General features: G+C 45.1%; 47 protein-coding genes. 19 read left to right on the top strand and 28 right to left on the bottom strand.

The window, feature by feature from the left end; translation table 11 throughout:
* Both OI18_RS21935 and OI18_RS21930 read right to left on the bottom strand, forming a co-directional pair.
* The coding region (locus OI18_RS21935; RefSeq protein ID WP_039144052.1) for a hypothetical protein at positions 1-2603 on the bottom strand (2603 nt) is incomplete at its 3' end.
* 2 nt (positions 2604-2605) lie between these two features.
* Positions 2606-3958 (bottom strand): hypothetical protein, encoded by a 1353-nt coding sequence (locus OI18_RS21930; protein ID WP_152616929.1) that lies wholly within the window; start codon positions 3956-3958, stop codon positions 2606-2608.
* A 408-nt stretch (positions 3959-4366) separates the two neighbouring features.
* Between OI18_RS21930 and OI18_RS24065 the strand changes: the two genes are divergently transcribed.
* Complete coding sequence (locus tag OI18_RS24065) at positions 4367-4966, top strand: hypothetical protein (protein ID WP_152616928.1); 600 nt, start codon at positions 4367-4369, stop codon at positions 4964-4966.
* Between the two features lie 20 nt (positions 4967-4986).
* Here OI18_RS24065 and OI18_RS21920 read toward each other — a convergent pair whose 3' ends face one another.
* Positions 4987-7236 carry a hypothetical protein gene (locus OI18_RS21920; protein ID WP_152616927.1) on the bottom strand — a complete coding sequence of 750 codons (2250 nt, stop codon included), beginning with the start codon at positions 7234-7236 and terminating at the stop codon, positions 4987-4989.
* Between the two features lie 120 nt (positions 7237-7356).
* Here OI18_RS21920 and OI18_RS24060 point away from each other — a divergent pair, with 120 nt between their 5' ends.
* Complete coding sequence (locus OI18_RS24060; RefSeq protein ID WP_052273482.1) at positions 7357-8499, top strand: hypothetical protein; 1143 nt, start codon at positions 7357-7359, stop codon at positions 8497-8499.
* Positions 8500-8552: 53 nt separating this feature from the next.
* On the top strand, positions 8553-14489 hold the full coding sequence (locus OI18_RS21910; RefSeq protein ID WP_039144046.1) for an alpha-2-macroglobulin family protein: 5937 nt from the start codon (positions 8553-8555) through the stop codon (positions 14487-14489).
* A 157-nt stretch (positions 14490-14646) separates the two neighbouring features.
* On the opposite strand, the gene OI18_RS21905 is transcribed toward OI18_RS21910, so the two are convergent.
* From OI18_RS21905 to OI18_RS21890, 6 genes are all read right to left on the bottom strand, one after another.
* Positions 14647-15432, bottom strand: coding sequence for a hypothetical protein (locus tag OI18_RS21905; protein ID WP_039144044.1), 786 nt, complete (start codon positions 15430-15432; stop codon positions 14647-14649).
* Positions 15433-15454: 22 nt separating this feature from the next.
* Positions 15455-16030, bottom strand: coding sequence for a cupin domain-containing protein (locus tag OI18_RS21900; protein WP_039144042.1), 576 nt, complete (start codon positions 16028-16030; stop codon positions 15455-15457).
* Positions 16031-16264: 234 nt separating this feature from the next.
* Positions 16265-16750 carry a helix-turn-helix domain-containing protein gene (locus tag OI18_RS25070; protein ID WP_240312821.1) on the bottom strand — a complete coding sequence of 162 codons (486 nt, stop codon included), beginning with the start codon at positions 16748-16750 and terminating at the stop codon, positions 16265-16267.
* 15 nt (positions 16751-16765) lie between these two features.
* Positions 16766-17047, bottom strand: coding sequence for a hypothetical protein (locus tag OI18_RS25065; RefSeq protein WP_240312820.1), 282 nt, complete (start codon positions 17045-17047; stop codon positions 16766-16768).
* Between the two features lie 109 nt (positions 17048-17156).
* Entirely contained in the window at positions 17157-17321 is a 165-nt protein-coding gene (locus OI18_RS24745) for a hypothetical protein (protein WP_160290277.1), read from the bottom strand.
* 34 nt (positions 17322-17355) lie between these two features.
* A complete protein-coding gene (locus OI18_RS21890) occupies positions 17356-17802 on the bottom strand; it encodes a DUF6934 family protein (RefSeq protein WP_039144040.1) in 447 nt (148 codons plus the stop codon).
* Positions 17803-18416: 614 nt separating this feature from the next.
* Between OI18_RS21890 and OI18_RS21880 the strand changes: the two genes are divergently transcribed.
* Positions 18417-20798 carry an ABC transporter permease gene (locus OI18_RS21880; RefSeq protein WP_039144037.1) on the top strand — a complete coding sequence of 794 codons (2382 nt, stop codon included), beginning with the start codon at positions 18417-18419 and terminating at the stop codon, positions 20796-20798.
* 21 nt (positions 20799-20819) lie between these two features.
* Here OI18_RS21880 and OI18_RS24055 read toward each other — a convergent pair whose 3' ends face one another.
* The 3 genes from OI18_RS24055 to OI18_RS21865 form a co-directional block, all read right to left on the bottom strand.
* Positions 20820-22280 carry a ligand-binding sensor domain-containing protein gene (locus tag OI18_RS24055; RefSeq protein ID WP_052273481.1) on the bottom strand — a complete coding sequence of 487 codons (1461 nt, stop codon included), beginning with the start codon at positions 22278-22280 and terminating at the stop codon, positions 20820-20822.
* Positions 22281-22953: 673 nt separating this feature from the next.
* On the bottom strand, positions 22954-25503 hold the full coding sequence (gene galB, locus OI18_RS21870; protein ID WP_039144035.1) for a beta-galactosidase GalB: 2550 nt from the start codon (positions 25501-25503) through the stop codon (positions 22954-22956).
* A 76-nt stretch (positions 25504-25579) separates the two neighbouring features.
* Positions 25580-26185, bottom strand: coding sequence for a hypothetical protein (locus tag OI18_RS21865; RefSeq protein WP_039144033.1), 606 nt, complete (start codon positions 26183-26185; stop codon positions 25580-25582).
* Between the two features lie 110 nt (positions 26186-26295).
* On the opposite strand from OI18_RS21865, the gene OI18_RS21860 reads away from it, so the two are divergent.
* Entirely contained in the window at positions 26296-27147 is an 852-nt protein-coding gene (locus OI18_RS21860; RefSeq protein WP_039144032.1) for a helix-turn-helix domain-containing protein, read from the top strand.
* Here OI18_RS21860 and OI18_RS21855 read toward each other — a convergent pair.
* Positions 27119-29503 carry a tetratricopeptide repeat-containing sensor histidine kinase gene (locus tag OI18_RS21855; RefSeq protein ID WP_082038088.1) on the bottom strand — a complete coding sequence of 795 codons (2385 nt, stop codon included), beginning with the start codon at positions 29501-29503 and terminating at the stop codon, positions 27119-27121. The genes OI18_RS21860 and OI18_RS21855 overlap by 29 nt on opposite strands.
* A gap of 123 nt (positions 29504-29626) precedes the next feature.
* Between OI18_RS21855 and OI18_RS21850 the strand changes: the two genes are divergently transcribed.
* The 7 genes from OI18_RS21850 to OI18_RS21820 all read left to right on the top strand — a co-directional run bounded on the left by OI18_RS21850 (position 29627) and on the right by OI18_RS21820 (position 35062).
* On the top strand, positions 29627-30163 hold the full coding sequence (locus tag OI18_RS21850; RefSeq protein ID WP_039144030.1) for a DsbA family protein: 537 nt from the start codon (positions 29627-29629) through the stop codon (positions 30161-30163).
* 117 nt (positions 30164-30280) lie between these two features.
* Positions 30281-30676, top strand: a complete 396-nt coding sequence (locus tag OI18_RS21845) for a GlcG/HbpS family heme-binding protein (protein ID WP_039144029.1) — start codon at positions 30281-30283, stop codon at positions 30674-30676.
* Between the two features lie 36 nt (positions 30677-30712).
* Entirely contained in the window at positions 30713-31522 is an 810-nt protein-coding gene (locus OI18_RS21840) for an SDR family oxidoreductase (RefSeq protein ID WP_039144028.1), read from the top strand.
* Positions 31523-31553: 31 nt separating this feature from the next.
* Entirely contained in the window at positions 31554-31997 is a 444-nt protein-coding gene (locus tag OI18_RS21835; RefSeq protein WP_039144027.1) for a nuclear transport factor 2 family protein, read from the top strand.
* A gap of 49 nt (positions 31998-32046) precedes the next feature.
* Complete coding sequence (locus OI18_RS21830; protein WP_039144026.1) at positions 32047-32457, top strand: nuclear transport factor 2 family protein; 411 nt, start codon at positions 32047-32049, stop codon at positions 32455-32457.
* Between the two features lie 179 nt (positions 32458-32636).
* Positions 32637-33464: a PKD domain-containing protein gene (locus OI18_RS21825; RefSeq protein ID WP_152616926.1), complete on the top strand. Its 828-nt coding sequence runs from the start codon at positions 32637-32639 to the stop codon at positions 33462-33464.
* 299 nt (positions 33465-33763) lie between these two features.
* A complete protein-coding gene (locus OI18_RS21820; RefSeq protein WP_039144024.1) occupies positions 33764-35062 on the top strand; it encodes a vanadium-dependent haloperoxidase in 1299 nt (432 codons plus the stop codon).
* Positions 35063-35141: 79 nt separating this feature from the next.
* On the opposite strand, the gene OI18_RS21815 is transcribed toward OI18_RS21820, so the two are convergent.
* The 6 genes from OI18_RS21815 to OI18_RS21790 form a co-directional block, all read right to left on the bottom strand.
* The gene (locus tag OI18_RS21815) at positions 35142-36002 is read right to left on the bottom strand and encodes an alpha/beta fold hydrolase (RefSeq protein WP_052273479.1); all 861 of its coding nucleotides are present in this window, start codon (positions 36000-36002) and stop codon (positions 35142-35144) included.
* Between the two features lie 29 nt (positions 36003-36031).
* Entirely contained in the window at positions 36032-37072 is a 1041-nt protein-coding gene (locus OI18_RS21810) for an alpha/beta hydrolase (protein WP_082038087.1), read from the bottom strand.
* A 14-nt stretch (positions 37073-37086) separates the two neighbouring features.
* Entirely contained in the window at positions 37087-37500 is a 414-nt protein-coding gene (locus tag OI18_RS21805; protein WP_039144022.1) for a nuclear transport factor 2 family protein, read from the bottom strand.
* A 37-nt stretch (positions 37501-37537) separates the two neighbouring features.
* Positions 37538-37834 carry a hypothetical protein gene (locus OI18_RS21800; RefSeq protein ID WP_039144020.1) on the bottom strand — a complete coding sequence of 99 codons (297 nt, stop codon included), beginning with the start codon at positions 37832-37834 and terminating at the stop codon, positions 37538-37540.
* Between the two features lie 180 nt (positions 37835-38014).
* Entirely contained in the window at positions 38015-39913 is a 1899-nt protein-coding gene (locus tag OI18_RS25150; protein WP_039144018.1) for a sigma 54-interacting response regulator, read from the bottom strand.
* Complete coding sequence (locus OI18_RS21790) at positions 39888-42128, bottom strand: tetratricopeptide repeat-containing sensor histidine kinase (protein ID WP_039144016.1); 2241 nt, start codon at positions 42126-42128, stop codon at positions 39888-39890. The genes OI18_RS25150 and OI18_RS21790 overlap by 26 nt, the downstream gene beginning before the upstream one ends.
* Positions 42129-43533: 1405 nt before the next feature.
* Here OI18_RS21790 and OI18_RS24050 point away from each other — a divergent pair.
* Positions 43534-43878 (top strand): hypothetical protein, encoded by a 345-nt coding sequence (locus OI18_RS24050; RefSeq protein WP_052273478.1) that lies wholly within the window; start codon positions 43534-43536, stop codon positions 43876-43878.
* A gap of 53 nt (positions 43879-43931) precedes the next feature.
* On the top strand, positions 43932-44168 hold the full coding sequence (locus tag OI18_RS21780) for a hypothetical protein (protein ID WP_039144014.1): 237 nt from the start codon (positions 43932-43934) through the stop codon (positions 44166-44168).
* Positions 44169-44689: 521 nt separating this feature from the next.
* Here the strand turns inward: OI18_RS21780 and OI18_RS21775 are convergent.
* Together OI18_RS21775 and OI18_RS21770 are read right to left on the bottom strand one after the other, a co-directional pair.
* Positions 44690-45109: a contact-dependent growth inhibition system immunity protein gene (locus OI18_RS21775; protein WP_052273477.1), complete on the bottom strand. Its 420-nt coding sequence runs from the start codon at positions 45107-45109 to the stop codon at positions 44690-44692.
* Positions 45106-45489 carry a DUF2750 domain-containing protein gene (locus OI18_RS21770; RefSeq protein WP_039144060.1) on the bottom strand — a complete coding sequence of 128 codons (384 nt, stop codon included), beginning with the start codon at positions 45487-45489 and terminating at the stop codon, positions 45106-45108. Before OI18_RS21770 ends, OI18_RS21775 begins: the two co-directional genes overlap by 4 nt.
* 192 nt (positions 45490-45681) lie before the next feature.
* Here OI18_RS21770 and OI18_RS21765 point away from each other — a divergent pair, with 192 nt between their 5' ends.
* Genes OI18_RS21765 through OI18_RS21745 form a run of 5 tightly spaced genes read left to right on the top strand, consistent with a single transcriptional unit; the run spans position 45682 to position 52188 of the window.
* Positions 45682-46305, top strand: coding sequence for a hypothetical protein (locus OI18_RS21765; protein WP_152616924.1), 624 nt, complete (start codon positions 45682-45684; stop codon positions 46303-46305).
* Positions 46306-46315: 10 nt separating this feature from the next.
* Positions 46316-47458 (top strand): AAA family ATPase, encoded by a 1143-nt coding sequence (locus OI18_RS21760; protein ID WP_039144010.1) that lies wholly within the window; start codon positions 46316-46318, stop codon positions 47456-47458.
* Positions 47422-48159 (top strand): hypothetical protein, encoded by a 738-nt coding sequence (locus OI18_RS21755; RefSeq protein WP_039144008.1) that lies wholly within the window; start codon positions 47422-47424, stop codon positions 48157-48159. The genes OI18_RS21760 and OI18_RS21755 overlap by 37 nt, the downstream gene beginning before the upstream one ends.
* Positions 48156-50507, top strand: a complete 2352-nt coding sequence (locus OI18_RS21750; protein ID WP_039144006.1) for a hypothetical protein — start codon at positions 48156-48158, stop codon at positions 50505-50507. The genes OI18_RS21755 and OI18_RS21750 overlap by 4 nt, the downstream gene beginning before the upstream one ends.
* Complete coding sequence (locus OI18_RS21745; RefSeq protein ID WP_039144004.1) at positions 50476-52188, top strand: hypothetical protein; 1713 nt, start codon at positions 50476-50478, stop codon at positions 52186-52188. The genes OI18_RS21750 and OI18_RS21745 overlap by 32 nt, the downstream gene beginning before the upstream one ends.
* A gap of 19 nt (positions 52189-52207) precedes the next feature.
* On the opposite strand, the gene OI18_RS21740 is transcribed toward OI18_RS21745, so the two are convergent.
* The 7 genes from OI18_RS21740 to OI18_RS21715 form a co-directional block, all read right to left on the bottom strand.
* On the bottom strand, positions 52208-52612 hold the full coding sequence (locus OI18_RS21740) for a LytR/AlgR family response regulator transcription factor (protein WP_052273475.1): 405 nt from the start codon (positions 52610-52612) through the stop codon (positions 52208-52210).
* 22 nt (positions 52613-52634) lie between these two features.
* Positions 52635-53168 carry a YceI family protein gene (locus OI18_RS21735; RefSeq protein ID WP_039144002.1) on the bottom strand — a complete coding sequence of 178 codons (534 nt, stop codon included), beginning with the start codon at positions 53166-53168 and terminating at the stop codon, positions 52635-52637.
* 92 nt (positions 53169-53260) lie between these two features.
* A complete protein-coding gene (locus tag OI18_RS21730; protein WP_160290276.1) occupies positions 53261-53656 on the bottom strand; it encodes a LytR/AlgR family response regulator transcription factor in 396 nt (131 codons plus the stop codon).
* 177 nt (positions 53657-53833) lie between these two features.
* Complete coding sequence (locus tag OI18_RS21725) at positions 53834-54055, bottom strand: tautomerase family protein (protein ID WP_039144000.1); 222 nt, start codon at positions 54053-54055, stop codon at positions 53834-53836.
* 40 nt (positions 54056-54095) lie between these two features.
* Positions 54096-55373, bottom strand: coding sequence for an epoxide hydrolase family protein (locus OI18_RS21720; RefSeq protein ID WP_240312819.1), 1278 nt, complete (start codon positions 55371-55373; stop codon positions 54096-54098).
* A gap of 355 nt (positions 55374-55728) precedes the next feature.
* Complete coding sequence (locus OI18_RS24595; protein ID WP_152616923.1) at positions 55729-55941, bottom strand: hypothetical protein; 213 nt, start codon at positions 55939-55941, stop codon at positions 55729-55731.
* A gap of 44 nt (positions 55942-55985) precedes the next feature.
* Positions 55986-56321: a hypothetical protein gene (locus tag OI18_RS21715; protein ID WP_039143998.1), complete on the bottom strand. Its 336-nt coding sequence runs from the start codon at positions 56319-56321 to the stop codon at positions 55986-55988.
* Positions 56322-56500: the final 179 nt, after the last annotated feature.

Here is a 56500-nt window from a genome sequence, read left to right as displayed (position 1 = left end):
ACTTTCATCAAATGAAAGCTGTTATCATTAAGGCTATCACCATAATTGTACTCATTGATGATCTGACTAACAGGTAAAAACTGAGTGGGTCCACTTTTTTTATAGGTCGTTTCTTTTAAGAGTAAGCCTCGCTTGAACTCGTTACTAGTTGAGGGAAGGAATAGGGGTCTTCCGAAATTTCCAAACAGAGAAAAATCAAAAGACGGATCATTGAACTCATCATCAAAGGCAGTAAACTCATACTCCTTGTAGCCATTTTCCTTCCCTGAAAACAGCTCCCGAACTTTACTATAACCGATATGCGGCCCCTGGGATAACCCATTTATTGATAGGTCGTGCGTAGTTATCGATAAAGACATGACATGAAGACACTCTGTACAGCCATTACTGGTCCCATTCGAATAAGGTTGATAAGACACACTGGCAAACTTCGGTTTCGACAATAGCTTCCCAGTCGAAATTATTACAGGTTGTTCCCCGGATGTCACATCGGTATATTCAAAACTCTTTTCATTTGCCATAGCACCGTTTGAAGAAAAACTAGAGATCTTCTTTATCCGAAGCCCACCGCATAGCCGTGAATTTTCTACGGTAGAAGAAGGGGGCGTATAATACTGACAATTGAAAACGGCTTTTGCGCTTGACGCAGGTATCGCTTGTCCACAATCACCACCTGGTTTTCCACAGGTCAGGTCCGTGACAAAGCGATAAAGTCCGGGTTCTAATAGCTGGTTATAAATGTCAATGTGAAGGTGGACAACGCCCAGGGAGGACGCCTGACTAAAATCCTTGGCGGCCTCGTCCCAGTTGTTAAATGCATCCTTGACAATTATATCCTGTACTGAGCCGTCGTTCAATACACGTTGAATTTTGAATTTCGGTAACCATGAATCCCGCTCCCAAGCGCCCTTCCTGTAGTTTCGAAAGTCTATAGAAAAACTCATGACCTCGGGATTGAATAAATAAACTTCCTTAACACGCGGGTTATAGGGTGAAGGAAATTGTGTTTGATCCAATGCTTCAAGCGTCACCGTAGGATATGTCAAAGTTCCTGGTTCGTTTAGAGACATTAAATATTGAGCATAGCCAGTTTTATAGTATTTGTTGGCTTCAAAGTCAAACAACGTATAACCCCCGGTAGGATAGGTTATCTTCTCCAGGCTGCCGGCTTTCATATAGTCCTCTACGGGAGCCCTGTTTGCATTTGGCAAAGCTCCCAGCGCCGATCTGAGGTAGAACTTGTCAAGCTCACTCTCGTAAGGCAACATGTGAGTGTTGGACGCATTATTAAAATATCCCCAGTAATCCTGGCTATCCGAATAACGATCCGGAAGTCCTGGGGTGTATGAAAACTGGTGAGGTGGCAAAACTGACCCGTCTTTTCCTGTTTCCGTCACCTTGTCGAGAAACAGTCGCTTTGGATCATTAATATAGGAAAGTTGAAAGGATTTGATCTTTTGCGCAGCTGCATTATATATTTCGATCCGATCAAGCACAACTCCCGAAATATCAGTACGGTTTGCACCTGGAATGAACTTAACTTCTCCATTTCGCCAATAAATCCGACTGATTTGTGCCTTGCCAGTATACGACATATTGTAATCACCCATCTTAATACCCGACACTACATTTGAATTATATCCAAATCCGGCTTCCGTTAATGAACCCGGAGAGTATTGACTTAATGGTACTCTATACGACTGCTCAGCCTTTTTAACATAAAACTCAAATTTGTTGACATATTCAAAATGGATAGTGTCGGCTTTATCAGCAGAGATCATTTTATTGAGGTACCATGCGGTTACTGGTCCGGCATGATATGGAGTCGGAGCATACAGAGGCGGGGGGTAAATAGTCGTGATAGCCGTTTCCAGCGTCTCATTCTGGCCGAGTATATAGGTAACGCCCGACTCATCTACGACCTCCCAGTATTGCTGGCTCCTGGGCTGTGTGGTAATAGCATGTACGTTAATCTTCAGATTCTTCCGCGGAATAAAATGAAAGCTCCCATTCTCATCCATATATGCTTTCCCGGACTGGCCGGCAAAATTAAAAAAGTAAATATCAGGCTCAGCATCGTACTGCCCAATACCAAGTTCACCAACGACTTTAGTAAAATAATCATAGTGACTTTGGTTATTAACAACATCAAACGAAGCCGGCATATTTGCCCCCTTTAAATTCGGATACCACAATGTATTTTCATCCATTGATCCGAAAACGGTTCTGCTGATTGCGCCACCTGCGTTCAACGACCAGCCAGCACCGGTCCATGAGGGTATGTCTTCAACCTTTATACCGGACGCGTGATAACTGAGGTTCACAGGCAGTGATAACTTACCCACCTTAATATCGTAAATCGGAATAGATATAGAAGGCGTTCCGGTCGCATAACTTACCGGCCAATCTCCATACCTGCCCAGTGCAGAAGCTGTAGGCGAAGCAGGGATAATTCTTGAAAACTCCTGTGAATTTAGATTGTCAACCTTTGTGAGTTGAGCGGACAATCCAATAGCTAGAAACAGACTGAAACAAGTCAACAAAAGCCTCATAGGAACAAATGTTTTTGACATATTAACAACCAAATGTTTTAATAACTGCATTTTCAAAAATTATATCCGACCCTGAAAAGAACTGGCTGTGCCTTAGGAACCTGGTTTTGCCACAACGCATCATACAGCAAAGAAGCAGTGGCCTTGTACTTTCCAACCGACTGCTTCATCTGCATTCCCAAAAGCGCGCTTTGCTGCCATTGACTGATACTCTTTACCACTGACAGGTTATCAAACCGGCTACGATAATTCCACTCGCCGCCGCCGGTAGCCCATATCTTGCCTTTTATTTTCCAGTCAAAAAATGTTCTCAATCCCATGCCCTCATGAGTAACGCGGATTTTTCGGATACTCTCACCCCACCCTACTTTATAGGAAGCGCCGATTCCAATGATCGATTTGGGATTCAGTTTATACCCCACGCTCAGACCCAGATCTGAAGTCGTTGGAAAATAATTATTGGCCCGGGTGCTTTGCATATTTGTACCAAGCTCGAGCCGTTTTAAAAAAGACTTGCTTTTTTCAGTATTAGGCTTGAAACCGGGCATATCTACCGGTTCACCTCTGTTTAAAGAGGAGGTCAACTTGCTTTTAAGAGAAGAAAGCTCAGATTGACCTTCTTTAAATCCATTGGCCATTGCCTGCTGGGTGTTTGCACTTCCACCGAGACGGTTATTGAGTTCAGCCAAAACATTCTGCCGGGTTTGCAAACCTGCGAGCATTGCTGACGGATCCATATCTTCTGTCTGTCCCGGTAAGCGGAACATGCTTCCCAATTGAGAGAACTTGTCAAAGTATTTCCTGAAAGCCGGCACTTTGCTCAATACCTCAAGCGCCTTCTTTTCCAACATCTGGGGATTTTCCAGTGCCGCACGATATTCCTGTAGCTGTTGTTGGTAATAAAAAACCTGCTTCTGGTATTGCTTCAACTGCTTAGAGACACCGGAATTTGCCAGTTTGTCCATCAATAGCTGCTTACGCTCCTGTACGAGTTTCTTCAGCTGTTCCGTCTGGTTCAATTGGCCCTGGAGTCCGCCGTACTGCTGCATTAACTTGTCATATTGCGCAGTTGAAATACCGTTAAGCCCTGGTTGCTCCTTGAGGAACTTAAGAGCGGTATTCATGGAATCCAGTTTGCCGCTGTATTGAGCAGGAAGAGATGAAATATTAATGGAATCTGCGCTTAACACATTCTTCCAGGAATTGACTAAAGAATCGCTACCCAAGCCAAGTTGGTTGGCCATGAGGCTGTCTTTGCTGTCAAGTTTACGACGTAATTTCTTCTCCTGGCGGAGTAAGCGTTGAAGGTATTTTTCGGTTTGCCGGTCAAGTTTACCTGCAAGTTTGGATTGCTGTGTAGCCAGTGACCGGGAGAGCTTATCTGGGAACGAAAGAACCTGATCCATACGGCTCGGCGGTGTATCCTGGGCGCTTACCGGCGAGGTTGAGCAGATTAAGGTGAGAACCAGTAAAATTAATAGCAGTCGGCTAGGCATCTAGGTTAGGAAAGGTTGGAATAAAGGTGTAACACCTGAAGGCATCCCGCAACTTTTTCTTGTCGAACCGTAGAAATTCGCCCATGAACCGTAGGAAAATGACCATGAACCGTTTTTTTGAGGCTGTTTACTGCAAACGGTGAGGGGTACGTTAACTTTAAAAAACCAACTAGACGGAAACAACAGTTTACTGCAAGGAGAACATTTCGCATATGCCAGATCACAATTCCACAGAGACTACTTGCAAATTCCATTAGGGTTTAATATATTAACCCGTTTGATCCCGCACCCTTCAAGCCTTAAACCAACTATAAGCAGATGAAACTATTAATCTTATCATCATTATGCATGCTATTCTCAGTATCAGTTTGTTTTTCGCAGGACACTATAACTAAAAGGTCGGGAGAGGATATGAGAGTTAAGGTTCTGGAAGTAAACCAGAGTGATATCAAATATAAAAAATACGACAACCTTGAGGGCCCGACATTTTCCTTACTTAAATCCGAAATTGTGATGATCCGATATTCAAATGGGACAAGGGATATGTTTATAGACGAACCCAAAAACGTTGAATTAAAACCATATGACAAATACTCCAGGGAAGATTTGTATCACCTGGGGCAATCCGATGCTTCAAAACATTATAAGGGTTACAAAGGCGCAGGTGGCGGAACGCTTATAACTGGTTTAGTTTCGCCCTTGTTAGGATTGATACCTGCCATCACCTGCTCAACAACAACACCTAAGGACAGCAACCTTAATTACCCTTCAGCTGAGTTAATGAATAAACCCGATTACTTTAATGGCTACACAAAAAAGGCCAAAAGCATCAAAAGCGGCAAAGTGTGGAAGAACTGGGGAATAGCCTTTGGCGTTAACCTGGTTGCGGTTTTAGTTTTGACAGCTTCAGGCCAATAGCGAAGGTTGGCCTGCACCACTTAACAGTCGCTTTTCCGGTATGGCCTCTTTCCCGATGCAGTTGCAAGGAAATTGACACTCGTGGAAATCTCACGGTCACCATCACCGGCAACCAGTTTCAGGCAGTGCTCGCTTTCCCATGGTGGCAAGGCTGCCCAGAGCTCAGTGCCTTCACCAATGGCTTGTCCATTGAGCTCCCACCGCAGGGATCTTCCAGGAATGGCTTGGCCATTTGGATCTGATGCCATTCCCCAGCAATGCAGCGCAGTATCAGATTTAACCACGCAACCCTGTGTGGGCCACATGATGGCAACGGATCCGCTGGCACGAGGAATGTCCACGGTCGTTTGAGCGGTGACGGTATGGAAGCCATCTGATACAGACACCTGTAATACCAGGTTACCAGGTGGCAGGTTACTGACTGGAGCCTGCAAACGGTCTTCCGAAAGGTTCAACGCCAGCATGTGCCATTCGGCGCCATTGTCTGTTGAATAGCGAACGAATCGTTCGATAGTATTTTGATTGGTAATGGTTACCCAGGACAGGAACAACTCCTCACCGTGTACCTCGACGTTGAAATCCCTGATCTCCGGCCTTCCGGCAGGAGCCCGGCGCGACCATATTTCTTCCTGGCTCCGGGTGATCCGGATAGCAGCAATATCATCCCTGTCGGGGAGTATGGCTTGTATGATGCCGATCGTATCGGCAGCTGCCTTGCCATGCCCCCCGCAACCACAGCCGCAGGGCTGCGTCTCGAGATTATACAGTTGCTGCCTGTCTACCACCTCATTATTTGCATTGAGCAGTTCCACCAGGGTGTCTTTTACGGCCCTGCCCTGTGACCATAACCGTGTTTTCAGCCGCATCACACTTTGCACGTCGATCCGGTCGAACTGGGTGAATCCACTAATAACGATAACGGATACCTGCGGAAGGTCCATCTTTTCAAACAATCTTCTCCCCAGCCAGGGCGGTGTTGGGTCAGGCACACGAAGGGGATCGATATATTGTTCCTCTACCCAGGGAGGCAGCTCATCAGTGCTGCTGCTTACGATCTGCGGATCCAGGATGGGATTTTCGATCAATGCCTTATAATGGTACAGGGAAATCCAGCGTGTGGGACAGTAAGACATGAAATCTCTTGCTGAAGCCGGATCATAGACCCAGTTATCAGAAGTGTCGATACCATACTCTCCGATGCTGGCCATTTTGCTGCTCTCACTATCATAGGGTTCATAGGCGGGGTAGTTTGTATCGAATTTTTTATCATCAGCAGGGAGGCAGCCAGGCGCATGAGAAAAGTTGAACACATGACCAATTTCATGTGCCATACTCATGCCGCGATTGATAAACCCGGCGCCAACAGCCCCTCCGCCCCCGCAGCCTCCTGTATTGCCGACCGGGATATTGTTTGGTAGTAACGCATAATAGGTTCGGTCGGTTTTGTTGCCGTCGATGGCTTTGGCAATGGAAAGCCAGAAAAGCAGGTCGTCCCAACTTTTGGGACAGTTACCGTCTTTCATATTACCTGTTAGCGGGTTACTCCATGTGAAGGTGCCTGCCAGAGTAATATCAGGCTGGGTGCATACCGGGAACATCTGCGCCGCTGTTGCACTGGTGGTTTGAAAATCTGCAAGAGTTGGGGCGCTGAGCTTTACCTGGTTGCCGGCATTATCGGGTCCCCAATATTGAACGGGGATCCCGCGAACACGCAGTGTTTGTTTGAGAAAAGCACTAATCTCAATAGTCTTTTCAGCGATGAGTGGATCTGAACCGCCGGAGGTAATTTTTACTTTCAGTCGCATACGGCCGCGCATGTTAGCAGCAGGAATAATAAAATTGAGCGTATTCCATAGCGATCGCCTTCGCGTTGCATAATCCGGGGAGGTATCCGCATTTATCGATCCGGGAAATTGCTGTGTCAGCTTTTCCGCGTCAACCCACACCCCATAACGGCGCCGTTGAACAGTAACCTCGGCGGTAACGTTATTCACAGGTGTTATACGACTGCTTACGTATACCCTAACCATAGCAGGTTTGTCGACAACCAGGGTAATAGAATTGTCTGGCCCTCTATCTGCAGCGGAGGTAAGGTGTTCGTCGGCGTGGAAGTATTGTATGGATTGCGTCACCTCCACTCCATCAATTTGTATTCCCAGCAATCTAACTGGGTCCTTAAACCTATCAATAAATTCGCGGAACATGGCGCTGCTGTCGGGATCTTCGAGTATGTCTTTCACAAGCCCGTCAAAAAGATTTTTGAACTTCATAAACAGTTGTTTTAAATATTTACCCGTATCACAAAATAACATTCGTTTGAATTTATGTCAACCGGGAAAATTCCCGGTCTTCAAGAGAATTTTTATATTTAGCAAACCCTACTCTTTCCAATGAAAAAGCTTCCCCGAATCATCTTGCCATTCATGCTGCTCTTTGTAGCAGTATCCTCCAATTCGCAAACCCGGATGACAGGCTGCATGGAGAATTCGGGGCAGGGCAACATGCTTGTCTTTATCGGTCAGAAAATAGACCTGCAGGTGGTGAAGACTGAAAAAGCTACATTCGACGCAATATTTACTGCCAGGTACAGGATCCTCGAAATAGTTTGCGGCAACTACAATAGCGACACTATAGAATTCACTGTCTTAGATCATTATGGCCGGCCACCGTTTGAAAAGTATCCGACAGTACTGTTGTATCTCGTGGAAGACAGCGGGAAATACTACCATGAAAAATACCAGTACCAGGACCTGTATAAGACCAACGATGGCAGATGGGCCGGGCCGTATGACTTTTATGATCATGACCGGACTGATGATACAATCAATCCTGTAAAGCCTGTCGTGTTAGAATTTGCAGACGAAGTTTCATTTGATATAACCAGGTTGAAAAAACAAGAAATCAGGCGCTACTATCCGGAACCGTACTACAGGGTAGCTGGCGGCAAAGCCATTGCGGTTTACGGAAACTATGTGAACGAACTCTTTGAACTTAAGAAAAGGGGCGTACTTCGGGCAAGAGGCTATTTTGGCGTTCCAGACACAACAACACACGATATCCCTCTCCAAAGCGTTGTTTTTTCCGGTGAGTACAAAATTTCAAAAAAAGATAAAAAGCTACTTCTCAAAGCCTGGGAAAACCTACTGGAAGCAATAAACAGGAATGATACACAAAAAATAAAGCAACTATCGCTCGACAGTGTAGTATGTTCCGTATGTGAAGGATTTGCTTCACCCGATTTTTATAATGATGTGGAACCAATTGATACTTTCATAACTTCTACAAGGACCATCCTTCCTGGCAGTGAACTTTGGAACAATATGAAGAACGGTGAGTTTAAGATCAGCGCAACAGATTACCAGGACATGGAGCCCTCCCACTTTCGTCCCTCCAAACCAGGGAAGCTGATCATTTACGAAGTGTCAATTAGAACCCAGATAAACTTCGGCGTTTGGTATAACAACCAGGTACACAATTTTCAATTTGTGAAAGTGAATAATGGGTTTAAATTTTACGGAGTGGAATCCCGATAAAATGCTGATATCGAATTAAATTAGCCGCAAGACTAACCTTTACCCCTACCGGAATGAAGCACCTTATCCGAACCGCTGTTTTTATCCTACTTTCTTCGGTTCATACCTATGCACAACAATCCTCCATTAACTGGACTGATATTGAAACGAGTATCAGGCGGCGCTGGCTTTTAGAAGATGTAAAAGGGAAATTATTGCAGTACAAGGAAAAGGCAATCCGGGAAAATGATGACGTAACAGTTGCAAGGTGCTTCCATAACCTGCTGAAAATAGCCGACATCAGGAGCGAAGACAGCATGTTCCTGCGGAACAGTGCATACATGGACAGCATACTTAAGCACAGTACATCGCCATCGTTGTTTACTGCAATCACCCACCTCACGAAAGCAGAAAGGCTGAAAGAGTTCCGGCACAGATTTTTTAATACCAGGAATAAGCAGGCATTTTCAGGCGCCAATGATGAAGTCAATTACGGCACGATCGGGATTGGTGAACTTGACTCTATTATTCTCCAACATCTTTCACAAGCCTTGCGGGAAGCAAAAAACTTCAACTATACAGACGGCAGGCAATTGCTTTGGCTTTCTTCGAGTCCCGAAACTTTCCTGTTTGAACCCAGGTTCACTGATATAGCCTATGCCGAACAGGTAGAATTTCTTGATCGGCTATCCTATAAATTCATTGAACGGCTTGATTGGCTAAACTTAAGCCAGGATGAGTTTTTCAGCATGACTGACCCTGCAATTTATTTCGACAAAAGGAACCTGGAAGTTTACAACTGCTTCAAAGACTGGGCAAATACGCACCTTAAATCACCGGGAATATTCTACTACATTGAATCACTGGCCCGTAAGCGTTTCTACCAACAGGGAGTTGATGACAGTACCAAACATGCACTTTACGAAGCATATCTTCAGCGATTGCTAAATTCCCAATACCCGATAGCCAGGGCAAACGGCGTATTCCAGCTGTGTCTTGCCTGGAATGAAAAAGCCTCAAAATACAGAGAGGGGGACACCCTGGTCAATGGCATTTACAGGAGGACACTGGACCTGTATCACCGGCATAAAACAACACTCGACAGCTTCCCGGTCCTGGACCAGCTACTGGCGACCATGGAAAAAAAGATCGTAAAGCCGGAGTTCCACTTTTCATTTAACGTCTACCAGCTTCCGGGTGAGCCGATCCCGATAGAACTAAAATTCAGGAATATCGGAAAATTGTATTACCGCACCGTAAGGGTAAAGGAAACAAGAGATCACTTAGACGACAAAGGAATTTCTTTTTTGTTGGCGCAGCCTAAAGCCGACAGCGGTATACATACAACACTGGCGCGATTAGATTTCCATTGGCATGATACAATCGTTCACACCAGTCCACTTGCATACGGCAAGTATATGTTCCTTTACTCAGACCAGCCCCTTGTTGAAGGCAATACACGGATTGAATTCCTGCCCATCCACGTGACCAATATCGTGATGATCAAAAATGACAGCCGGCTCTTTACCCTAGACAGGAAAACCGGCCAGCCACTTAAAGGCGCCAATGTGTTAATTGGAGGCATCAACAAGCCACTGCAGGTCAATGAAGCCGGCTACCTGATCAATCCGAAAAAGAAATCAGCCTCGGTCACCATTTACCAAGGACTGGACACACTGGCTACCTGGGCCAATGAAAGCAAAAATTATAACAACCAGGATACCTACAACAAAGAGGATTATGACAACCTGATGGAATTCTATGAAGACAATGTTAAGGTGAATATTTTCACGGATCGCTCTGTTTACCGTCCCGGGCAAACTGTGCATTACAAAGGAATCCTGCTGGCCCCGGATCCTAAGACAGGCAAGATGGAAATTCTGAACTGGAAGAACCTGGGATACTCTGCGATTAAAAAGCTGTATTACCGGCTACTGGTGAATTTGGGCAAAAAAAGGATCAACATCTACATAAATGACAGCTTCGGCCGGGAAGTTGATTCCATTAAAGTGTTGCCTAACGCATACGGCTCTTTCGCAGGATCCTTCGTGATCCCTAAAAACGCAGCGACCGGCGAGTGGGATTTCTATTGTGAGGAATTTGAAAATTCATATGACAACGAAGGCATATTCAAAGTGGAAGAATACAAAAGACCCACTTTCGAACTGGTGCTGAAAAAACCTGAGGGCGAAATATACTTAGGCGATCCGTTCGACGTGAAAATGATTGCCAGGTCATTTACCGGCGCTTCAATGAATAATGTCACTTTGCGATACCAGGTGAAATCTAGTGGTTATAGCGAAAAATTGTTCCTGCAGGGTGAAGTGCAAACAAATGCTAAAGGTGAATATGATTTGCGGATCAATGATACGCTGGTAAGGCGTTTGATGCTGGAAGGCAAAGAGAAGAGAAACTGGTATGGCATCACAGTCACAGCAATTGATGGAACCGGGGAAAATCACGAGGAGTCTTTGGAGGTTAACCTGGAATCCACGCCGGTGATGATCGATATTCGTATTCCTACAGCCTTCGAAAAGAATAAGCTGTCCCCCGTTTTCATTAGCGCCAAAACAGCGTTAAGTCAACCTCTCGCCAAATCACTGGAACTTAAGCTCTATGAGATAAGCGATGGCGAAAAATTGCTTTACACGACAACCTATACAACGGGTGAAAACAATAAATTTTCCTTACCTGCAGAGATCATTGGCAGCGGTTATTTTGAACTTGAAGCGAATTGTTATAAAGATGGCCTACTCGTGGGAACTAACAGTAAAACGTTCAAGGTCTTTGACCCTGCCAATGGCAGCTTTCCAATGCTCAAGGATCCGTTTCATCACCTCGTAACCCGTTCAACTGGCGAGGCCATTGAGATCAATTGGTATAGTGGAAACAGCGCGGGAGAAATCTACTCCATTTACCAGGTAACTTACCTGGTAAAGAGTAAGTCAGGTCTGAAAGAAAAATATGAATATTTCACCCGGACCGAGAAAAAGGGACTACAGGAGTGGAAATATCGTTTGCCATCCGGCGCGGTGGAAAGAGTATTACTGACTCATATCTATGTATTCAATAATCGACTGTACAGGAAAGAAGAGCAGGTATTCATACCCGGGAAGGTATCTGAAAATCCCGAGCTGATCATTGAGCAATACCGCAAAAAAATTGTTCCGGGTGAAAAGGAAACCTTCAACGTCTCCATAAAAACCAGGGATGGGAACAAAGCGATGGAACTGATGACTGGAATGTATGATGCCTCACTGGAAAAAATTGAGCCACATGAATGGCACCTTCCATACAGGGAAAATCATGTTGGGATAAGCAGTGACTGGGATCGCAGTATCAACAGGAAAAACTCGAAGCGGGTTTCTGAAGAAGTTTTAAAACATGACCTTGCGGGGGCATTGCAGGGTAGCGTTGCCGGTTTAAGCGTCATGAATACGGCTGGTTTACAAGAAGTGGTGGTGATGGCTTATTCTGGCGAGCGTAAACTGCAATCGACTGCCTCGGCTGTTGTGATACGTGGTGTGGCTTCCCTGTCAACCTACAAGGGAATGCTTGTTATTCTTGACGGCCAGGTATATGAGAAAGATCTTTCCACTTTGAACCTGGATGCCATCACTGGTTCGATAGTACTGAAAGGCGCAGAGGCGACGGCACTATATGGTGCTCGCGCAGCAGGGGGCGTATTGATCATGAGTACAAAAGGACCTGTACAGTTGCCGGAGAATAAGGAAGAGCTTCCAGTTAAGATTCGGAAGAATTTTTCAGAAACTGCTTTCTTTTACCCACAGCTACATGCGGGCAGGGATGGCATGTACCATATATCTTTCACGATGCCGGAAAGTGTTACGGAATGGAACTGGAAAATGCTTGCGCACGACAAACGCTCTACTTTCATTTACGAGGAAAGAAAGATCGTGAGCCAGCTTCCGTTAATGGTTCAGACCGATATGCCCAGGTTTCTTTACCAGGGCGACCAGCTGGTACTCAAAACAAGGATCATCAATCTTGATACCATTGGTGTTTCAGGTTCTTTGAAATGCATTATAGAGGACGCAGTGACAGGTGAGGATCTCACCCACAAATTGCTCACATCATTTGAACAGCGGATCAGCGTTAACTCTTCTTCTAATGGTTTTGTATCCTTCAGGCTGGCAGTCCCGGTTGATTTTTTGCATCCCCTGGTGATAAGGGTCGCGGCAAGGGCCGGGAATTTTTCTGACGGGGAGGAATACACGATTCCGGTTCTGTCCCGGAAAGTGTTGGTAAGCAGGCAGGTGCCTGTAACTGTCGATAAAGGAACATCGGTGCAGGTGCCATTGTCGCCATTGCCAGCAAACGCCGAACCATATGCGTTAAGTCTTGGGATCTCACCCCAGGCACAGTCAACCCTGGTCAACGCACTGCCCTACCTGGCCTTATATCCCTATGGTTGTACGGAGCAAACCTTCAATAAGCTGCTGGCATACACAACCGCCAGGAATATGTTGCGCACTGATACCGGGCTTGCCAGGGCATGGAACCGGTTGAGGTCCGATACTGCCGGCTCTGGATTAGCTCCCCTCCCCTATGAACCTGGAGAGCAAACGATGCCCTGGTTGCAACTGTCCCACGCACATGCGTTAAACCAACAAAAATTAAAGTTGATTTTCGACACCCTGCCGGCCGGCGAGCAGGTGAAAAAACTGTTGGCTAAAATCATTGAAGCCGGGAATGAAGATGGCGGTGTCAGTTGGTTCAACGGGGGAAAAAGCAGCAGTTATATTTCTACATACGTGCTTGCCGGTTTTGGAAAATTGAAGCAGGATAAACTGCTATGGCCAGAGAGCCTGTATGATGAAAAATTCAACACCTTTATCCGGAACCTTGTAAAATATTGTGACAGCCAATTTGGAAATATCCTTAACCAGGACGATCCGCTGAAATACCTATATGCCCGGACCTACTGGAAATCGGATTACCCGATGAAGGACTCTTTAAAACTCAAAGCGGACCGTGCGCTGGAGGATTCCTGGCAGTTAGCAGGAAGGATGCCGATTAAACTGGAAGCCCTGTTGATCACTGTAACCCTCCGTTATGCACAACCCGGGTCGCCACTATACCGAAAGGCGCAGTTACAGCTTGAGACTATCCGCCAGCAGGCAATAAACGACGAGACCGGTACAAGATGGAAAGCGCTGTCGGATACAGACGACCTCAACGTATCCAAAGATGAGTGTATCGCCATGATCGCGGAAGCATTTGAGACAGCGGGTTCGTCGCCCGAAATAGTTGATGGCATCATCAGGTGGCTGCTCCGGGCAAAGAGTGACCATGCCTGGGGAACGACAAAGGCGACAGCTGCAGTGGCAAACCTCTTGGTAAAGCATCCGGGACATGCCCGCAGCACTCCTTCCGGACTCAACACAGAATGGAACAAAAATTCATTGCGGGTAACCGACAATTTATTAACCGGGAAACTGGCAGACATTGTGTTGTTGCAAGGCGGACCAATACCAGGTGAGTTAACAGTTAGTCGAACAAATAATGATACTACCACCGGCGAAATAATGCTGTATTACTTTTCCGACATGCAGGATGTGGCAGAGTCCAGTCCCGTTAGGATCAGCAAGATCTACCGCCTATACAATTCAGCTGCTAATACATGGGAAACGATCGATCCAGCCGCTTTCCGGCTGAAGCCTGGCGACAAGGTTGAGGTTCGGCTATCCATTGAAACGCGGCGCATGCTGAAATATGTATTTCTTGATGACAGACGGGCTGCATGTTTCGAGCCACTCAACGACCGGAGTGGACATGAATATGAAAACGGGATTTCCTACTACAAGTCGATCAGGGATGCCGGCTACCAATTCTTCGCTGAAAGTATCCCGGCAGGCACGTCAACCCTGACTTACCAGGTAACTGTTTCCAAGCAGGGAGTTTTCAGCACCGGGTTGCCGTCGCTGCAGTGCATGTATCAGCCCGGCGTAAGGGCGTACGGAAAGAACGTGGTGGTGGCGGTGGAGTGAAGGTGTGAGAGTAGAATTTCTATATTTAGCAAACCCTTGTTTTTGCTCGCTGCAGTAATTTCCTGAAATCCTAAACCAAAGGTCGCTACCAGTTGCATGGAGAATCCCGGGCAGGGTCGGCTCTTGCGCTTGCCTGTTACGCGCTTTATTTTGTACATCAGAATATTTTTACAATCGCATTTGCTATTGAGTGCCAAAAAGGAGTGTCCCTGATATACCAGATGACTCTGTTCAACACCATGAAGCCCAGCACCAGGGCAAAGGGGCTGATACGTTTGGTCCGCCAGGAATCTATAACTGTAATTATTCCTGCAAGAATCATAATAATGTTTTTGGACATATCGATACTACCATCACGGCTGAGATCGAGGTAGGCTCTAAACGTCCTGGCCAAAGGCGGGCTGATAAATATAAAAGCTGTACTGCACATAAAGCGGCTGTGCAGGGCCGGTTTGTGTGTAGAAAAAATGGCGAGCAGATAAAGTATAGCAAAAAATATGATCAAGGGCACATCGAGCGCCACTCTTCTTGCTACTGCTATTTCTCCCTCATGTACTGACTCACGATGAAGGCTGCTATAGGTAACTAAATACATGGAGAGCAGCACCAATGGTGCAAGTACATAACTCAGGCGACCTGCAAGGCGATGAAGTTTCATATTTCCTTTCCGGATAAGAATGGGCTGAACCAGCAGCATTAAAAGCCAGCCCATCATCATCATCCCATGAAAATGTATTATCGCAGTAAAATGAATAAGACCACGACGCGGATTAATGTAGTCTTCAAACTTTGGGAAATGGCTGATATAAGTATTATAAAACCCAACATGAGCCAATATGATCAACAGTACAATGCCGATGATCATTCCGCCTGTAAAAGATTGAGAAATGAGCGGACTGGCATGATGAGTTGTCCTTTGCAGCTGCTCCTTTTCCTTTTTCATAGCTGATAGCTTTAAAAGCATTTCACTGCTTTAAGAACGTTAACGGTGGTCCAACCTTTTCAAAACCGTACTCTTTTCTAAAATTGTCTCTTTCTTCTTCAGACATATTCTTAGCGACCCCTTCACTGAGCTTTCTGAAATATTCTTCCATTTTACCGGCAGGTTGATGGCATATCATCACTTTTGCTTCTCCTTGTCCAACCTTTGCAAAGGTATGAGGTACCTTTCGCGGGCCGAATACAAGATCTCCAGCCCTGGCATTATAAAGTTTATCGCCTACTTTGATAAGAAACTCTCCCTGTAAAACATACCACCATTCATCAGTTTCATAATGCGTGTGCAATATGGGACCGCCTTCTTTTATTCGTGTGGATTCAAAAACATACATATCCCCGTCAGTGTCTTTGGTTGATACTTTAGTGTAAAAAGCATCTCCTTCAAAAGGAGAAATGCTTTTGTCAAAACGGTCCTTTCCGGCATCTACTTTGAAGCCTTTGTCATCCCGGTTCCCGTTTCTAATTCTTGCATAAATAGTAAAAGGGGTTGCCATAAGAGTGCCAAGGGTAAGGCCAAGTTTTAAAAATGAATTTCGTTTCATAAGTTTAGTTTTTTAACTGTCAATGTTCGGCAGGTGATTTAAATCACAAATTATAGCCAACGAAACACTGTGGAAAGGAGCAATGCGAAAGCGGGAGCTGGGCGATGTGGCTATGGGGAAAAATAAAGGTGCGGTTAGGGTGTACGTGAAGATTGGTAAGGACTGGAATAAATTTATTCAAATTCTGTGATGCCAAAGAGGGTATTTTTCCCGGGACAATGGATCGAAACCATTTCAATTCATATTTCTATATTCAACTGGGGTCATTCCAGTTTTAGATTTGAATAGCCGGGAGAAATATTGCGGGTATCCGAAGCCCAGCGAATATGCCAGGTCACTGACAGATTTATTTGAATTCAATAACATATTTTTCGCTTCTTCAATCAGGTAATAATGGATGCGGTCCTGCGCATTCATTCCTGTTTCCCTTTTTAGTAAGTCGCTAAGATAGTTAGAGGATAAATACATTTTATCTGCCAGGAACTTCACGGTTGGTAACCCCTTTTCGCCAGGTAAGGATGAATGCAGGTACTCCTGCAATTCTTTTTCAACTCTTGCAAGTATATCTTTATTCACAAGCTTACGGGTTATAAACTGCCGGTCGTAATACCTTGTGCAGTAGTTGAGCAACAATTCAATATTTGAAACGATTAATGCCTGGCTGTGCTTGTCAATATTTTCAAGTAATTCAGCATCTATCTTCTGTACAATATCCTGCAATACGCTCTTTTCTTTTTAAGAAAGATGAAGGGCCTCATTCGTTTCGTAGGAGAAAAATGAATAGTTCTTTATTGTTTTGCCTAGTGACGTACCCCTTACCAGGTCAGGATGAAAGAATAAACCCCAGCCTGAGGGGTCAACCGGCTTTTGCAATTGTTCGTCCATTGTTATAACCTGCCGGGGTGCAATGCAAATCAAACTGCCTTCCTGGAAATCGTAAGACTTCTGGCCGTATTTCATTTTGTTGACGCAAAAATTCTTGAACATGACAGAATAAAACCCTAAGGTTACTTTCATGCCGGAATTGAATTGTTCTTCATACATGGAAAAATCTACCACCGCAACTAAAGGTCTTTAGATGAAGCCAGGAGGCAAATGGAAATAAAACTAGTGGCTTATAAGCTAATTATTTTTTTGTTTTAAACGATTCCGGCAAACCGGCCCTTTTAAGAAACTTTTCAGCCTCTTCTCTCTTTTTAATAAAGAAAGGATCATTTGAATAATCCCTGAGGTCTTTATCTACCGTCATCTTCGTTTTGCTGGTTGCTCTCTTTTTAGTAGGCGATGCCATAGTCCAAACAATTTACTTATTCAAATTTATGATTTTACCGCGCTTTAAGCAAGAATGCTGTATAATTAACACCTTTTTGAAAGGGCTGCCAGACATCGCCAATATAGCCTTGTATGTCAAACAGGGAAGTTACATCATGCCATATCCTTGCAATTCCCATTTGATATAACCGAGTGCGGGAACTACTGCTGCCTGTAGCAAAAACTAAAGCTCCGGGACGTTCACGCATAAATTCTATAACAGTAGCGGCAACTGTTGCCAACACTTTATCCCGGTCACCATTATTGGAAATTGCAAGATCATTAATACAGTGAGTATTTTCATCCCAGTCGCCAAATGCCAGGTTGTACACTTCCTGCTCCCGCTGCTGAAGCCGGTAAAACTCAACCACTTTCTTTATTCGGCCATTCGGCCCATCGCTTTCAAATTCATAATAAAAGCTTTCGGGACGTTTTGTATAAGGATATGCCTCAACTTGCATGGAAGTACTAAGGGGTTAACACAACAAAGCAAAGCCGTCCTGAAATAAAAGTCAACCGTTTAAACACCTGATATTCCCTCCCTCTTTCCGCCGCCAATACCCCCGACTATAGAGCTCTTGCAATATTGACAAAGCCATATTTTTCTTTATAATTACAGGATGATTGACCCAAATAAAATAGAAAACATCGGGTACACGGCAGTGCGTCGTTTACGTCACCAAAAGTTTCAGCGGGGGCTTCCTTTTTTGATCGCTTCCAAAGACTTACCCAAGACAGAGGCATACCTGGAATATCCATCTGGGCAAATCGATATTGTGTCCGTAAAAGGTCGTGATTTTTTAATCGTCCGCCATTTGACAAATACCGAAGCGGACACTATCCGCGCGCGACATCATTTGTGCAAGTACGCCAGTTTCGGCTACTAATAATTGAAGTTTCATAGTCGGAGGTAACCAGTGACCGGGCGTCCCAAAACCGGTCAATGACTGTATCGAAAACGAACAACAAATGCAGGCTGAGGACCTATAACTGTCAGATTATAAACGCTTTACATAATGGCTGAATATTTGAACCCCTGGCGTAATGGCCTTGCTCCCCGCTTAAAACCTAATCTATGCTGAAACACATCCTCACCATTGCAGTCCGGAGTATACAGAAACACAAGTCTTCTTTTATAATCAATCTTACCGGGCTTTCTACAGGATTGGCATTTGCTTTTCTTCTTTACCTGTGGGTGCAGGATGAGAAGAGTATTGACAAGTTTCATGCAAATGACAGCAGGCTATACCAGGCAATGATGCAAAGCACCGAAAACGACCTGGTAAGGATACAGGATCACACCCAGGGTCCTTTGTCAGAAGCGTTGGAAAAAGATCTGCCGGAAGTGGAAAAAGCTGTGACCGTTATGAATCTTTCCAAAGAAGGCATGGATATTACGATGAAAAATGGCGAGAACTCTTTCAAGACGAGTGGCATTTTTTCCGGTGACGCCTTTTTCCAGGTCTTTTCATTTCCACTTCTCTCCGGCAATGCCGGCACCGTATTGACTGAGAAAAATAATGTAGTGATCTCGGAAAGCCTTGCCCGGAAGTTATATGGCTCCGTTGACGCAGCCTTGGGAAAGTCTTTGCAATGGAATGCATTCGGAAGCGATCATTTATCGTCTGTAACCGGCGTTTTTAATGATGTAACCAGCGCATCAACGATGAAGTTTGATTTTGTCCTGACCAAACAAAAGTTGCTGGAAGATCTATGGCAGAATGGTACCAAATGGTCCAACACAGGTCCCGAAACCTTTCTTCTTCTGAAGGAAGGAGTGAATATAACCGCTTTCAATAAGAAGATTGAAAAGTTTATTGACAAATATGATAAGGGCAATCATTTCTCTCTTTTCGTAAGAAAGTATTCGGATGCTTACCTGTACGGAAATTATGAGAACGGAAAACAGGTCGGTGGCAGGATCACAAATGTGAGGTTGTTTACTGTCATTGCCATTCTCCTGTTAATAATTGCCTCTATCAATTTCATGAATCTTTCAACGGCAAAAGTATCGGGCAGGCTCAAAGAGATCGGCATTAAAAAAACGATAGGCAGCAGCAGGCGAAACCTGGTTTACCAGTTTCTTGGTGAATCCATTTTTGTCACAGCGATTTCTGCCGGTGTTGCATTGATGCTTGTCGCCTTACTAATTGACCAATTTAATTTTATAACCGGGAAGCAATTGTCCTTTCATTTTTCCGTTGCCCAGCTATCGGGGCTCTTTATCATTGCCCTGGTAACCGGAATCCTGTCCGGAAGTTACCCGGCTTTTTATCTTTCAGGCTTCAGGCCGCTGGCTACTTTAAAGGGAAAATTGGAAGGCGGAGTACGGGAACTATTTGTAAGAAAGGGTCTTGTCATCTTTCAATTTATCATCTCGCTTGTATTGATCGTATCTGTATTTATCGTTTACCGGCAAATTGAGTATGCGCAAACCAAATCAATCGGGTATGCCAAAGAAAACGTGGTCTACTTTGATCTGGAAGGAAAGATCTTCGAAAACAAAAAGAATTTCTTTGAACAACTGAGAAGAGTGGATGGTGTTGTCCAGGCGGGCGGCATAAATCAAACCCTGATCCGGGAAGACGGGGGTTCATCGACTTATGGTATAGAGTGGCCGGGAAAGATTCAGAGTAAGAATATTGATTTCGTCATCAGGAACGTTGACGAAAACCTGGTACAGACGCTTGGGATGCAGGTAAAGGAAGGAAAATCATTTTCGGATAGTTTGGGCAGCAATTCTTCTTACCTGTTATTGAATGAAACTGCCGTAAAGATCATGGGATTAAAAGAACCCGTTGGAACAAAAGTAAAATTATGGGGAGAGGACAAAACCATACTTGGTGTGGTAAAGGATTTTCATACCGCTTCGGTTCATCAGCCCATATCGCCTTTTATTTTCAAATGCGATCCGGATGGGGTAAGTATGGCAATGGTCCGGATCCAGGCGGGTGCTGAGAGAAAAGTGATTGACAACCTTACTTCCTTCTATTCAAAAGTAAATCCCGGCTATGGCTTAAACCTCGGGTTTCTTGACGAAACTTTCAAAGCTCAATATTTATCCGAAGAGCGAACGCTTACGCTGGCAAAATACTTTGCTTACCTGACCATCTTGATATCCTGCCTGGGCTTATCCGGTCTGGCCGCTTATGACACCGAGCGTCGTACAAAGGAAATTGGCATCCGCAAAGTACTCGGTGCAGACATCAAAAGTCTTGTTACTCTTTTGTCGAAAGATTTCATAAAATTAGTAGGCATAGCCATCGTACTTGCAGCACCGGTCGCCTATTATTTAATGGACCGGTGGCTGCAGGATTTTGAATACAGGATAGACATCAGCTGGTGGGTATTTATAGCGGCGGGAGCCATAGCATTAACGATTGCATTGGCAACTGTCAGTTTCCAGGCCATTAAGGCGGCAATTGCCAATCCTGCAAAAAGTTTGAAAACGGAATAGACATGTGCGACGTACCGCCATCTACAGACGCTCAACTTTTACCAGCCCCTGCCTTGTAGCCAGGTACAGCACTCCGTTATTATCAAATGCCATTTGTGAAATATAGGAAGTAGGAATTCCAGAATTTCCCGGATGATAATTCTCCCACCCACCCTTCAGATCATATCTCACGAGGCCTGCTCTATCTGTAGAAATCCACAGTACTTTTTCTCGTTTGTCATACCGAACGTCAGTGGTATTGTTGAATGGCATTCCCGAATTTGATGTTGTGAACTGCTTCCATGTGCCGTCTATTGACCTGATTGCTATTCCCTCATTCCTGTTAATCTGCCCGGGAGGCTTACTATCATATTCATATAAGCCGAAGTACAAATTGCCATATTCATCCTCATCCATCGCAGAAATACACTGACCCTTCAAAACTGAACTCGTTTCATTAAAGCTCGTACAATTACCAATAGAGTCTATAAGATATGAACCATTAAAGGTTCCAATCCAAATCCGGTTCCTGCTGTCCCGTTTTGCAAAATATACACTGGCAAACGGATACTTTTTAACTCTATTAAAATCAGTCCAGGTATTATTTTTAACGATTGTCAGTCCCCGCCCCGAACAAATAAATAGTTCGTCAGATTTTTCATTGAAAATCATTTTGGAAGCCTCGTTAATAACAATTTTACTTTGGTCATACAGCGTCCACTTCTTACCGTCAAAACTCAAAAACTTCCTGTCCCCATACACCCAAATCTTATTCCTGCTGTCCGTCGCAAACCTGTAAACTTCAACAGGTTTTTTAAGTTCATCATTTTTCGGTTCCACAACATCGAATTGTTTACCATCAAACCTAACGAACTGATCATCAGCATTGAGCCAAATAATTCCTTTTTTGTCTATCGCAATAAGGTCATTCATATTACTCGGAAGGCTCGAGTTATTTGTGTTCCATACCGTTATCCTGTAGTTCTTTAAATTGTCGTTATTATAAACATAATCCTTGTTGTATATCTCCGGACTATTTGGCTTATCAAACGATTTTTTAAACGCGTTCAAATCTACCCTGTCCACCTTACCTGAAATTGCGCCATCCTGTATATCGAAAGACAGGTTGAAAGAGGTCCTCTCTTCATTCTTTCCATTTGTTTTTGCAGGAATAAATCCATCAAAACCATTAAGCGCATTTACAATATTCCTTGAAATAACATGTTCTGACACATCAGTATAACTCAAAACACAACCCTTACCAATCGCATCAACAAGTACCTGGAATACTACCCTTCCTTTTATACCTTTTAAGTTGTTGGTCCTGTTCAACCCGGAGATTAATGAATTGAACTTAACGATGTCGACATTTGCTTTAACGTCGCCACAATCAAGACAAAACTTATCAGTAGTACATCCATCTAACTTTTTGGGAAATAGATTTTGAGCACTGGCATAGAAAGATGTAATAAGAATAAAAAAGGTTACGGTATTTTTTTTCATCGGGCAATAAATAGAAATAATATCCAATATATCAATTTCAGGGCAGGGTTAAATGTTCCGCAAGATAAGAGTTCAGAGCTCTGCATAAGTTATCCACCTGATTATTTCATGAGAGCATTGCAAATCAGGGATTTTAGCATAAAGATATTTTATATTAGCTGCGCACAACTAACCTTTACCCCTACCGGAATGAAATACCTTATCCGAATCGTTGCTATTATCCTACTTGTTTCGACTAACACCTATGCACAGCAATCCCCCATCAACTGGACCAATATTGAAACGAATATCAGCCGCCGCTGGCTATAAGGAAAAGGCAATCCGGGAAAATGACGACATAACGGTTGCAAGGTGCTTCCTGTTACTGTCGATAAAGGAACATCGGTGCAGGTAGCCGAGCAGCGAACTATGGGACAATATCCGGAAAGGGAGATACGAACTGGGAGCAAGCAACTATGAGGGAGACATCCAGCCCACTCACTTCCGCCTGACAAAACCAGGAAACCTGGTTATTTATGAAGTATCATTTAAAACCAATATAGATTTCGGTGCCTGGTATAGCGAACAGACGCATACTTTTGAATTTGTAAAAGTAAAGGACGGGCTGAAATTCTATGGAGTGGAATCGGAATAAAACGCTTTTGTCATTTTTCTTTAGAATTCCGTCTTCCGGTTATTGTACTGTAACAACGGTCTGCCCCGTCATTAACGCATCCGAAGAAGCTTTAACAACGACCTTTCCTTTCACTCCTTTCTTAGCTTTTATGATCAGTAATGCCATCCCGTTGTAAGCCGGGCGATCATGGCTTTGAAAGGGCACAAAACTGGTTGCATCACCATTGTCTGTGGCAACTATCTCCCCTGCCCCTTCAACTGAGAAATGAATAACTGGATGGGAACGAGGCACCATCAGGCCATCTTTGTCAGTCACTTTCACCGTGATAAAACACAGCTCATCTTCACCTGCTTTGATAACAGTACGGTCAGGCGACATTTCAAGTTTCTTCATTTCACCGGTTGTCCGCACCTCATCGGTTGCCCATTGTTTTCCGTCTTTATAACAAATCACTTTCAGTTGCCCTGGTTGATATCTTACACTATCCCAAACCAGGCGATAATCTTTCCCTGCCGATTTGGCTTTCCGCCCCATACTTACACCATTTAAAAACAATTCAGCTTCATCTCCTGAAGTGTATACATGCACCGGTGTGATGGAGTCGATCCTTTCGGGCCAGTTCCAGTGCGGAAATATATGTGCGACAGGCAACTCAGGGCGCCAGTGCGACTGGTAACTGTAAAAGCGGTCTTTCGGGAACCCGGCCAGGTCAATAATGCCAAAGTAACTGCTTCTCGACGGCGGGTTATTTTTCCGGATGAGTTCCAGTTGTCTTTCCAGTTCCGCTTTTTTATTGGGATCAGTCCTGAAGTTTAGCAGGTTGGTTTCATCCGAATTGTAAGGAGTGGGTTCTCCTAGATAGTCGAAGCCCGTCCACACATATTCACCTAACAGGTGCGGATACCTGGCATTGGTCCTGAATTGCTCATCAGGCGAACAGCCCCAGCCTGGCTTTGCATAATCATAAGAAGAGATCTGCCAGTTTTTGTATTCGTCAGTCCCGAAGAAATATTCACCGCGCGAAGAAACACAGGAAGATGTTTCACTACCGAGAGTGGGCTTGTTGGCATAACGGGGATCGGCATCCCATTTGCGTTGCTGGCCGAAAAAATAATTCACGCCCATTATATCAAGCGCCACTGCAGCCCCTGAGTTACGCCCACCATCAGGATCATTATACCCGTTAGAAACAGGACGTGTCGGGTCTGCCTTGTACACAAGATCCACCAGGTGTTTGGTGAGGGCCACATCCTGCTGTTCCATCACTTCATTTCCGATTGACCAGATGAATACCGAAGGATGGTTGCGATCGCGGTACACGAGCGCAGTTAAATCTTTTTCATGCCATTGATCAAACAATTGATTGTAGTCATTTTTCCGCTTCCCTTTTTTCCAGGCATCGAAAGCTTCATCCCACACCAGGAATCCCATTTTATCAGCCAGTTCCAATAATTCGGGGGCAGGCGGATTGTGGGAAGTCCGCAAGGAGTTACAACCCATTTCTTTCAGCATCTTCAATTGCCGGGTCAAAGCGCTCAGGTTAAAAGCTGCACCCAAGGCGCCAAGATCATGGTGATTACAGGTGCCTTTTATCTGAACCCGTTTCCCGTTTAATAAAAACCCGTTACGGGCCGTAAACTCAAGTGTGCGGATGCCAAAAGGAGTATGGTAGGTATCAATAACGCGGCCGCCTATGCTGATGGTCGTTTTTGCAACATACCTGTTGGGAGTTTCAATGTCCCAACGTTTAGGATGATTGACAGTGGACTGTGATTCGATAACTTTCTGTTCACCTGCCCGGAGATCTGTTACGGTCGCTTTCATTTCGGCAACCTTAACTGTTGGTTTATTGGCGGCATCCAACTCATACAATTCAGTACGAACGGTTGCGCGTGCGTCTTTTTTTGAATGGTTGCGGACAGTTACAGCGATGTTTACATCGGCGCTGGCTTCCGTAATACGAGGTGTTGTGATATAAGTGCCCCAATGATCCACATGAACGGGATCAGTTTTAACCAGCCAGACATGACGGTAAATGCCGGCGCCGGGATACCAGCGTGAATCCCACTGCTCAGTGTCAAGTCGTACTGCCAGTACATTTTCCTTTCCTGGTTGAATATAAGGCGACAGGTCCATCCGAAAAGAAGTATACCCGTAAGGCCATGTACCTACATATCTCCCATTAAGCCAGATCTTAGCATTGGCCATCGCCCCGTCAAAATCAATAAAGATCTTTTTATTGGCGTCAGCTGCAGGGATGGTAAAATGTTTCCTGTACCAGCCAATTCCCTTCCAGGGCAACTTACCGGTACCCCCATCCAGTTCTATCCTGAACGGACCGGTGATCGCCCAGTCGTGCGGAAGACTGAGCTTCTGCCATGCTGCATCATTGAAACTACCGGACTCCAGTCCTGCAGGTTCCTCTTTTCTCGTACCATCGGCTTGCAATCCAAATCGCGCAAACAGCCAGGCGTCATCAAACGAAACTGTATTCAGCGATCCCATTCTTTTGATGGGGTGGCTTTGCGAAAACACATTGCTAGAAACTGTAGTTATAAATGCCAGGATCAGCAACGAACAGGCAGAATGAAACTTATTGAAATGCATAGCCAAATTTATCGCCCGGTAGCACTTCGGTACCATTTCATTTTTGACAAAAGCCGATGTTATTTTACCCGCAACCTCATTTCTTCCTTTTGAACTTCAGGCGTTTGGTGAAAGTCTCATCATACGATCCTTTCCTGTCATCGTCAGCATAATACCTGATCTCCTTCTCCTGGAAGGTGAGGATCAGCGTATCTCCTGAGAAGCGGTAGTGATTAGATTCCATGCCAGGACTGACAGACCCATCTTCGACTTCCTGGATATTCGTTAATGAAATTGAATCCCGGCCTAACCTGGTATAATCGCACGGGTAACTGATAGGATCTCCCAGGCCAAATGGTTCAATAATTTCTTCGATCTGTGGCAGCTGACCTTGTACTTCGTAAATGTATTTGGTGTACGTGAAGCCAGTATAATTAAAATTCGCCAGGATGAACTTATCAGCCGTAACCTGGAGTGTGCCGGTGTTATTCTCAGTCAACAGCGTATCTATGTTGGTTGCTTTACTGATGATTCCACTAATCGTATCTGTCTGGATAATGGTTTCATTCATATTCATTTCCACAAAATCATATGTCCCTAACAGGTCCTGGGAAGAGGGCTGTTCAAAGTTTTCATTAATGGTTTTCTGGCAGGATAAAAAGGCACATGCGGAGGCAACGGCTACTAACAGACGAAATTTCATAGTCGGGGGTTTAGGAAGTAATGCACAAAATAGACAAAGAAACAGAATCCAAATATCAAACACGTCGTTTATGCAGCGCTGATTTTTGCAATAAACAAAGATCACCTGCAATGGAAATAATTCGTAGCATTAAAAATGTGCGGAGTACTAATGGTGCAGCTCAATTTGAGATCCACCGGCTCCAAAGCGAGGCTGGCCAGCTTACGCTGTTCCAAAATAAGTATGTGATTTTATGGATCCAGGATGGAAAAGGAGAAATAAAGATTGACCTGGACCGGTTCTTTATAGAGAATAATTCACTTTATTTTATTAAACCGGGACAGGCGTTGCACATTACGCTCGACGAGCCTGTCAGTGGCTACCTGGTTGACTTTGAGCGTGAATTCCTTATGCTTTTTGAGAAAGGTTCGAATGGACTCAGTCATACTTTATTATCCAACCTTTACCAGGCACTTCCTTTGATCCGCATAGATCCTGGTATGGATATGTTCCTCGACAGTATTGCAGAAAAGATGTTGTACGAGCATGCAAACTACCACGAGTCACGCGCCGAGGCTATCTCCAGTTTTTTACGAATATTCCTGATCTACCTTGGCCGGCAGTGCCAGTTGAAAAAAGATGAGGCCGGAAATGATGACCGGATCGCTAATGGCTTTTTTGGGTTGCTGGAAAAACATTACATAGACAAAAGAATGGTAAAAGATTATGCCGATATAATGAATATTACACCCGGCTACCTGAATAAGGTCATCAAGTGTATATCCGGGTTCCCGGCCAGCTACCATATTCAACAGCGTATCATCCTCGAAGCCAAACGGAGAGCAATATTTAATGACAGTAGCCTGAAAGAAATCTCTTATACATTAGGATTTCCCGACCCGTCGCATTTCAGTAAATTTTTCAAAGTAAGTTCCGGCATCAATTTTACTGAATTCAAGAAAACTGCGTTGCGGTATGGTTGAAGTTTGAACGTTTTAATTGATTGTTTATAGCCGACAGTGGCGACATTGCCTTAAACCGGATAGAAATCTTTGTTCCATTCACTGACTCGATACTGGGTTCGCCATCTATATCACCTGCAAGCCCCTTTACCAATGTCAAACCCAGGCCGGTGGTCCTGCTTTCATTACAATCGGGTAGCCCAATCCCATTGTCGACAATATCCAGCACGGCTGTTTCATTTTCATAAATTTTTAATGAAACACTGATACGGGCATGCTCGTAACTGCCCCTGAACGCATACTTGATCGAATTGGTGATCGTTTCATTCACGATCAGTCCAATGGGAACGGCCTGGGATACATCCAGGTCGACATTGTCGATATCGGTAACAAATTCAATTTCGTTTCGCAGGTTAAAGGCTTGTTTCAGGTAACCTACCAGTTCGGGAAGATAGCTCCTCATATTGACCGAGGAAATGGTATCATCCTGGTAAAGCTTCTGATGAAGCAGGGAAGTGGCATAGATGCGATTCTGGCTGGCCTGGATAGCGACCAGCGCATCACTGCTCAGGTCGTCGGCCTGCAATTCCAACAGGCTAACGACCATCTGCAGGTTATTTTTCACCCGGTGGTGCACTTCCCGGAGCAGCAGTTCTTTCTCGTTGACCAGGCTCTCGAGTTTGCTGTTCTTCTTGTTCAACTCCAGGCTGGCTGCTTTTTTCAGGCGATAGCTATTGACTACGAGCAGCAGGATAATGAGCAACAACACTGCCCCGGCAATGGTGAGGTTGCGTGTTGTCTTCGCTTGCTGGAGACTGTTGCGATGCAGCAGGATGCTCCTGTCTTTTGCCTTTGCCTCCATGCTGGCGAGCTGGAGCTGCTGTTGTTTGGCCTGGGTTTCGTAGGCCAGTTCGAGACGCGCCTGGTCCAGGTCCTTTTGACGCAGTTCACTTTGCCGGGCGAGAAGCGTGAAAGACTGTTCTTTAAGCCGGAGATCCCGGTCCTTTTTTTCCGATTCGTATTGTACCAGCAAATCCTGTATTTGTTTTTCTTTGTCAAGACTCTTCATCGAGTCGTCAAGTTGCTGCCCTTTGCGCAAGTGTTGAATTGCGGACAGATAATTGCCGGTAGTGGAATCCAGCGTGTATAGAGTGCGATGAATGGAGGCTCTGAATTGGGGCGGGGTCTGAGGCAGCTCCATCGCTTTCACGAGGTAATGGCGAGCCTTAATGAATTCCTTGCTTTGTATATAAAAGTTGCCGATCAGATTATAAATGTGCTGGTCCACAATCCCGTTTTTTTCTACGAGGTCAACTAATCTGTCATTGGTTTGCCCGGTAAGAGTGACCTGCCCGGTTCTCTGATAATAATTGCCCAGGATTCGCAGGTAGTCAACTTCATCTCTTACATTGGCAAAGCCAATTTCTTTCTCCGTTCGCTCAATAATTTGCAACGCCTTGGCTGGTTCAACCATGCGAACATAGTCAATCACCAGCGACTCGCACACTAACCACGTTCTTTGTGTATCACCACCCGCTTTAAAGATTTCCCAGGCTCTTTTATGTACCTCGACGGCTTTATCATATTGTTTTTCACGGTAATAAATGATCCCAAGCAAATTATAGAGCGAGCCGGCACCGAAGTCGGCCTTCAAGTGGGTGTTTTCCTCCGACAGTCTCAACCCACTTAAAGCATAATCAAGTGCATCTTTATACATTCCCACCTGGTAAAAACTCTGGGCTGTCCGCACGTAGTGATCAAGGAGCGCTTTCTGAGAAACGCTTTTTTGGAGTTGGAAGGAACGCGAATTATGTTCTGTAAATTCTGAGAGGTTCCTTGCCATGATGTAACGGGCCGCAAGAAAACTTCTCACATTAAATTCAAGCGGGGCATATCCTTGCGATTTCGCGATCATGGATGCTTTTTCCAGACATATGATGGAACTATCAAGACTCTTGGTCAACTGCCCGCCGAAAAAATAATATCCCTGCATCGCCAGCAGCATTTCCACCTTTGTGGAATCCTGTGCCTGTTCTATCAACTGCCAGGCAGCCCTGCTATTACCTCTTTCCACCTGCGTCATGCACATGGCCTGCAGCGTCTCCTGGTAGCCAGCTTCATAGTGCAGGTAATGGCTCAATCGTTTGGCCTGGCTGGCCAGTTCCCAGGCTTTGTCCAGGTCGGCTTTGTTCTCGCCAGGCTTATTAATGTGCTGTTTGCTTAAATCGATGAGCCTATGCACTTCGGCACGGCTTCTTTTGGAAGCGGGGATCTCATTCAGCCAGGTCAAATCATCCAATGGCGACGCCCCTCGTTGAGCAAACAACGCAAGACTTAACAATACAAGGACACCCCCAATCAAACTTTTCTTTCCCATGGTCAAAAAATCGAGATGATCAAACGAAGTGACGATTCCAAAGATATATATCTGTTGTCATGGTTTATCCATTTTTAGCAGATGCCTACTGGTTGAAATTTGAAGCAACTAAAACCATACTACATGTTACAACCAGAACTTGATTCTTCCAGGGACCATATTAGCGGCAACGGGTTTGCCACAATTACGCTTATTGAATATGGTGATTTTCAATGTCCACATTGTGCTGAAGTATATCCCGAGATAAAAATGTTGCAGGAGGTGATGGGCGACCAGTTGAAATTCGCCTTTCGTCATTACCCGCTTCAGAACCTGCACCCATTAGCCCTGGAAGCGGCAGTGGTCACTGAGGCGGCCGCACAACTGGACAGGTTCTGGTATATGCACGATCTTATTTTCGAAAACCAATTGTACTTGTCGCGCGCGTCACTGCTGAGGTTTGCTGAGGAATTAGATATAGATACCAGTTTATTTACCGACCCGGTTGAATATAAAAAAAGGTTGATGAAAGTTGTCAGCGACTTCGAAAGCGGGGTGCGAAGCGGCGTATCCGGCACACCGACATTTTTTGTAAACGGATTAAAATATAACGGGATGCCTGATTTCAATGGGTTGCTGGCGGCTTGTAATATTTCAATGCTTTCATTAGAAGCAGGCTGAAGAAATTGAACTAAACAGTCAAACAGGTTGAACAGAACAATAAAATGCAACTGGTGCTGATGACTGAATTTTACATCACTGCAAACATCAAATTTATCCAACACTAAAACAATTGATATGAGCATTACGCTTCATCTGGCCAGTATGGTCATACAACAGGCCAGGGAAAAAGCCGAAGAAATAAAAATACCGGTAAACATCGTCGTGCTGGACACAGCCGGCTACCTCAAGTCTTTTATCAGGATGGATGATGCTTTCCTTGGATCGATTGATATCGCTATCCAAAAAGCAAAGACATCCATGTTATTCCGTGCCAATTCAGAGACAGTAGGCGAGTTCCTGAAACCTGAAGCTGCAGCTTACGGGTTAGAGAATACCAATGGAGGACTCGTTGCCTTTCCGGGAGGCAGGCCAATCATGAATGGCAATGCAATTATCGGCTATATCGGGGTGTCTGGTGGCGCCGTTCCGCAGGATTCAATGATCGCATATGCAGGGAGTTTTATCAAGTAAAACATTTTATTACCATAATTCAATAATTAAAAAACAATGGAAACGAAAACAATTCTAATTACAGGTGCAGGTTCAGGATTCGGAAAAGGTGCTGCGATAGGAATGGCTAAAAACGGGCACAATATCATCGCAACTGCGCACGTGTCATCACAGGTAACACCGCTGCGCGAAGAAGTTGCGGCTTTAGGCCTGTCAAACAAAATACGGGTTGAACGTTTGGACCTCACTGATCAATACGATATAAAACAAGCCTTAAAATGGAACTTTGATATTCTTTGGAACAATGCAGGAATGGGAGAGGCAGGCCCGGTTTGGGAAATCCCTGTTGACATTGTGAGAAAAAATTATGAAGTGAACGTCTTTTTACCACTGGTACTTACACAGGGAGTTGTTCAGAAATGGGTAAGGGAAGGCAAAAAAGGAAAAATAGTCTTTACCTCTTCGATGGGAGGCTTGTTTACCCCTGCGAACTGGGGAACCTATGTATCAACAAAACACGCATTGGAATCTCTGGCAGAAGCTTTACAGCAGGAGCTTGCAGCATACGGGATCAAAATTCAGACGATCAACCCGGGTGCCTACTATACAGGCTACAACGAAACCATGGCTGACAACCCGTTCCGTTGGCTGGATGATGAAGTAAACTTCACAAAGAGAGCTGACCTCCGCAAAGGTTTTGATGACTTCTTCGCTACTCCGGAAGGAAAAATGGATCCGAAAGAAATGATTGACCGGATGATCGAAATTGTGCCTGCTGACAAAGGAAAATTCAGAAATGTTGTTCCTAAAGCAATTGAGGATATGCTGAAAGATCACCAGTTAAAGGCCTGGGAAAATGCAATTTGATTTCCCAAAAAATATAAAAACAATATTTGCCATGATTATCTTTTCAACGCCGGCAGTCGCGCAGGAATACAGCAAAGAAGAAGCTTCCAACAAAGAAATTATTTCAAGAGCATTCCAGGCATGGTACGACGGAAATGGCAATTTTTTTGACCTGCTTGCTGAAGACATGCATTGGGAAATCACCGGCTCCTCCCCTTACTCAAAAGTTTACAGATCAAAGCAGGAATTCCTGGATAAAGTTATTATTCCACTGAATAATAAACTGAAGGTAAAAATCAAGCCAACCGTCCGGAATATATTTGTTGATAAAGATATGGTGATTGCCTTGTGGGACGGAGAAGCCATCGCTCTAGACAACAGGCCTTACCGGTCGTCATATTCCTGGTACATGAAAATGAGGAACGGAAAAATAATGGATGTAGTAGCTTTCCTCGATGGGATAGAATTTACGGATATAATGAAAAGAATTAAATGATCCTAAAACACGAATACAATCAAACACGTCAACCATTCAAACATTAATCATGGAAAAAAGACATCCCCTCCCACCATTTACTCTGGAAACCGCAAAAGAGAAAATCCAGTTAGCTGAAGATGCATGGAACAGTTGTGACCCCAAAAGGGTTTCGTTGGCTTATACTATCGACAGTGAATGGCGCAACAGGTCAGCCTTTATAAACGGCAGGGAAGAAATTGTAAAATTCCTGACGGAGAAATGGCAAAAAGAGCTGGATTACAAACTAAAAAAAGAGCTGTGGGCTTTTACGGACAATCGCATTGCTGTACGCTTCGAATATGAATACCGGAATAGTGACGGCGAATGGTTCAGGGCTTACGGTAATGAAAACTGGGAGTTTGATGAAAATGGCTTAATGCAAAGGCGGTACGCCTCTATCAACGACCTGCCTATTTCTGAAACAGAACGGAAATTATAAATATTTTCCGAAATTTATATTGCATATCTGAAAGCTTCTACCGTCAAACAATCTTGTCCCTCACCTAAGCTATCAACCAGCCAGTTTTAGAAGCCAAGCTGAATATGGCGCCTGGAAATGATCGAAAAAAAGTGATGTAAAAGGATACCCCAATTCTTTAACCATTTAACCTTTCGATTATGAAAGCAATTCTACATTCGTGTGTAATAGTCATACTAATGTGCACTACAGCAATTGCAGGCTGTGATAAAGACGACGACGATGCTGCAAATCCATCAAATTCAGCACCGAACAATCCACCTGTTGCCAAGGCCGGAGAGGACAAATCTGCCTGCGAAACAAACTTTACTTTTATAGAACTGGATGGAACAGGATCCACTGATCCTGATAGAAATATTACAAGCTACAGGTGGTCTTTCATTTCCGGGCCTCCCACGTACACATTAACCAATGCAAATGTGGCAACGGCAAAAGTTGAGAACCTCACCACGGGTACCTATGTCTTTGAATTGGTTGTCACGGATGCAGGCGGTTTATCGTCTTCAGACCGGGTAGAAGTAAAAGTAAATAGTGTCAATCCCCAGGAATACGACCTTGACATTAGCTTTACCAGCCTATACAATTATACCAACGACTATGATGATGGCTGGGGTGGTAATTGGGATCTAACGTATGCTGTTGCTACCGGGAGTTTCTCCCTTGGGAACTACACTGTTTCTATTACTGAATCTGCCAATGAAATTGATACGGAATATGATTCCTTTACCTACATAGAAATACTTTTTCCTAATGGCTATTTCAGGGGTGAGTCTACCATAAAATTTAAAAAAATGATCCAGGAAAATGGCGGACCGGTCAAGGGCACATTCAACCTTTACCAATTGTCATGTGACCGTATTGAGTTTATAGGGATCCCTGCTGATCTGCCTCCATTAAAAGTAACCGGCACCCTTAATAAAGCGACCAAGAAAATCAACCTGCGTATAGTTGGAAAAGCAATTTACTGAGCAACTACACGCAACTTCACCTTATGCATTGAATTGCATTGGGTTAAACGTGGAGGTACTACTACGTAAAATCGAGTAATTAAAAAACATCCAATATCCAGCGGATTGATCTACTTTTGGGCCACTAAATTTTCGATCAAAACTTTCACAGATCGTATCTCCGCGAAATATTAACAGGGTTTAATTTCTAAGCCTGACTGTTTTACCCAGATCCTTCTGATAACGCGCCCGCAACGGAGTTCCTGCTCCTTCACTTTCGCAAAAGACAATTCTATTATTCATCATTTAAACCTTCATCAATGAGACAGAAGAGAAATCTATTGCTATTGTTCATTGCAGCGATAGTAATCACGATGGCTGGTTGCGAAAAAGTAAACCTGTATAAGCATCATGGTAAGGGCGGACACTTTGCGGACGTCCTTCCAAATGACGAAATCATTAAATGGAGTAACGTGGCTTTTGACGCTGCGGGTGGTCCTGCGGAAGGACATCCGGCATTGGCTGCACGTATCGCGGCTATGATGCATATAGCCATGCATGATGCGCTGAACGCAATTGTTCCGGTTTACGAACAATATAGTTATCACCAGGAATACGCTTTGGCTAACCCTTTTGCAGCCACCGCCAGTGCTGCCCACACTGTATTAAAGGCATCGTGGCCTGATTATGGTGCAACGCTCGATGCTAAGCTTACCGAATCACTGTCAGGCATTCCTGACGGAACCGCTAAGACGCAGGGCATCGCCCTGGGCATTGCATCCGGGAATGCCATCCTGGAGATGCGTGACGGAGATGGCGCATTTCAGAATCCGTTAGCAGACTGGCCTGCATCCACTGTACCTGGAGTCTACATTGAAGTGCCTCCGTTCGATGTTGTATATGCACCTTTCTGGGGCAGTATACCAGCATTTTCGCTCCAGGCGAATGACCAGTTCCGCTCATCACCTCCTCCTGACCTGGGCAGCCCTCTCTATACGGAGGATTTTGAAGAAGTAAAGGAAGTGGGTATAATCAACAGTACAACCCGTACAGCTGACCAGACTGCTTATGCGCATTGGTGGTTTGAGCTCTCTGATATAGGCTGGAACAGGATTACCAGGATACAGGCAACGGAACATAGTACAGGGTTATACCAGACTGCCCGTTTGTTTGCACTCGTCAATATTGCTATGGCTGATGCCTATATTGCCTGTTGGGAGGCCAAGTATTATTATAATTTCTGGAGACCATATACAGCTATTCGCGCCGCCGCTACCGATGGTAATGATAACACGACACCTGATCCGAACTGGGAACCTTTAATAGCAACACCCCCGGTACCGGATTATCCTTCAGGACATGCCACCGTGGCAAACGCCGCTGCAACGGTATTGACTCATTTTTTTGGAAACCAAAGTCCTTTTTCCATGACAAGTACCACTGCTGTTCCTGAAGGCGCGATAAGAAGTTTTGAAACTTTCAAACAGGCAGCGGATGAAAACGCCGATTCCAGAGTCGTGGTTGGCATCCACTTCCGCTTTGCCTGTGAAGCGGGGCAGGAAATGGGAAATAATGTGGGAAAATGGACAATAAAGAATCATCTGCAACCTGTGCACTAAAATATACACTGAAGCCGAAATGAAGGGGGGGCAAGGGAGGAAAGGCCAGGTACGTATTACCGGGAAAGTTTATTACTGATCAAGTTATAGTTTCCATGAACAACAAAATTTCCTTGCCAATTTCATCTGCATGAGTCTCCAATGCGAAATGACCGGTGTCGAAGAATTTGATGGTTGCGTTGGGAAGGTCCTTTTTATAAGCCTTGGCACCCGCGGGTAAAAAATAGGGATCCTTGTCACCCCAGACCGCCAGGAATGGCGGCTGGTACTGGTTCAGGTAGCGATGAAAAGAAGGATATAACCTGACATTGCTTACATAGTCTTTCAGCAGGTCCAGCTGGATTTCCATATTACCTGGCCGATCAAGGAAATACTGATCCAGCTCGATGCCGTCCGGCGAAATCAATGTCTGGTCGCTTACCCCTTCCCGGTATTGATACGCCGTGAATTCGGCTGTCATGAATTTCCGGAGTTCATCCCGGTTCGCCTCGCTGGGATCATACCAGTATTTCTGAATGGGATTCCAGCCTTCACTTAATCCCTCCTCGTATGCATTTCCATTCTGTGAGATTATCCCAGTAATTCTTCCAGGATTCGCCATCGCCAGCCTTAGGCCGATTGGTGCACCGTAATCGAAGATGTATACCGCAAAACGCTCTATCTGCAGCAAATCAATAAAATGCTGTATAACGGCAGTAATGTTTTCAAAAGTGTAAGCAAAGCTTGCCGGGTCAGGCACACCTGAAAAGCCGAACGCGGGAAGATCAGGGGCTATTACATGATAGTCCTTACCCAGGATGGGCAAAAGGTTCCTGAACATGAAAGATGAACTTGGATACCCGTGCAGTAAAAGAATGTGTGGATTATGCCTCTCTCCTGCCTCCCGGTAGAAAATTTCGGTGCCCAAGGCGGCAACCTTGCGATAATGTATAGCATTCATAAATAATTAATAATTGGTGATAAATCTGGTTAACGCAGATACTTTTTCAACTCAGCGGCTGCATGTAAGATCAGCGAATGGGTCGGAGGAAGATCAGCCATTCCATTCAACATCCCGAAATCATGGATAACGCCATTATAACGTACTGTTGTAACGGGAACGCCAGCCTCATCAAGCTTACGCCCATAAGCTTCACCTTCATCGCGCAGGATATCGTTTTCCGCAACCTGGATAAGTGCCGGGGGAAGTCCTTTCAGTTGTTCAACACTCGCCTGTAACGGTGATGCATAGATTTCCTTCCTCTCCTTTGGATCGGTTGTATACAGGTCATACATCCACTTCATGAGCGGCGTTGTCAGGAAACGTTGCTCGCCATACAGTTTGTACGATTCTGTATTGAACTGTGCATCAACAATGGGCCACATCATGACCTGTAATTTAATCTCCGGACCACCATTGGCTTTTGCCATCAGGGTAGTCACTGCCGTCATATTACCCCCGACACTATTTCCTACTACTGCCAGCCTTTTCCCGTCCACTCCAATTTCATTACCATGTTCCGCCACCCATTTGGTCGCTGCATAGATCTCGTGTACTGCACGGGGATACCGTGCATCAGGCGTTCTTGTATAGTTTACAAACACTGCTGTTAATCCTGATTCAACCACGAGATCACGTACCAGTCGCTTGTGCGTGGGAAAATCTCCCAGCACCCAACCGCCGCCGTGAATGAATACAAAAACAGGCAGGACCTCTTTTGTTCCGGTTGGCTTTACAATGTCCAGCACAATGCTGTAACCATCAGTGTTGATGGTTCTGGTTGAAAAATCAACACCGGACAGGTCGACCTTCACAGCTGACTGGGCATTTTCGAGAACTTTCCTGGCTTCGAGTGGCGGCAGGCTTTCTACCGGCGGACCGCCGGCATTTAGAACCTTTAAAAATTGTTTCGTGCCCACGCTTAAATGGGGATCCGTTGCGTAATTCATTTTCTGAGCTTTTAGTTGAAGTGTTGTACTCGTTAATAAAACCAGGAAGAGTTTCCCGGGAACAAAACTGGATGTGGTCATGGCTGGAGTTTTTACTATTTGAATTTTCTGTCTTTCTCCTGGATAGGAACGTCATTGATGGACGCGTATCTTTTCTTCATTAATCCATTGGGTTCGAACTCCCAGTTCTCATTACCATATGATCGAAACCAGTTGCCCTTTTCATCGTGCCATTCATATTCAAACCGCACTGCTATACGGTTGTCGGTAAATGCCCACAATTCTTTTTTCAGTTTGTAGTCGAGCTCCTTCTTCCATTTAGCTTCCAGGAATTTTGCTGCCGCCTCGCGGCCATTCATAAACTGGTCGCGGTTACGCCATTCGGTGTCTTCGGTGTAAGCAAGGGACACCTTATGCGGGTCTTTGGTGTTCCAGGCATCTTCTGCGAGCTGAACTTTCTGTAGTGCTGTTTCCCTCGTGAACGGGGGGAAAGGTGGTCTTTGTTCCATGTTGTTGTTTTTTATGTTTAGAAAATATTTTTGTTATTCATCCCACCCATAACTTCTCAAGCATTGATTCAGTCAGGTTTTCCATCCTGTGCTTGACGCTGGTGATCAGGAGGCCCCTGATGCCGGAATAGCTTTCTACCAGGTAGATATTCAATCGTGTCACTTGTCTTAGGCCGCACTGGAGCGGGCGTACTTCCAGTATTACAAACTCCGATACATGTACTTTTACAGTTACTGACAGGATATAGTCACCTTCCATTTTGAAATTTTGATGGAATCCCATGGCCCGAAGTGCGGAGAACACAGCGGATGCTTCCTGGTTAAGCTGGTTCATAGAAGTTAATTTTCAATAGTTCAACGTGGTGGACGAGGTAGTAATGCCAAATCCTGTTCCGGAATTGACAACAAACTGAGTAACAAGATTTTGCAGAAACGGGTGTTTGAAAAGAAGGACGGTTTTCCCGGTTAATCGGGAAAACAGGTAGTGGGATTCACGGCTATTCGTGAAAAAGCTTCAGGAAATTTTCCCTTTGATCCCAAGCTTCTTCATTTTGTATTCCAGCGTGGTGGCGGGTATTCCCATGACTTTGGCCGCCCCTTTTTCACCACTGATCCTTCCTGAACAGCTCTTAAGAATGGAAATGATATAGTCGCGTTCCTGTTCTTCCCAGGTTTTAAGCGGCGCTTGTTTGTCAGCGTGAGAGGTTGATAATGGCAGGTGAAAGCTTTGGATTTCCTTCCCCTGGCAAAGGATAACGCTTCGTTCAATGATGTGCTGGAGTTCCCTGATATTTCCAGGCCAATAGTATTGCAGCAATTCCTCACAGGCTGCTGCATTTATGGTTGGGACTTCTTTATGTTGTTTGCTGCAAGCCAGTTGCAGAAAATGCCTGGCCAGCAATATGATATCATCCTGGCGTAGCCGAAGTGGTGGAAGCTCGATGGGAAAAACGTTCAGCCTGTAATACAGGTCGAGCCGAAACCTCGATTCGGCAATTTCCTTTTCCAGGTCCTTATTTGTGGCAGCAACTATTCTTACATTTACTTTGATTGTATTATGGCTTCCTATCCTTTCAATTTCTTTTTCCTGTAGAACACGCAGCAATTTCACCTGCAGCTCGGGTGGCATTTCACCTATTTCATCAAGGAATAAAGTGCCACCATCTGCCAGTTCAAACTTTCCAATCCGGCGTGCCAGCGCCCCGGTAAAAGCACCTTTCTCATGGCCAAATAATTCAGATTCGACGAGGTTGGCGGGTATAGCGGCACAATTGATCTTTATAAAGGGCTGACTGCTTCTTGCCGAATGCTGATGCAGGTAAGCAGCGAATTTTTCTTTGCCGGTCCCGCTTTCACCAATCAGCAGCACTGACGCATCACAGGGAGCTACAAGTGATAATTTATCCAGGGCTTTCATTAAGGCGTCACTTGTGCCAATGATCAGGTCATCATCATGAGCCAGGGGTCGCCTGCTGATTGCTTCATTTTTGGTGTGAATTTGGTTTTCGCCGGTTGGAACTGGATGAAGCATACTTTGGATCTTCCGTTCTACCCGGCCCAACAATTCGAGGTGCTCCTTTTGAAATGCATTTTCTTTCCTGCTGAAACAATATAAGACTGGCTTTTGATCGCTTCCATTATCAAATGGATATACCAGGCCAGAGGAGAAGGAAAACGAATCTGCCAGCAAACGGAACAATGGTTGATTTTTAGTGATGGTTTCCATTGTTTCGCCGGAATAGATCGCAGGCCTTTTTAAAAACTGCAACTGTAGTTTGATCGAATCATCGATGGGCAAGGCCTGCCGGCTAATATTCCTCAGTTCAGTCGGGCCAATCTCCTGGTACTCTTTGAAACCGATCCTCAGTAACCCTTTCCCATGCTGCGATTGAACGTTTGACGGAGACTCTATTGCAAAATAATCAAAAGGGATATGTGCCTGTAGCGAACTGGCTATACGGTGGATTTTGTCCTCCTCACCTGCAGATATATGATCCAGCTCGTTAGCCAGTACTTTCTCCCGGAACAGTTGTGACTCGAGGCTGTGATCATGATGATATTGCGCAATATCCAACGCTACCAAAACATCCTTTTCCCTGAAAGGTTTGACAAGAAAACCGTAAGGATGTGTTTTTTTTGCTGCTTCGAGCACATCTGCATTGGTATTGGCAGACAGGTAAATAAAGGGAATATGATTTTCCCTGAGGTACCTGGCAAGGTCTATCCCTGTCTTTGGCCCTTTCAGGAAGATATCCACTATTACCAGTTGCGGGGTGTGCTTCTTAATTGACTGTAATGCTTCATAGACAGATTGCGCAGGTTCACAGACCGGGTATCCCGCATTTTCCAGGATGATCTTGAGGTTAAGTGCTTCAATAAACTGGTCTTCAACGATCAGAATTTTCCCCCGCATATTCTTTGATATTGAGCATTTCAGGATTAGGTGAAAATTGAAGCGAGATGCTGGTACCATGGCCGGGACTCGCAACTACTTCGAGTTCAGTACCGATCTCCCTGGCCAGTCCTGCCATTAACTGGAATCCCAAAGTGTTGGTATGTGTAGTTTCGTTCCCGTAGGGCATACCACACCCATTATCACTTACTGATAACATATACGTTTCGATATTATCCTTGAAACGAATTTCAATAACACCGGTGCGGCTACCAGGGAAGGCATACTTGATCGCGTTGGTAACTGCTTCGTTAATGATCAATCCAACAGGCACTGCCAGGGCTACATTAAGCGTGGCTTTATCGAGGTCCAGGTCAAACCCGATCTTTCCTTTTACCCCGTAAACTTCCCGCAGGTGATCTACCAGTTCATAAATGTAAGCGGGCATATAGGTTTCTGCACTGCCTTCCGTTTGATATAACTTCTGATGGATAAGCGACATGGCAGTGATCCTGTTCTGGCTGCTGCGAAGGGTTTCTTTCATGTCTTTGTGCTGCAGATGGGCGATCTGGGCATTCAGTAATCCAATAACGGTCTGGAGGTTATTCTTAACGCGGTGATGGATTTCCTTCATAAGCCACTCTTTTTCGCCCACCAGTCTTTGCAGTGTTTGATTTTTCCGGTTAATTTCCTGTTGCTGACTTTCCAGTTGAAGATTGCTGCGCTGCTTAAGCCGGTACCGGTTATATGCAATGATGAGCAGCAGCAGCAAGGCGATGGAAATAAAAATGATCATGTTCCTGATAAGTCTTTCCTGGCTGATGATCTTCTGCTGCGATTGGCTCTGCTGTGTGAGCAGTTGGATATTTGCCTGGCGCGACTGCAGCTCCATATCTTTCTTGCCGGTCTCATATTCGATTTTAAGTTGTTCTACCAGGTTATTTTTTTGAGAATTATACAGCGAGTCAGAGATGATCTTGTACTGTTGGAAATGACGAACGGCCGATGCAAGTTGTCCGCTCATTGAATCCACTATGAACGACCACAAATGGTATTGCCTGTCAGCAATTGCGGAAGGTGAGGTCTTTCGCATTTCGTAATAAGAACTGAGATGCTGGTAGGCTTTGGATAATTGATCTGTTGCAATTAAATATTTAATAATGGGGCCTTCTAATGCCCGGCGTGTGGGATCCGTTGGCGATAATTCGGTTAGGGCTTTGCTGAGAAGATTATAATAACGTGTTGCCGAATCCGGCTGGTTCACCAGGATATAACTACTCATATAAAGCCGGTTTATCATTGAATTGGGAGGGCGTGGGTAAGTTTTAGTGATTTTATTGATGAGGTCCAGGGTCTCCCTGCCCCTGTTCATAAGGACGTAGTTAATCCCAATGTTAGTGGCCAGGATATAAATTGAAACTGTGTCGCTGTTATGAATGGCAATGGCCAGGGATTTTTGAAAATATTCATCGGCCTTTTCAAATTGATCCAGTCCCAGGTAGGTAGTTCCCAGGCGATTGTAAAGGGTGCCCAATTGACTGGAGTCCTGCTGAACTTCCGCAGTTTTAACGGCAAGTAAACCGTAGCGGATACCCTCAAGTGAGTTACCGTTCGAAGTGTAGTGGTCACCCAACAGGTCATATGTTCCCTGCAGGTCAAATCCTTTGAATGGCTGACCTAATTCCAGTGCTTTGTGAAGTTGGGAGATGGCGCTTGCATAGTCGTACTTCATACCATAAAGCTCACCGATGACTTTGTAAGCATCGGCGGCGTTCAGGGTATCACGGGACAAAAGGAAATATTCCCGGGCATTTTCATAATACACGATCTTTTGGGGAAGTTCTTTGGCATCAAACGCATTATAGTATTGAGCGATCTCAATGTAAGCATGTGCGATTTTGTTGACGGCATGGGTTTTGGTAAAGATTGCGAGTGCCGAGTCGGCAAATGGTTTCCCGGATTGGGATTGTTTTAGTTCGCGTAAGGCCTGCGAGTGCAGCAGGTGTGCTGCCCCCAGTTGGTTCCGATCGCCGCTGAGTTTAGCCTGTTCCTCAGCTTTTACCAGGAGTGTGATACTGCTGTCCAGGTCTTTAGGCTCTTCGCCTTTTTTGAATATAAGTGTTTTGGCGTTTTGCAACAGTTTGTCAATTAGTGCAGGATCTGAGTTTCCTTGTTGTGCACATAATCTGGTTGCATAAACGGAAAGCAGGAATAGTATAGTGATGGCAGTCCGCATACCGTGGTTAGGAGCCAGCCTTACTACAATTTAGGAAGATTTTTGCCATTTCACCTGGCACATTTATACCCGGTAAAAACGCCCTTTTTGGCATATATCATTGTTTTATTTTCTTCATGTCAACAGATCAGGATCATACTGCCAGCTCCAGCAACCCGGCTTCCGAATCCCAGGAGACGAAAGAAATAATAACTGAACAAATCCAATACAGTTGGCAAGTTATGATCCTGCCCTGCTAGTTCCCCTGTATAACAAACTATTCATTTTAAGGCGAATTTTGGAATTCAACAAATCAGAGCTCGCTGAGATCAGGACGAAAGCCTTATCAACTATGGCTTACTTAAAGTATGAATACAGGTTGAAATAAAGCGTTTCAACATTCTCGTATTGAACGGTACATTCCAGGAGTGGCAAACGGATTATTCCGCCTTTTAATCGGATTATTCCCTTTTTTTATCGGATTATGAAATAGCGCCTGGAAATCATTTTCCTTTTGCATATCATTGTCCTGGATGGAAGCCTTCACAAAGCCGTGAAAGAGCCGTCTATAAGAATAAACGGAGCATAAAAAAAGCATCCGAAAAGTATCTCGGAAGCATGTTGGAAGCATCCTGGAAGCCAGAAACAAGCGTCCCAGAAGCATGCCGGAAGCCACAGAAATGCATGAACGACATACACAGGGATGCGTGAACGACACGTTTTTTTCAATTAATTCAATACATACCGCACCTGGAATACGCCGGTTCTTTTCCCAGGTTGCTTACACCATGTGAACCTGGCCTGAGTGCTGGGAAAGAGCCGGGAGAGTGCCGGGAGAGCCAGAGAAAAGCGCAACAAACGTGCTGGAAAAGTGCTGGAAAAGTGCTACTGAGCAGGGAGGATTTGCGGAGAATAACCATAGCTCGCCCGGAGAAAATGGCGTGAATAACATTCCCTGGGTGGCATGAATGACTGAAGTGATAACCAGGAATTCGCCGCCAACCCCTAACCAGTAGATGAACCTTTCATAAAGCAATGAAGAAGCTTAGAAGAGCAGTCAAAAGTGCTTCCGACATATGTCAGACACCAGTAAACGACTAGTGAAACCTTAGTGCCGACACTAGTGATTCACCAGTGACTTAGTAGTGAAATTTGCATGAATGGCTACCTGTATATACCCGAATGACCATAATCTGCAGTCCATACGGCCGGTGGCCCAGCCTATCGACCTCCTGCACACAACCGACAAAAAGCGCCGCCATGCCCATTTTAAGCCTCGTGGTTGCCCTCGGACCGCGCAAATGAGCCAAGGGCCACGTCAACCCGAAAACGCCAGATTTCGGCTATACTATAGCGAAAATGGAAGGTTACATACTGGCCTGCACAACGTGCCTCGGTTTAATGACCAGTTTGTATATTGCCGGTTATGTTAGACGACAACTTTGCACATTTGAAACGCTCTGCCATTGTCCTACGGCCAAAGCAACCTTTCAAAGACTGGGTTGTGGCGGGCGCCCCTGGACTGGATCTCAAGGACGACGACATGGAAACTAACGTTTATCTGGCTCCTGCCTACGGAAACAAGGCAGAAATGGAAAAATGGCTGAAGAAGAACTTCTTCGAGTTATTCGAAGAAGAGTTATTCGACTGGATCATCGACGAAACGATGTGGCCCAAAAAGAGAACATTCAAAATGTTTTGCGATTGGTTCGACTATTCACTTTACCCGATCATCTTAGACACCCAGAAGGGATGGATTGAAAAAACCTGAAATACCGTTAAAACACGGTTGCGTAAAATCGAGCCCCTTTTTACCTTGTGCTCATGACAACACCGCTCCCACCAATACTCCAGTTTGTGCTTGACGCCCAGGTATTTAACCTGTCCAAGCTGGACCACTTCTGTGCCTTCCCGAAAGGCGCCATCAGCAGGGCAATCAAAGGAACAAAACCACTGAGCGACAGGCAGCTGCACAAACTCACCAGCGTGTTTCGGATCACTAAAATTGGCCCACAGTCGGTAGTCGACCAGCAATTGCAGGAACTGCTGGCACGGGAGTAGACGCAGCACTCAGGGCCTTCCCGCCATGCTGCACTTCCCCAACAAGCCATAGTAACCGTCTCGGGGTTCGAATACTTCGAGTAGCGAGAAAAGGTAATGACCAATTCTGCCATATCCCGCGCCCATTATTCCGGACTTTGGTACGATTCTGACAAAAATTTCTAAGTGACAGGATGTATAGCCAACTTTGCTCCTCCCATCTCAAAACCTCCGTCTCCAAAAAAACCCCCGGAATTCAAATGACGGTTATAGTAAGGTGAAAGCAAGGCCAATTTGCCGTCAATTTGCTGTGAACGCAAGAGAAAAGCTAGAGGAAAGTGCTAGAAAAGTACTAGGAATGTGAAGCAAAACTGGGAGAAAAGTAAAGCACGACTGAGAGAAATTTCTGTCGAAGTAACAAAAAAGTTTCACTCAACCAATGGTTTAAGTACCCTCAAGTAAGAGAGCCATTCCGGACCAAATATAGTAGGTACCCGCAACTACCAAAGTGTTTTTTGGATTTTCGTGGTTTGCAAGGTTGGTTAAGTTTCCGCGTCAGTCAAATTTAAGCTCTCAAATTTGGCAGTTGAAATTTTCTTCTGACCCAGTTCCTGTTTCCTGTCCCGGATCAGGCGGTTAACTTCTGACCAGTAGCTCTGGTTAGTCTTCCAGAATTCCAGGTTGACGTCTAAAATGCTGGCTAATAAGTCGCCCTCATAATAATCCGTCTCAACAAGGAGATCTTTCTCTAATTCTTCAATTGCTAAGGGGACCAGGTAGGGCAAACCAAATTGTTGCGCAATCATAAGTCGCAGGTCACCCGCAGTGAAAGCACCAACTGGAATCTTGCTTAATCCAATGCAGCGCTTCACAAGAGTAGTAGGCGCAGTCGCAGTGTCGCCCCAGTCCTGTTTCTCCAATGCTTCAAGAGATTTCTGTCGCCAGTTATTTTCAAGTTTCATGAATATCTTTTCAATTCTTCACTTAAATCCCTGGTAAACTCGTCTAAATTGACAACAAAACCAGACTTTACTCCTACAGAAAAAATATTCAATAGCCAATTACCTTCCACTGCCTCGTCAATTATTTCCTCATCAAACTCCCCGAGCGAAATTTCCTTGACCGTCAATCCACTCCACTTATCAATCATACATAACGCAGCAAACTCAGAAGCCGACCATAAAGACAACAGCACATTGTCACCTAATTCAGCTAATACAAACTCTCCGCTCTCATCGACTAAAGTGTACATAACCTCCGTGTCTGCCACGCGTTTGATAAAGTATTTATACCGCTCAAATGGTTCCAGTTTTGAAACAGACTCAATCTCTTTGTCGTGCATTCCCACAGTTAAGATTTTCTTTATTTTAATCCCGGACCAAATATACAGGCAAAAGCTATGTCAGTATATACTAAAAGAAACTAATATCAATTCGCCTTTCGCTAAGCCGTAACCGCTTTTTACCTCCCCATCCAACATTTTGTGTATTTTGGGAACGAAAAACGCCTACCCTGCGTTAACCAACTAAACCTTATGCCACACTCACCCGGATCCCGCTTCCTGGATGCTATTTACCTGTTAAGAACGGAAGAATCGCTCACCTTACATAATGGCCTGCACCAGGCAGACACGAACGAAGATTCCATTGTAATGGATTTCCTGCTGGAAGAATATGAAAGAGAACGGTTAGAATACCCAGGTACGCCGCCAGCCTTTAACGCAGCCGTCGCATTGTGGGGCGCAAGAACCTGCTACTTCGCAGCCCAGCTCCTGCTCTTCCGGAAACATGCACCCGAAGAGATCAGCAGTCTGTTACCGTCATACGAGGGAGAGATTACAGCAGCAGCGATGCTGTCGGCTGATCTCTGCCTGCGCTTTGTACCTGCAATTGCGCATAAAGCTGCTGCCATCGATCCCAACGACCCGCTGGTGCCATTACTGGTAAAACACCTCGAAACCTGGCACTACTCTGGACTGCTGCTGAATCAGCCACCTGCAAATCCAGACCTGGTGACAGTCACCGGTGATGCTTGCCTGCAGCAACTGTATGTGAACAGGATCATCGAAACCCGCAACCAAAAACTGGCGGAAACCCCGCCATTGAATAAAGAAATTAATGCCACCCTGGGCAATCACAGGGACACTTTTTGGAATTAAGTCCTGCTTTATGAACGAGATGAACAAATTGGTAGCAGTACTCGACTACCTCAAAAAAACCTTTGTCGGAAAGGATGAGATCATTGACCTGCTGGGAATCAGCATGGTAGCCCGAGAGAACCTTTTCTTACTTGGTCCCCCTGGTACCGCCAAAAGCGCGATCGTCCGCCAGCTATCCGCATGCCTCGACGGAGGTAACAACTTCGAATACCTGCTCACCCGGTTTACCGAACCTAACGAAATCTTTGGTCCGTTTGATATCCGGAAACTCCGAGATGGTGAGCTGTCGACCAATACCGAAGGCATGATGCCCGAAGCATCACTGGTATTCCTCGACGAAATTTTCAATGCCAACAGTGCCATCCTGAACAGCCTGCTAACGGCACTGAACGAGCGAATTTTCCGGCGGGGCAAGGAAAGTCGCAGGCTTCCTGCACTGATCTTCATTGGTGCCAGCAACCAGCTGCCGGAAGAAGAATCATTGGCTGCACTGCTCGACCGCTTCCTGGTAAGGGTGAAATGTGATTATGTGGACCCCGACAAACTCATGGAAGTATTGCTGGCCGGCTGGAACCTCGACTCAACAACACGTGGCAACATGCAGCCATCGATCACCCCAGCTGACATATTGCACCTGCAGCAGGAATGCCGGAATACTGACCTGTCCCCTATCCGCCAGTCTTTTGTTGATGTGGTTCACTCCCTCCGCAATACCGGGATCAAAGTCTCCGATCGTCGTGCAGTAAAACTACAGAACCTCATTGCCGCCAGCGCAATGATCTGCGGCCGAACAGCGGCGCGACTCTCCGACCTGTGGGTGTTGAAATACATCTGGGACACGGAAGAACAAATGGAGATCCTGGAGGGAATGATCAATTCCGTCATTGAAAAAGATATCGGTAGTCACGCGCACCCGCTCGTTCAGCACAACCATTTCCCCGACGCAGAAGAGCTGATGAAGGAGGTTGTGAATCTCTCGAAAAAATGGGCATCGGATTCCCTCTCCTACGAGGAAAAGAACGTGATCAAAGACAAGCTGCGATACGTGCAGACAAGATGCGACTGGATCAGGCACAACGACCAGCGGACATTCGTGAAATCTGAAATTGAAAAATTATGGCAACAGATCCTGCAGGCAGTTCCGGCTTCCTGATTGAGTTGGCGGCTGATCACCGGTCATATGTTTTTCCAGTAAGGCATTGGGACAACCTGTTGCTTGGTGAAAAGGATGATCGTTGTTACATCAGTGGACTAACGGCCGACCAGGTTAACAGCGTGGAGATCAGGTCTATCCCCTTCACCCGGATCTTTGAAGTTAGGGATGGATGGCTTTGTAACCCGGGTGGATTGGTCCCGCAATCTAAATACCCCGACATAACAAGCTGGAATCGCCTGCATGAAGTTTTGCGGGTGGAAAAGCCGTCCATGAACCATAATTATTTCGGGATGGGCGCAAAGCTGAAATACCAACTGGTACCATCAGCCGAAGAGCAGGAAGCGGTAGCATCACTGGTCCACCTTGACAAGCTTCAACACTATATACATACTGCACCCGCTGTAAGGCTGCGGCACCTGCAATGGCTCATTTTGAAGATGACGGAAACGTTTGCATTGGTAGTTGGCACGCCCTTGTTGCCCTTGCCCGGCAAGGCGTTCTGGTTATATAAAAACATGCTGCTGCCTACAGGATTCAAACCAGCTTACCCGGCGTTGACGGACTGGCTGGTTGAAACACTGGAGATCACAGATGAAGAAATATTACTGTGGCCGGATACGGACTCATTGTTAAGGTTGGAAAAAGAGAACTTCCGCCAGCTTTCTATCAGTTCATACCGGCAAACTATTTCAGCATGACTTCCAAAGAGTATTTCCAGCCGTGCACCAATTACTTCTGGCAACTGGAAGATGATGGAGAAGTGATTGCAGTGCCTGGTGGTAGGACCATCGGGTACAGCAGGCATTTGATTGAAACCCTTGAACCGTTAAGCGCACAAGGACTTCCGCCTTTCGGCGCGTTCCTACTGGTAATGGTTGCGACCAATGAGGATTCCGCGAATAAGCTGGGAAGGATAAAAACGATACTACAGCTTGCCGGCATAACAACATTGACTAATGCACAGGAGCAGATCAAAGCAACTATTGAATTCCTGGAAATGATCAGCACGGTATTCAAAAGCGTATTGAAAGGAAAACAGCGGGTGCAATTGCTCCAGGTGTTATTTGCAGAAAGTCATGGTAATTGCAGCCTGAAAGATTCGAAAAGGATTCTGGAGGAGGCAAAGAGTATTTACAACAGCAACAGGGAAGCATTTTTCTTCCTTACCGATCAAAGCGTAACAATAACGTCTAAGATCATACAACGGGATATCAAATGCATTGACCTGTTGCGCCGGAAATTCAGCGACACAGAAAAGTTAATTAAGGCCATTGCTGCCCTGCCGGAAGTTCCCGAAATAGAGCTGCCGAAAGAGACTTCCCCGGGCGACCTGCTGGAAGAATTACTTGATGAACCAAGGACCTTCCTCGTAGCATCGCTGGTAAAACATCTCTGGTCGGGACTACGCATCCCATTCCATCAATCTGATCCGTCTGACCAGCCCTTCGGCGGTATTTCGGATCTTTCGAATAAAGGGGATTTCGATAAGTTACTGGTATCCGAATATGCCAACGATAACCTGGTGTTTTTGTCGAGGCTCGCAAACAACGAAGCCCTGTACCTGTACCGGGAAGCGCCCCCCGCCAACCCCGATGCCGCGCGTACCATACTGGCTGACGTGAGTATCCGGAACTGGGGCACACCGAAGCTGATCGCCTATGGCATTATGCTGGCCCTGTATCGGCATCCGAAAACCAATATCCCCGTCCATACTGCTGCCATTGGCAGTTCCGTCGCACCCGTGTTGATGAATTCCAAAGAAGAGCTGATCAACAGCCTGCGTCACCTGGATGCAGTTGTGGATCCCGCTGCAGGACTTCGGCAATTCCTGGAACAGCACACACCAAAGAAATCACATGAGGTGATTCTTGTCATTGCCGCCGAGTCGCTGGAAACGACGCCAGTGCAAAAAGTACTCGGGGAATTCCAGCAGTCATTCAAATACCTGCTGACAGTAGATCATTCCGGCTTGATCCGGATGTACCAGAACAGCAGGAAAGGAAGGATCTTCATTCAGCAGCTTGAACTTCCATTGGCAGAGATCTGGAAAAACGGCAAGCCGAAAATTGAGGCTCCCATGGACACTGTTGCATTGCAGCGTACGAGCCCGTCGTTACCACCACTGCTTTACCAGTACCTGCCAGGAAAGTACAGGATCTTCAAATGTGATGACCAGGAGTTCATTCTTTCCTCGAGGTATCTCTTCATGACACGCAGAACAACCAGCAGTAAAGGCCTTTGGCTGACCGGAAAAAAAATCCAGACTGGTGCGAGCCTGTTCGCCATGGCAAAAGAGTCAACAGGAACATTCGTTTTCCTGAGTTTCAATACCGGCAGGAAAAAGCTGGAGATCGTCAATTTTGCGAACGACACAATATGGAATATAACATTTACCGAATGGCGTACAACCAGGAGCCACCCCGAGTTCTTCTTTCACAAAGATTGCTTTTGGTATATGACGGATTCCCAGACATATAAATTTGATTACCTGTTACAAAAAGTGGAAGCGACTCCCGGTAATGAATGGTTGACGGAATATCATGAATACGTGGAGAAAAACAACAGTGAAATAAGCGTACAAAAAAATGGATATCCCATTTTGAAGAACGCAAATTACGTTGGGATAACAACAGCAGGACATCTCAGAATTAATAACCACCAACTGGTAATGCATGAAAGAAGAATATCTTTTGAACATGTGCATGGCAGCCCCACTACGGAAATGATCAGGGCTGAAAGAAAAGACAGCGACAGAACAAGTGCCTTTTTTGTTTTCAATGACGGAAGTTCGGTAACCATTTATGAAACCGGAGTGATTACGCTCGTGAGCAGCCATGAAGGTTTACCTGCTATCCACCTTCCCGCCGTGCTGGATACTTCTGGTGCTATGGCAACCGCTACAGAGTTTTCGGGGAACGAATATTACCTGGCACCTGAGAACGGGCAGAAAAAGATTTCCGTTCCTGACTTCTACAATAGACATATAGTTGCATTCATCCATCATATTTTCAATCATGAAACTGGCCATCGCACCCGTACAAAATAATTCCTGGCCGGTAAAGGCATTCCTGGTCGAGGCCGCTTCACCCAGCACCTGGCTAAGGGATATTTTCCAGGCCGGTATTCAACTAAAGGAAACAGTTGTATACCCGCTGCCCGGGAAAACTGCCAACAGCGTATGGGGGTGCCTGGTAGTGATGAACGAAGGAAATTTGCCTAACACGAGGCATCCATTATTCCAGCTTGCCGGGGATGTTTTGTTCATACCCGCCTGCACTGCACTCCGGCCAATTTTAATATCGACCGACTACCAGCAACTATTCAGGGGTGCAAGGCACCTAATGCATCCCGAACTCGGACTCATAGAGTTGCCGGCTCCAATCATTTGGGAAGAGATTGTTGGCCTGCCCGCAGTTGAGCAGGTTGAATCTGTTGTGCCTGCAGAAACTGTCTTTATTCCCGGCGATATCAAAATTTTCATCGTGGAAGAAAGATCGCCGGACGACCTGATCGAACAGATGAATAAAGAGTTGTTCCCTGCACCATTGACTGCCGGACCATTAAATTTCTTTGAGAAGATCAAACTGTATTTGTTGCGACTGCTACTTGGAGGCAAGCCAGATGCAGCTGCCCCGAGGTCGCGTTTCCGGAACTTTATGGCGAAACTGTTTTCGCAATCAGGACTGGAAAAGCCAATGCAAAAGCTTGCTGCTAACCTGGAAATGCTGGAGGAGCGGAATAAAAAGGAAGTAGATAAACTGCTGGAACTATTTCGCGACAATCCCGCAGAGGCGCTTAAATACGCGATCCCGATCGACAGCCGCGGTGCGTCACGGGGATCGCAACCGGGAGCATTTGAACTGTCGAGGCGCTGGATGAATTTTTCTTTGTTTTCGGGAACGGGTTCGGGCTCAGGTGCAACAGTCTACCTGGCAAATAATGAAATGGCCAGGCTGCAGGAACAATACCATAAAGCAGCAAATGATTTGATCGAACGGCAGCAATATGAAAAAGCAGCGTTCATTTACCTGAAACTGCTGGCTAATCCGCATAGAGCAGCCGAGGTGCTGGAAACAGGGAAATTCTATGCAGAAGCCGCAGCGCTTTATCATAAGAACAACCAGCTGGAAAAAGCTGCAGAATGTTATACAAAAGCAGACATGACCCGTCGCGCCATTGATTTGTATAAACAACTCAACAACCCCGAAAAAGTCGGCGACCTGCACGCATCATTAAAAGAATATGAAGATGCGCGCAATTATTACCTGCAGGCAGCTACGAGGCAACAGGAGCAATACCAATACCTAGATGCTTCCCGGATCTATCGTCACAAGCTTGAAGACCATGAGATGGCACAGGCTACACTATTGCGTGGCTGGAATGAAGGGAAAGAAGCCGTTACCTGCCTGGGCAGATATTTTTCCCATATCGGAGACGAAAAAGAACGCATCAAAGAGATCAAACTTTTCTATTCAACGAACATCCATAAGCGTAACAGCGAAAAATTCCTGCAGGTGCTTAAAATAGACTATGACGCTTTGGTGGATATAAGTGTTGAGGTTCGTCCAATTTTATTTGAAATAATCTCCTCGCTTGCGCCAGAGAACCCGCATATATTGTCAGAGCTGAAGCTGCTCATTCCTGATGACAATAAGTTGCAGAAAGATATTGTGCTGTACAGGCACCAGTTGTTGCAGGAAAAGAAAAATAAACCAATCGGTCTGTAATGGATCAGCTATGGATTATTTACCTGTTCTCCAGCCATTTCAAAAAGCTGCTTGCCTTTTCCTTGGATACCAGCAATTTCTCCTTAGTGGGAATTGTGAGGGCGACCAGTAACTTCCGCGCGAAATAATGTTCGATCTCTTTGATCGCGTTAAAACTTACCAGGTATTGCCTGTTCAAACGATAGAACTGCCTGCCGGTCAACATTTGCTGGAGACTTTCCAGCGAATAATTCACAAAATACTCCTGCCGGTCATAGGTCACCAGGACAGGAATTTCATGACTTATATAGAAGTATGCGACCTGGTCCGTAGGAACAGTATAATACTTGTTCCTCTTATGTACCAGGAAGCTTCTTTTACCAACATAATTATTTATGCCTGCATCTGCTACAACGAAACTGTTTCCACTAACTGGAAATTCCATAACAATTGTTTTTAGATATGAATCAGGCAGCTTTTGCCAAAATGGTAACATTCAGATCGAATTCATTGTAGATCAAAGTATCACCCAGGTTCCTGAAAAAATTGCCTGAACGGAACTTCATATTGTAACGGGTGCGATCCACTACGATCTTACCAGATGCTGAAAAGGTGCCATCCTGCTGGTAATATATTGCTGAAAAATTTGCAGCGTGGGTTATACCCTTGATAGTCAGATCCCCATAAATGTTGTAACTGTTGTCTCCTGCCCTTACTACCGACTTGATTTCAAAAAAAGCCTCGGGAAACCTGTCCGATGCAAAAAAATCATCCGAAGCCAGGTGTCCGGCCATATTTGCATTTGTTTCAGGATCAGCAATGTCAAGAATTTTCAGTGAACTGATATCAACTACAAATTGTCCACCAGTAAGCTGGCCTTCATCAAAAACCAATGAACCCTCTTTGAAATCAATGGTGCCATTGTGTGCACCGGTAACCTTGCGACCTACCCAGTCAATATTACTCTGGTTGGCAAGCAGTTTAAATCTTTTCGTTTCCATGATTTGTTGTTTTTAATTCATCACAAAGATGGTGCATACCGGGAGTCTGATCGTGTGACCTGGCTCACATATTCAATCATTGGCTTGATGGGTCACCTGTTGCCAAGCCAGTGCAGGAAACTGCTTGCTTTTTCTTTCGAAACAACTAACTTATCCATGTTTGTCAAAGAAAGTGTCACCAGGAGTTTTCGGGCAAAGTAATGCTCAACTTCCTTTATTGCATTAAAACTGACAAGGTATTGCCGATTTAACCTGTAGAACAACTGCTCAGATAAAAGGCGTTGGAGATGCTCCAGGGAATAATGTACAAAATATTCCTCCCTGCCAAAAGTCACCAATACAACTATTTCATGTTTTACAAAGAAATATGCAATTTGCTCCGTTGGAATAGTAGAATATTTATTATCCCTGAATACCAGGAAATTCTTCTTGATGATCTCACTATTGAATTGGGATAAATCGAAATTGCTAACCTTATGATAGTCCATATAACTCATTTGTGCTTTAACCTATCGAATCACAGCGTTATACCGACAGATGGATTATTACGTTTCCATGGACAGCAATTTTGGAGTGCATAAAGTTAGCCAGGAATGAGTTGATGGCAATAAAAAAACATCTCTCTTAACCGAGAGATGTTTGAAGGTGTAGAGGTATTTATACACTCATTTTTTTTCTGCAGTGAATCCCTGTTCCCTCAAAACGGAGGTCTGTTCACCGGCAACTCCCCAGTCATCGAGGTTCACTTCCTGGATCACTACATGGGTTAAATTAGGATCCCTATTCAGTGTACTGGTGATAACATCTGTCACACCTTTAATAATTGTTCGCTTTTGTTCGCGGGATACTCCCCCTTCACGGGTAAATTCAATTTTTACGTAAGGCATAATTTTAAATTTAATAATTTAATAATGCTGGTCACAGAGATTAACGCAGTGAGCGAAATGCTGACCTTACTTCTGATACGAAAAGCTGAGGTTGTTCCCATGCTGCAAAGTGGCCACCTTTACTCACCTTGTTGTAGTAGATAAGTTTTGGATAAGCCTGCTCTGCCCAGCTCTTCGGTGCCTGGTAAACTTCATCAGGAAATGCGCTCACGGCAACGGGGATATTGACGTGTTTCGGTGCAAAGAAGGCGTACTTGTTTTCCCAATAGATCCGCGCCGACGAAACCGCTGTGTTTGTGAGCCAGTAAAGTGTGATGTTGTCGAGGATATCATCCTTTGTAAGCCCCTCTGTCTGACCGTCAAAAACCCTTGCGATCAGTGCATAACTCAATGCGTCGTGATCAAGAAGCCATGCTGCGAGTCCGATAGGGGAATCGCCAACACTGTAAAGAGTTTGTGGCCGATTGCTCATCTCCACTGCATAACCTACACCATGCTTGTAGAAGAAGTCCAATTGGTCCCATGCATGTTTTTCGTCGGCGGAAATATCAGCAGGTTGTGAGGCACCGGACTGGATCGCTTTATCGATGTCCGGCGGAACCGCGAAAATCCAGTTAAGGTGAATACCAAGTAATTCCTTGGGCGCCTGCGTACCCATTACATCTACGACCATTGCACCCCAATCACCGCCCTGTGCAACAAATTTGGTATAGCCAAGGCGCTTCATCAATGTTGTCCAGGCCTTCGCAATCCGATCAGGACCCCAACCGGTAGTGCCGGGCGCAGCGGAAAATCCGTAACCTGGTAAGGATGGAATTACAACGTCAAAAGCATCTTCCGCTTTTCCACCATGAGCAGTCGGATTCGTTAACGGATCGATAATTTTCAGCAACTCGATGACTGAGCCAGGCCATCCATGGGTAATGATGACGGGCATTGCGTTCTTCTCTTTAGACCGGACATGGATGAAGTGAATATCCACTCCGTCTATGTTCGTTGTGAACTGTGGAAGGGCGTTCAGCTTTGCTTCAACCTTTCTCCAATCGTAACCTGTTGCCCAATACTGTGCAAGCTTCTGCATGGTTTCCAGTTGCACGCCCTGCGTCGCATCCTTAACCAGTTCCTTGCTGGGCCATTTTGTCGCCTGGATCCGTTTGCGGAGATCCTGAATTTCAGCTTCCGAAACGTTCACCCTGAAGGGACGGATTGCTTCAGCTGTGTTTACACCTGCACTTGAACTGCCTTGTGCTTTGGCAGCTGTGCTCTGCAAAGTCAGTGCTGCTCCGAGCACCATACCTGCAATTAGAAATTTTGCCATTTTCATTTTATTCTTTTTTAGTTTTTGAATTGCTTTCGATGATTGGCTTATCATCTGTGTTTTAAATTTGACTTTGTAAAAGTACCTCCCGAGGCAGGGGGTATCCAACCCGAAGAAAGTGTAAGCAGCCATTGGATAGGGTGAAGCAGGCATTTCAACAGGCGAACAGTACAATTTCAAATACAAAAGCCCGCAGGACAAGCGTCCTGCGGGCTCATATCAGGGTAAGATGCTATTCGAGTTCACCTTGAAAGAGGAAGATCCGGACAGCATCAGAGCCGTTTGTCCGAATTATTTGATAAAATGTGGGAGTCAAACTGATCCGGCAGCAGGCTGCTGGCTTTTCGTTGGATTCTTATTCTGGATCTTTTCGTTTGTTAGCCCTTTTTCTTTTTACAGTAATTAAAAAAGCAGCAAGACCTGCAAGCACAACTGTTCTTACTCCAAAAATAAAATTAGTTCGCGAGGGAATATTATGTCCTGCACCTTGCGCAATTACCCAAATAAAAACATTAAATCCCAAAAGAGCAATCACTATCACCGTTGCAGCCAATAATACATATTTCAAATCACTACGTTTTAATTTAGAACAATCAGGCCCGGTGACGTTAGTTAGTCTAGAAAACATTTAATAACGCCATTCTTCTCAGAACATATTTCAATGGACACTCTACCTCCATCATCATAGTAGAGTTTAAATTCAATTGATTTGCTCCTAGTAAATTCTTCAAATTCACGGGATAAAGTCAGCATCCTGTTATAACCATCCTTCACTTCCGCTAATTCATTTATACAAATCTGCTTTGTCAAATTTGAGAAAGTTAAATACTGGGACCAACCAATAACTAAAAGAGAGTCACTACCATCCAGCTCTAACCGAAAATCGCCAACCCTGGCAGATCCGGTTTCCTTCAATATGTCGAGTGCTAAATTAAGTTCGTTATTCATACCAGGATAATCCTATGACGCCCTATTCTAATTGTTTTATTACTATGGTAAAGTCTAAATCTTTACCTACGCCTAACGCCTCCCTCATTTTTTCAAACTTTACTTTTTGATATGGGCCATAGTAATTTTTCTGAGGATCATTCGATATTTTATTAATAAGCGGGACGATATAATACAAT

The sequence above is a fragment of the Flavihumibacter solisilvae genome (assembly GCF_000814475.1).
GTDB classification, from domain to species: Bacteria; Bacteroidota; Bacteroidia; order Chitinophagales; family Chitinophagaceae; genus Flavihumibacter; species Flavihumibacter solisilvae.
Note: the sequence above shows the minus strand (reverse complement) of the source record. Positions and strands in the feature narration are given on the sequence as shown.

What these genes read in the sequence shown, in the direction of transcription:
- OI18_RS21820 (WP_039144024.1), top strand. Translation starts at nt 33,764, where the DNA reads ATGAGACAGAAGAGAAATCTATTGCTATTGTTCATTGCAGCGATAGTA.
- OI18_RS21770 (WP_039144060.1), bottom strand. Translation starts at nt 45,489, where the DNA reads ATGCACGACAAAGAGATTGAGTCTGTTTCAAAACTGGAACCATTTGAG.
- OI18_RS21800 (WP_039144020.1), bottom strand. Translation starts at nt 37,834, where the DNA reads ATGAACCAGCTTAACCAGGAAGCATCCGCTGTGTTCTCCGCACTTCGG.
- OI18_RS21720 (WP_240312819.1), bottom strand. Translation starts at nt 55,373, where the DNA reads ATGGCAAAATTTCTAATTGCAGGTATGGTGCTCGGAGCAGCACTGACT.
- OI18_RS21790 (WP_039144016.1), bottom strand. Translation starts at nt 42,128, where the DNA reads ATGCGGACTGCCATCACTATACTATTCCTGCTTTCCGTTTATGCAACC.
- OI18_RS21830 (WP_039144026.1), top strand. Translation starts at nt 32,047, where the DNA reads ATGGAAAAAAGACATCCCCTCCCACCATTTACTCTGGAAACCGCAAAA.
- OI18_RS21725 (WP_039144000.1), bottom strand. Translation starts at nt 54,055, where the DNA reads ATGCCTTACGTAAAAATTGAATTTACCCGTGAAGGGGGAGTATCCCGC.
- OI18_RS21715 (WP_039143998.1), bottom strand. Translation starts at nt 56,321, where the DNA reads ATGAATAACGAACTTAATTTAGCACTCGACATATTGAAGGAAACCGGA.
- OI18_RS21910 (WP_039144046.1), top strand. Translation starts at nt 8,553, where the DNA reads ATGAAGCACCTTATCCGAACCGCTGTTTTTATCCTACTTTCTTCGGTT.
- OI18_RS21740 (WP_052273475.1), bottom strand. Translation starts at nt 52,612, where the DNA reads ATGGAATTTCCAGTTAGTGGAAACAGTTTCGTTGTAGCAGATGCAGGC.
- OI18_RS24050 (WP_052273478.1), top strand. Translation starts at nt 43,534, where the DNA reads ATGTTAGACGACAACTTTGCACATTTGAAACGCTCTGCCATTGTCCTA.
- OI18_RS21840 (WP_039144028.1), top strand. Translation starts at nt 30,713, where the DNA reads ATGGAAACGAAAACAATTCTAATTACAGGTGCAGGTTCAGGATTCGGA.
- OI18_RS21730 (WP_160290276.1), bottom strand. Translation starts at nt 53,656, where the DNA reads ATGGACTATCATAAGGTTAGCAATTTCGATTTATCCCAATTCAATAGT.
- OI18_RS21865 (WP_039144033.1), bottom strand. Translation starts at nt 26,185, where the DNA reads ATGAAATTTCGTCTGTTAGTAGCCGTTGCCTCCGCATGTGCCTTTTTA.
- OI18_RS21815 (WP_052273479.1), bottom strand. Translation starts at nt 36,002, where the DNA reads ATGAATGCTATACATTATCGCAAGGTTGCCGCCTTGGGCACCGAAATT.
- OI18_RS21920 (WP_152616927.1), bottom strand. Translation starts at nt 7,236, where the DNA reads ATGAAGTTCAAAAATCTTTTTGACGGGCTTGTGAAAGACATACTCGAA.
- OI18_RS21755 (WP_039144008.1), top strand. Translation starts at nt 47,422, where the DNA reads ATGGCAACAGATCCTGCAGGCAGTTCCGGCTTCCTGATTGAGTTGGCG.
- OI18_RS21735 (WP_039144002.1), bottom strand. Translation starts at nt 53,168, where the DNA reads ATGGAAACGAAAAGATTTAAACTGCTTGCCAACCAGAGTAATATTGAC.
- OI18_RS24065 (WP_152616928.1), top strand. Translation starts at nt 4,367, where the DNA reads ATGAAACTATTAATCTTATCATCATTATGCATGCTATTCTCAGTATCA.
- OI18_RS21765 (WP_152616924.1), top strand. Translation starts at nt 45,682, where the DNA reads ATGCCACACTCACCCGGATCCCGCTTCCTGGATGCTATTTACCTGTTA.
- OI18_RS21745 (WP_039144004.1), top strand. Translation starts at nt 50,476, where the DNA reads ATGAAACTGGCCATCGCACCCGTACAAAATAATTCCTGGCCGGTAAAG.
- OI18_RS21825 (WP_152616926.1), top strand. Translation starts at nt 32,637, where the DNA reads ATGAAAGCAATTCTACATTCGTGTGTAATAGTCATACTAATGTGCACT.
- OI18_RS21805 (WP_039144022.1), bottom strand. Translation starts at nt 37,500, where the DNA reads ATGGAACAAAGACCACCTTTCCCCCCGTTCACGAGGGAAACAGCACTA.
- OI18_RS21810 (WP_082038087.1), bottom strand. Translation starts at nt 37,072, where the DNA reads ATGACCACATCCAGTTTTGTTCCCGGGAAACTCTTCCTGGTTTTATTA.
- OI18_RS21780 (WP_039144014.1), top strand. Translation starts at nt 43,932, where the DNA reads ATGACAACACCGCTCCCACCAATACTCCAGTTTGTGCTTGACGCCCAG.
- OI18_RS25150 (WP_039144018.1), bottom strand. Translation starts at nt 39,913, where the DNA reads ATGCGGGGGAAAATTCTGATCGTTGAAGACCAGTTTATTGAAGCACTT.
- OI18_RS21775 (WP_052273477.1), bottom strand. Translation starts at nt 45,109, where the DNA reads ATGAAACTTGAAAATAACTGGCGACAGAAATCTCTTGAAGCATTGGAG.
- OI18_RS24055 (WP_052273481.1), bottom strand. Translation starts at nt 22,280, where the DNA reads ATGAAAAAAAATACCGTAACCTTTTTTATTCTTATTACATCTTTCTAT.
- OI18_RS21750 (WP_039144006.1), top strand. Translation starts at nt 48,156, where the DNA reads ATGACTTCCAAAGAGTATTTCCAGCCGTGCACCAATTACTTCTGGCAA.
- OI18_RS21880 (WP_039144037.1), top strand. Translation starts at nt 18,417, where the DNA reads ATGCTGAAACACATCCTCACCATTGCAGTCCGGAGTATACAGAAACAC.
- OI18_RS24745 (WP_160290277.1), bottom strand. Translation starts at nt 17,321, where the DNA reads ATGGCATCGCCTACTAAAAAGAGAGCAACCAGCAAAACGAAGATGACG.
- OI18_RS21930 (WP_152616929.1), bottom strand. Translation starts at nt 3,958, where the DNA reads ATGGATCAGGTTCTTTCGTTCCCAGATAAGCTCTCCCGGTCACTGGCT.
- OI18_RS21855 (WP_082038088.1), bottom strand. Translation starts at nt 29,503, where the DNA reads ATGGGAAAGAAAAGTTTGATTGGGGGTGTCCTTGTATTGTTAAGTCTT.
- OI18_RS21890 (WP_039144040.1), bottom strand. Translation starts at nt 17,802, where the DNA reads ATGCAAGTTGAGGCATATCCTTATACAAAACGTCCCGAAAGCTTTTAT.
- OI18_RS24060 (WP_052273482.1), top strand. Translation starts at nt 7,357, where the DNA reads ATGAAAAAGCTTCCCCGAATCATCTTGCCATTCATGCTGCTCTTTGTA.
- OI18_RS21850 (WP_039144030.1), top strand. Translation starts at nt 29,627, where the DNA reads ATGTTACAACCAGAACTTGATTCTTCCAGGGACCATATTAGCGGCAAC.
- OI18_RS21835 (WP_039144027.1), top strand. Translation starts at nt 31,554, where the DNA reads ATGATTATCTTTTCAACGCCGGCAGTCGCGCAGGAATACAGCAAAGAA.
- OI18_RS21905 (WP_039144044.1), bottom strand. Translation starts at nt 15,432, where the DNA reads ATGAAAAAGGAAAAGGAGCAGCTGCAAAGGACAACTCATCATGCCAGT.
- OI18_RS21860 (WP_039144032.1), top strand. Translation starts at nt 26,296, where the DNA reads ATGGAAATAATTCGTAGCATTAAAAATGTGCGGAGTACTAATGGTGCA.
- OI18_RS21900 (WP_039144042.1), bottom strand. Translation starts at nt 16,030, where the DNA reads ATGAAACGAAATTCATTTTTAAAACTTGGCCTTACCCTTGGCACTCTT.
- OI18_RS25065 (WP_240312820.1), bottom strand. Translation starts at nt 17,047, where the DNA reads ATGAAAGTAACCTTAGGGTTTTATTCTGTCATGTTCAAGAATTTTTGC.
- galB (WP_039144035.1), bottom strand. Translation starts at nt 25,503, where the DNA reads ATGCATTTCAATAAGTTTCATTCTGCCTGTTCGTTGCTGATCCTGGCA.
- OI18_RS21845 (WP_039144029.1), top strand. Translation starts at nt 30,281, where the DNA reads ATGAGCATTACGCTTCATCTGGCCAGTATGGTCATACAACAGGCCAGG.
- OI18_RS21760 (WP_039144010.1), top strand. Translation starts at nt 46,316, where the DNA reads ATGAACGAGATGAACAAATTGGTAGCAGTACTCGACTACCTCAAAAAA.